This is a genomic window from Paracoccus sp. UBA889 (assembly GCA_002294185.1).
GTDB lineage: Bacteria > Pseudomonadota > Alphaproteobacteria > Rhodobacterales > Rhodobacteraceae > Paracoccus.
Window position 1 is genome coordinate 1 of record DBFD01000015.1, and the last position, 47,165, is coordinate 47,165.

46 protein-coding genes are annotated in these 47,165 nt (G+C 66.3%); 34 read left to right on the forward strand and 12 right to left on the reverse strand.

Annotated features, from left to right (window positions below; genetic code table 11):
- Positions 1-309, forward strand: a 309-nt coding sequence (locus tag B4L36_RS01595; protein ID WP_292951337.1) for an ATP-grasp domain-containing protein, incomplete at its 5' end; no start/stop codon positions are given.
- Positions 306-752, forward strand: a complete 447-nt coding sequence (locus B4L36_RS01600) for an NUDIX domain-containing protein (protein ID WP_292951340.1) — start codon at positions 306-308, stop codon at positions 750-752. The genes B4L36_RS01595 and B4L36_RS01600, both read left to right, overlap by 4 nt.
- A 56-nt stretch (positions 753-808) precedes the next feature.
- Here the strand turns inward: B4L36_RS01600 and purF are convergent, their stop codons facing one another.
- The 4 genes from purF to mdh form a co-directional block, all read right to left on the reverse strand.
- A complete protein-coding gene (gene purF, locus B4L36_RS01605) occupies positions 809-2,299 on the reverse strand; it encodes an amidophosphoribosyltransferase (RefSeq protein ID WP_292951343.1) in 1,491 nt (496 codons plus the stop codon).
- A 136-nt stretch (positions 2,300-2,435) separates the two neighbouring features.
- Positions 2,436-3,056 (reverse strand): CvpA family protein, encoded by a 621-nt coding sequence (locus tag B4L36_RS01610; protein ID WP_292951466.1) that lies wholly within the window; start codon positions 3,054-3,056, stop codon positions 2,436-2,438.
- Between the two features lie 44 nt (positions 3,057-3,100).
- On the reverse strand, positions 3,101-4,477 hold the full coding sequence (gene radA / locus B4L36_RS01615; RefSeq protein ID WP_292951346.1) for a DNA repair protein RadA: 1,377 nt from the start codon (positions 4,475-4,477) through the stop codon (positions 3,101-3,103).
- A gap of 159 nt (positions 4,478-4,636) precedes the next feature.
- The gene (gene mdh, locus B4L36_RS01620) at positions 4,637-5,599 is read right to left on the reverse strand and encodes a malate dehydrogenase (protein ID WP_292951349.1); all 963 of its coding nucleotides are present in this window, start codon (positions 5,597-5,599) and stop codon (positions 4,637-4,639) included.
- Positions 5,600-5,901: 302 nt separating this feature from the next.
- Here mdh and B4L36_RS01625 point away from each other — a divergent pair, with 302 nt between their 5' ends.
- From B4L36_RS01625 to B4L36_RS01680, 12 genes are all read left to right on the forward strand, one after another.
- A complete protein-coding gene (locus B4L36_RS01625) occupies positions 5,902-6,750 on the forward strand; it encodes an HpcH/HpaI aldolase/citrate lyase family protein (protein WP_292951352.1) in 849 nt (282 codons plus the stop codon).
- Between the two features lie 42 nt (positions 6,751-6,792).
- Entirely contained in the window at positions 6,793-7,338 is a 546-nt protein-coding gene (locus B4L36_RS01630) for an NnrU family protein (protein WP_292951355.1), read from the forward strand.
- Between the two features lies 1 nt (position 7,339).
- Positions 7,340-7,546, forward strand: coding sequence for a DUF1737 domain-containing protein (locus B4L36_RS01635; RefSeq protein WP_292951358.1), 207 nt, complete (start codon positions 7,340-7,342; stop codon positions 7,544-7,546).
- Positions 7,543-8,577 carry a MaoC family dehydratase gene (locus B4L36_RS01640; RefSeq protein WP_292951361.1) on the forward strand — a complete coding sequence of 345 codons (1,035 nt, stop codon included), beginning with the start codon at positions 7,543-7,545 and terminating at the stop codon, positions 8,575-8,577. The genes B4L36_RS01635 and B4L36_RS01640 overlap by 4 nt, the downstream gene beginning before the upstream one ends.
- 1 nt (position 8,578) lies before the next feature.
- On the forward strand, positions 8,579-9,439 hold the full coding sequence (locus B4L36_RS01645; RefSeq protein ID WP_292951364.1) for an endonuclease/exonuclease/phosphatase family protein: 861 nt from the start codon (positions 8,579-8,581) through the stop codon (positions 9,437-9,439).
- A 258-nt stretch (positions 9,440-9,697) separates the two neighbouring features.
- Positions 9,698-10,090, forward strand: coding sequence for a succinate dehydrogenase, cytochrome b556 subunit (sdhC, locus tag B4L36_RS01650; protein ID WP_292951367.1), 393 nt, complete (start codon positions 9,698-9,700; stop codon positions 10,088-10,090).
- 12 nt (positions 10,091-10,102) lie between these two features.
- Complete coding sequence (locus B4L36_RS01655) at positions 10,103-10,489, forward strand: succinate dehydrogenase, hydrophobic membrane anchor protein (RefSeq protein ID WP_292951370.1); 387 nt, start codon at positions 10,103-10,105, stop codon at positions 10,487-10,489.
- 7 nt (positions 10,490-10,496) lie between these two features.
- Positions 10,497-12,299, forward strand: a complete 1,803-nt coding sequence (gene sdhA / locus B4L36_RS01660; protein WP_292951373.1) for a succinate dehydrogenase flavoprotein subunit — start codon at positions 10,497-10,499, stop codon at positions 12,297-12,299.
- Positions 12,299-12,664, forward strand: a complete 366-nt coding sequence (locus B4L36_RS01665) for a hypothetical protein (protein WP_292951376.1) — start codon at positions 12,299-12,301, stop codon at positions 12,662-12,664. The genes sdhA and B4L36_RS01665 overlap by 1 nt, the downstream gene beginning before the upstream one ends.
- A 4-nt stretch (positions 12,665-12,668) precedes the next feature.
- On the forward strand, positions 12,669-12,986 hold the full coding sequence (locus B4L36_RS01670) for a hypothetical protein (protein WP_292951379.1): 318 nt from the start codon (positions 12,669-12,671) through the stop codon (positions 12,984-12,986).
- Between the two features lie 4 nt (positions 12,987-12,990).
- Complete coding sequence (locus tag B4L36_RS01675; protein ID WP_292951382.1) at positions 12,991-13,833, forward strand: hypothetical protein; 843 nt, start codon at positions 12,991-12,993, stop codon at positions 13,831-13,833.
- A 12-nt stretch (positions 13,834-13,845) separates the two neighbouring features.
- Positions 13,846-14,625: a succinate dehydrogenase iron-sulfur subunit gene (locus tag B4L36_RS01680; RefSeq protein ID WP_292951385.1), complete on the forward strand. Its 780-nt coding sequence runs from the start codon at positions 13,846-13,848 to the stop codon at positions 14,623-14,625.
- A 92-nt stretch (positions 14,626-14,717) separates the two neighbouring features.
- Here B4L36_RS01680 and glyS read toward each other — a convergent pair whose 3' ends face one another.
- Genes glyS through B4L36_RS01695 form a run of 3 tightly spaced genes read right to left on the reverse strand, consistent with a single transcriptional unit; the run spans position 14,718 to position 18,408 of the window.
- Positions 14,718-17,009 carry a glycine--tRNA ligase subunit beta gene (gene glyS / locus B4L36_RS01685; protein WP_292951388.1) on the reverse strand — a complete coding sequence of 764 codons (2,292 nt, stop codon included), beginning with the start codon at positions 17,007-17,009 and terminating at the stop codon, positions 14,718-14,720.
- Complete coding sequence (locus B4L36_RS01690; protein WP_292951391.1) at positions 17,009-17,488, reverse strand: DUF6446 family protein; 480 nt, start codon at positions 17,486-17,488, stop codon at positions 17,009-17,011. The genes glyS and B4L36_RS01690 overlap by 1 nt, the downstream gene beginning before the upstream one ends.
- Positions 17,485-18,408 (reverse strand): glycine--tRNA ligase subunit alpha, encoded by a 924-nt coding sequence (locus tag B4L36_RS01695; RefSeq protein ID WP_292951394.1) that lies wholly within the window; start codon positions 18,406-18,408, stop codon positions 17,485-17,487. Before B4L36_RS01695 ends, B4L36_RS01690 begins: the two co-directional genes overlap by 4 nt.
- Before the next feature lie 119 nt (positions 18,409-18,527).
- Between B4L36_RS01695 and B4L36_RS01700 the strand changes: the two genes are divergently transcribed.
- From B4L36_RS01700 to B4L36_RS01760, 13 genes are all read left to right on the forward strand, one after another.
- Complete coding sequence (locus tag B4L36_RS01700; RefSeq protein ID WP_292951397.1) at positions 18,528-19,898, forward strand: peptidoglycan-binding domain-containing protein; 1,371 nt, start codon at positions 18,528-18,530, stop codon at positions 19,896-19,898.
- Positions 19,899-20,078: 180 nt separating this feature from the next.
- Entirely contained in the window at positions 20,079-21,080 is a 1,002-nt protein-coding gene (locus tag B4L36_RS01705) for an ABC transporter ATP-binding protein (RefSeq protein WP_292951400.1), read from the forward strand.
- The gene (locus B4L36_RS01710; RefSeq protein ID WP_292951403.1) at positions 21,077-22,174 is read left to right on the forward strand and encodes an ABC transporter ATP-binding protein; all 1,098 of its coding nucleotides are present in this window, start codon (positions 21,077-21,079) and stop codon (positions 22,172-22,174) included. Before B4L36_RS01705 ends, B4L36_RS01710 begins: the two co-directional genes overlap by 4 nt.
- A complete protein-coding gene (locus B4L36_RS01715; protein ID WP_292951405.1) occupies positions 22,171-23,673 on the forward strand; it encodes an ABC transporter substrate-binding protein in 1,503 nt (500 codons plus the stop codon). The genes B4L36_RS01710 and B4L36_RS01715 overlap by 4 nt, the downstream gene beginning before the upstream one ends.
- A 54-nt stretch (positions 23,674-23,727) precedes the next feature.
- Positions 23,728-24,672 carry an ABC transporter permease gene (locus tag B4L36_RS01720; RefSeq protein WP_292951406.1) on the forward strand — a complete coding sequence of 315 codons (945 nt, stop codon included), beginning with the start codon at positions 23,728-23,730 and terminating at the stop codon, positions 24,670-24,672.
- Positions 24,672-25,544 (forward strand): ABC transporter permease, encoded by an 873-nt coding sequence (locus B4L36_RS01725; protein ID WP_292951408.1) that lies wholly within the window; start codon positions 24,672-24,674, stop codon positions 25,542-25,544. The genes B4L36_RS01720 and B4L36_RS01725 overlap by 1 nt, the downstream gene beginning before the upstream one ends.
- Positions 25,545-25,559: 15 nt before the next feature.
- Positions 25,560-27,350 carry a gamma-glutamyltransferase family protein gene (locus B4L36_RS01730; protein ID WP_292951410.1) on the forward strand — a complete coding sequence of 597 codons (1,791 nt, stop codon included), beginning with the start codon at positions 25,560-25,562 and terminating at the stop codon, positions 27,348-27,350.
- Positions 27,350-28,099 carry a DUF1028 domain-containing protein gene (locus tag B4L36_RS01735; RefSeq protein WP_292951413.1) on the forward strand — a complete coding sequence of 250 codons (750 nt, stop codon included), beginning with the start codon at positions 27,350-27,352 and terminating at the stop codon, positions 28,097-28,099. The genes B4L36_RS01730 and B4L36_RS01735 overlap by 1 nt, the downstream gene beginning before the upstream one ends.
- A gap of 4 nt (positions 28,100-28,103) precedes the next feature.
- Entirely contained in the window at positions 28,104-28,934 is an 831-nt protein-coding gene (locus B4L36_RS01740) for a sulfite exporter TauE/SafE family protein (RefSeq protein ID WP_292951416.1), read from the forward strand.
- Between the two features lie 3 nt (positions 28,935-28,937).
- On the forward strand, positions 28,938-29,612 hold the full coding sequence (locus tag B4L36_RS01745) for a FadR/GntR family transcriptional regulator (RefSeq protein ID WP_292951419.1): 675 nt from the start codon (positions 28,938-28,940) through the stop codon (positions 29,610-29,612).
- 42 nt (positions 29,613-29,654) lie between these two features.
- Positions 29,655-30,242: an ImuA family protein gene (locus B4L36_RS01750; protein ID WP_292951422.1), complete on the forward strand. Its 588-nt coding sequence runs from the start codon at positions 29,655-29,657 to the stop codon at positions 30,240-30,242.
- Positions 30,157-31,656, forward strand: a complete 1,500-nt coding sequence (locus B4L36_RS01755; protein WP_292951425.1) for a Y-family DNA polymerase — start codon at positions 30,157-30,159, stop codon at positions 31,654-31,656. The genes B4L36_RS01750 and B4L36_RS01755 overlap by 86 nt, the downstream gene beginning before the upstream one ends.
- Entirely contained in the window at positions 31,653-34,955 is a 3,303-nt protein-coding gene (locus B4L36_RS01760) for an error-prone DNA polymerase (RefSeq protein ID WP_292951428.1), read from the forward strand. The genes B4L36_RS01755 and B4L36_RS01760 overlap by 4 nt, the downstream gene beginning before the upstream one ends.
- 95 nt (positions 34,956-35,050) lie before the next feature.
- On the opposite strand, the gene B4L36_RS01765 is transcribed toward B4L36_RS01760, so the two are convergent.
- The 3 genes from B4L36_RS01765 to B4L36_RS01775 are packed head-to-tail and all read right to left on the reverse strand — an operon-like array spanning position 35,051 to position 39,236.
- Positions 35,051-36,007 carry a diguanylate cyclase gene (locus B4L36_RS01765; RefSeq protein WP_292951431.1) on the reverse strand — a complete coding sequence of 319 codons (957 nt, stop codon included), beginning with the start codon at positions 36,005-36,007 and terminating at the stop codon, positions 35,051-35,053.
- Entirely contained in the window at positions 36,004-38,865 is a 2,862-nt protein-coding gene (locus tag B4L36_RS01770; protein WP_292951434.1) for a response regulator, read from the reverse strand. Before B4L36_RS01770 ends, B4L36_RS01765 begins: the two co-directional genes overlap by 4 nt.
- A complete protein-coding gene (locus tag B4L36_RS01775) occupies positions 38,865-39,236 on the reverse strand; it encodes a hypothetical protein (RefSeq protein WP_292951437.1) in 372 nt (123 codons plus the stop codon). Before B4L36_RS01775 ends, B4L36_RS01770 begins: the two co-directional genes overlap by 1 nt.
- A gap of 326 nt (positions 39,237-39,562) precedes the next feature.
- On the opposite strand from B4L36_RS01775, the gene B4L36_RS01780 reads away from it, so the two are divergent.
- The gene (locus tag B4L36_RS01780) at positions 39,563-39,988 is read left to right on the forward strand and encodes an OmpA family protein (RefSeq protein WP_292951440.1); all 426 of its coding nucleotides are present in this window, start codon (positions 39,563-39,565) and stop codon (positions 39,986-39,988) included.
- A complete protein-coding gene (locus tag B4L36_RS01785) occupies positions 39,966-41,144 on the forward strand; it encodes a tetratricopeptide repeat protein (RefSeq protein WP_292951443.1) in 1,179 nt (392 codons plus the stop codon). Before B4L36_RS01780 ends, B4L36_RS01785 begins: the two co-directional genes overlap by 23 nt.
- An 82-nt stretch (positions 41,145-41,226) precedes the next feature.
- Here B4L36_RS01785 and B4L36_RS01790 read toward each other — a convergent pair whose 3' ends face one another.
- Together B4L36_RS01790 and B4L36_RS01795 are read right to left on the reverse strand one after the other, a co-directional pair.
- A complete protein-coding gene (locus B4L36_RS01790; RefSeq protein WP_292951446.1) occupies positions 41,227-41,973 on the reverse strand; it encodes a Bax inhibitor-1/YccA family protein in 747 nt (248 codons plus the stop codon).
- 106 nt (positions 41,974-42,079) lie between these two features.
- Positions 42,080-43,048, reverse strand: coding sequence for an NADPH:quinone oxidoreductase family protein (locus tag B4L36_RS01795; protein ID WP_292951449.1), 969 nt, complete (start codon positions 43,046-43,048; stop codon positions 42,080-42,082).
- A 180-nt stretch (positions 43,049-43,228) separates the two neighbouring features.
- On the opposite strand from B4L36_RS01795, the gene B4L36_RS01800 reads away from it, so the two are divergent.
- From B4L36_RS01800 to B4L36_RS01820, 5 genes are all read left to right on the forward strand, one after another.
- Positions 43,229-43,588, forward strand: a complete 360-nt coding sequence (locus B4L36_RS01800) for a helix-turn-helix domain-containing protein (protein ID WP_292951452.1) — start codon at positions 43,229-43,231, stop codon at positions 43,586-43,588.
- A 133-nt stretch (positions 43,589-43,721) separates the two neighbouring features.
- Entirely contained in the window at positions 43,722-44,504 is a 783-nt protein-coding gene (locus B4L36_RS01805; protein WP_292951455.1) for an inositol monophosphatase family protein, read from the forward strand.
- A gap of 49 nt (positions 44,505-44,553) precedes the next feature.
- Complete coding sequence (gene mgtE, locus B4L36_RS01810) at positions 44,554-45,969, forward strand: magnesium transporter (protein WP_292951457.1); 1,416 nt, start codon at positions 44,554-44,556, stop codon at positions 45,967-45,969.
- Positions 45,966-46,514, forward strand: coding sequence for a 5-formyltetrahydrofolate cyclo-ligase (locus B4L36_RS01815; RefSeq protein WP_292951460.1), 549 nt, complete (start codon positions 45,966-45,968; stop codon positions 46,512-46,514). The genes mgtE and B4L36_RS01815 overlap by 4 nt, the downstream gene beginning before the upstream one ends.
- A 465-nt stretch (positions 46,515-46,979) precedes the next feature.
- The coding region (locus B4L36_RS01820) for a hypothetical protein (protein WP_292951463.1) at positions 46,980-47,165 on the forward strand (186 nt) is incomplete at its 3' end.

Sequence of the window (47,165 nt, forward strand, 5' to 3'; positions counted from 1 at the left end):
GTCGAGCTGTTCGTGACGCCCGACGGGCTGATCGTGAACGAGATCGCGCCGCGCGTGCATAATTCGGGCCACTGGACGCAGGCCGGCTGCGCCGTCGATCAGTTCGAACAGCATATCCGCGCCGTGGCGGGCCTGCCCCTGGGCGATGGCAAGCGTTTCGCCGATGTGGTGATGGAGAACCTGATCGGCGATGATATCGGCCGCGTGCCGGATCTGCTGGTCGCACCGCGCACGCAGGTTCATCTCTATGGCAAGGGCGAGGCGCGGCCGGGCCGCAAGATGGGCCACCTGAACCGGATTGCGGAATGAGGGTTGCGCGCCCGAGGCTGGCGGTCCGCGCCGCGATCCTGCATCGTGACCGGCTGCTGATGGTCAACGCCTATCCGGGCGAACGCAGCGATCTGTGGTGCCTGCCCGGCGGCGGGGTCGAGCCGGGCCAGTCCCTGCCAGAAAACCTGATGCGCGAGGTGGCCGAGGAAACCGGTCTGCTGATCAGCGTCGGCGCGCCGTTTCTGGTAAACGAATTTCACGACCCGGCGCGCGGCTTTCATCAGGTCGACCTGCTGTTCCGCGCCACGCTGATCGCCACCGACGAGGTTTCGCTGGCCGATCCCGAAGGCGTGGTGAACCGTTTCCGCTGGGTCACGCAGGTCGAACTGGGCGCGTTGCGCCACAAGCCGGACAGCCTTGCCGCCGCCATCTGGGGCGATGCCGCGGCGCATTACGACCCCCTGGAAACCATCGTTCCCTGACTGGCCTCGGTCTTCGGCCAGGGACGATCAGCCCCGGCGTTTGCGGAACGCAAGCCTTACTCGGCCGCCTCGTTGATTGCGGTTTCGGAACCCGGCTTCATGCGAAAGCCGCGTTCGAGCTGGTCGAAGGGCGCGACCGGGTAATCGCCCGAGAAACAGGCATCGCAATATTGCGGGCTCTTGGTGTTGCGGCCTCCCGCCTCGCCGACCGCGCGGTAGAGCCCGTCCAGCGATACGAAGGCCAGGCTGTCGACGCCGATCCAGTCGCGCATTTCCTCGGGGCTCATCTGGGCCGCCAGCAGCTTGTCCCGCTCGGGCGTGTCCACGCCGTAGAAGCACGGCCAGGCGGTCGGAGGCGAGGCGATGCGGAAATGCACCTCGGCGGCGCCCGCGTCGATGATCATGTCCTTGATCTTGCGGCTGGTCGTGCCGCGCACCACGCTGTCGTCAACCAGAACCACCCGCTTGCCCGCGATCAGCGATCGGTTGACGTTCAGCTTCAGGCGCACGCCCATGTTGCGGATCTGTTCGGTCGGCTCGATGAAGGTCCGGCCCATATACTGGTTGCGGATGATTCCCATGCCATAGGGGATCCCGGATTCCTGCGCGAACCCGATCGCGGCCGGCGTGCCGCTGTCGGGGACCGGACAGACCAGATCCGCCTCGATCGGCGCCTCGCGGGCCAGTTCGACCCCGATCTGGCGCCGGGTCTCATAGACCGAGCGGCCGCCGATGATCGAATCGGGACGCGAGAAGTAGACATGTTCGAAGATGCAGAACCGGCCGGTCGAGGGCCCGAAGGGGCGAGAGCTTTCGACCTTGCCCTTGGTGATGACCACCATCTCGCCCGGTTCGATCTCGCGCACGAAATCGGCACCGATGATGTCCAGCGCGCAGGTTTCTGATGCCAGACAGAAGCCATCGTCGCCGACCTTGCCCAGAACCAGCGGCCGCACGCCCAGCGGATCACGCACGCCGATCAGCTTGGTCCGGGTCATCGCGATGACGCTGAACGCGCCCTCGACCCGGCGCAGCGCATCCTTCATCCGTTCGGGGATGTTGCGCTGGATCGACCGCGCCATCAGGTGGATGATGCATTCGCTGTCCGATGAGGACTGGAAGATGCTGCCGCGTTCGGTCAGCTCGCGGCGCAGGGCGGCGGCATTGGTGATGTTGCCGTTATGGGCGATGGCGCAGCCGCCCATCGAGAATTCGCCGAAGAACGGTTGCACGTCGCGGATCGCGGTATTGGCCTTGGTCCCGGCGGTGGAATAGCGCACATGCCCGATCGCCAGCGGTCCCGGCAGCGTCGCCATCACGTCGGTCTTGGTGAAATTGTCGCGCACATAGCCGAAGCGGTGGGCGCTGTTGAACCCGTGTTCGGGATCATGGGCGACGATGCCGCCGGCCTCCTGCCCGCGATGCTGCAACGCGTGCAGGCCGAGAGCGACGAAATTCGAGGCATCCGCCATCCCGATCGCGCCGAATACCCCGCATTCCTCGTGCAGGCGGTCCGAATCGAACGGATGGGCCAAGAATGGCTGCATCATGGCATCCTGACTGGCTTTGGACTGTCGAGGGCTATGTAGTGCGGGCCGGACCCAGAGTCACGCCCCGGCTATCCGCAGAAGCGGAATTTTCGTCACATCACCGACATCAGCGGCCATGGCCGGGCACGCCGCCTCAGTTCGAGGCCGGCGCCGCATCACCGGTCCGGGCCGGGGCGGTGTCCGGATCGACGGTTTCGGTCGTCGCGCCGCAGCCGCCGACCATCTGTTCGTAGCGGCTGACGATCCAGCCGGGCGCATCTTCGGGGATACGTTCGTCCATCTGGCCGCGCATCCGTTCGAACACCTGCGCCGAGCGTGAATTTTCGACCATCGCGACCTGCTGGCTGGTCATCACCCGGTCGTAGACGATGAAGACGATGGCGACCAGAAGGATGCCGCGCGCCACGCCGAACAGAAAGCCCATTCCCTGATCCACCCCGCCCAGGGCCGACCGTTGCACGACCGAGGAAAACAGCGGCGTGATGATCGAGAAGACGACCAGGGCGAGGGCGAAGACCACCGCGAAGCCCGCGATCGTGGCCAATTCGCAACTGTCGCCCAGGAAACGGTCCAGAACCGGAAGCTGGGCGATCATCGGCCGCACCGCAGCGGCGAAGAGAAAGGCCAGGATGGCCGCCGCGATCCAGCCCAGGATGGCCAGCGATTCGCGCACGAAGCCGCGCGACCATGCCAGTATCGCGGAAAGAATGATGACCGCCGCCACCACCGCGTCGATGATCGTGAAACCGTCCATGTAGTCCCGCCCCCGCGCCGGATATCGTTGCATTTTCAGGCGGTTCAGCCGGCGCCGAAGATCTCGCCCACAAATTCCGTCAGATCGGCGATGCGCCGCGTTCCCATGCCGCCGCGATCCGATCCGACCCCCTCGACCTTCTGGCCTTCGGGTAAGATCGCCTGTGAAAAACCAAGTTTCTGCGCCTCTTTCAACCTGTTTTCGGCCTGCGCGACGGGGCGCAGCGCGCCCGACAGGCTGATTTCGCCGAAAAGCACCGCCTCGGGCGGCAGCGCGCTGTCCTCGCGCGCCGACAGCAGGGCGCCGGCGATGGCCAGGTCGGCGGCCGGTTCGCTGACCCGCATCCCGCCGGCGACGTTCAGGAACACGTCGAGCCCGGCGAAGGGAATGCCGCAGCGGGCCTCCAGCACGGCAAGGATGGTGCTGACACGGCCGCTGTCAAGCCCGACCACGGTGCGGCGCGGCGAGGCAAGGGTGGAGGGCGCGACCAGGGCCTGAACCTCGGTCAGCACCGGCCGCGTGCCCTCGATCCCGGCAAAGACCGCGCTGCCGGGTGAAGGCTGGCCGCGTTCGGACAGAAACAGCGCCGAGGGGTTGGCAACCTCGGCCAGCCCCGCGCCGGTCATCTCGAACACGCCGATCTCGTCGGCGGGGCCGAAGCGGTTCTTGACGCTGCGCAGGATGCGGAACTGATGACCGCGCTCGCCCTCGAAATACAGCACGGTATCGACCATGTGTTCGACCACGCGCGGCCCGGCGATCTGGCCCTCCTTGGTGACGTGCCCGACCAGAACCACCGCCACGCCGCGCCGCTTGGCGAAGGTCACGAGCTCGTGCGCGGCGGCGCGCACCTGCGCCACGCTTCCGGGCGCGGCCTCGACATGATCGGACCACAGCGTCTGAACCGAATCGATGATGGCAAGATCCGGGCGTTCGCCGTCCAGCGTGGTCAGGATGTCGCGCAAGTTGGTTTCCGCCCCCAGCCGGACCGGCGCATCGGCCAGACCCAGCCTTTGCGCGCGCATCCTGACCTGTGCGCTGGCCTCCTCGCCGCTGATATAGACCGCATCGAGGCCGCGCCGCGCGAAGGCCGCAGCGCCCTGCAACAGCAGGGTCGATTTGCCGATGCCGGGATCGCCGCCGACCAGGATCGCGCTGCCGGGCACCAGTCCGCCACCCAGAACCCGGTCCAGTTCCGCCATCCCCGAGACGCTGCGCGGCGGCGGCGGCTCGTCGGTGGCAAGACCCGTCAGCGCAACGCGGCGCCCCTTGGCCGCGCCCAGACCGCGCCCCGGCCCGTGGCTCAGCGGAGCTTCCTCGACGATGCTGTTCCAGGCCCCGCAGGCATCGCAGCGCCCGGCCCATTTCTTGTGTGCGACGCCGCATTCGGTGCAGCTGAAGGCAGAGACGGATTTGGCCATGGGCGTCTTGTGCCATCTGGCCAGGGCGCCCGCAATACGCGTTGCAGCGGATCGCGCAGGCCCTTGGAGGGGTCGGCCTGCGCCCAGGCCCCGGTGCAGGAAAAAAGAACGGCGCGCCGGATTCGGCGCGCCGTGTGTCAGGTCCGGCATCGGAACCGATCAGGCCAGGCTATTGTCGATATCCTTGCAGGCCGCGACAAGACCCCTGACCGCCTCGACCGACTTGTCCAGCATCGCCTTTTCGTCCTTGTCCAGCTTGATGTCGATGACCTTCTCGATCCCGTTCGCGCCGATCACGGTCGGCACGCCGACATAGATCCCCTTCAGGCCATAGGCCCCGTCCACATTCGCCGCGCAGGGCAGCACACGCTTCTGATCCTTCAGATAGGCCTCGGCCATCTCGATGGCGCTGGTCGCGGGGGCATAGAAGGCGCTGCCGGTCTTCAGCAGGCTGACGATCTCGGCCCCGCCATCGCGGGTGCGCTGGACGATGGCATTCAGCTTGTCCTGCGTGGTCCAGCCCATCTTGACCAGATCGGGCAGCGGGATGCCCGCGACGGTCGAATAGCGGGTCAGAGGCACCATCGTGTCGCCGTGCCCGCCCAGCACGAAGGCGGATACGTCGCGCATCGAGACGCCGAATTCGAGGCTGAGGAAATGGCGGAAGCGGGCCGAATCCAGCACGCCGGCCATGCCGCAGACCTTGTTCGCGGGCAGGCCGCTGAATTTCTGCAGCGCCCAGACCATCGCGTCCAGCGGGTTGGTGATGCAGATGACGAAGGCGTCGGGCGCATGGGTCCTGATACCCTCACCGACCGATTTCATGACCTTGAGGTTGATCCCCAGCAGGTCGTCGCGGCTCATCCCCGGCTTGCGCGGAACGCCGGCGGTGACGATGCAGACATCGGCGCCGGCGATGTCTGCATAATCATTCGTGCCCTTCAGCGCCGCGTCGAAGCCTTCGGCCGGGCCCGATTCGGCGATGTCCAGCGCCTTGCCTTGCGGCGCGCCCTCGGCAATGTCGAACAGGACGACGTCGCCCAGTTCCTTCATCGCGGCCAGATGGGCCAGCGTGCCGCCGATCTGCCCCGCACCGATAAGTGCGATCTTGGGTCGGGCCATGGTTAACCTCCGATGTCATGGATGGAATCTCGCGGCGTTGGTTAAGCCCTCGACATCCGAATCGCAAGTCTCTGCCCGTGGCGTGCGGCATGGCAGCAGCCTTGGTCGCCGTTTCCGGATGCGGACCCAAGCGGCCGGCGAACCGGATCCGCAGGTCCGAAGGCAAAGGCGCCCCCATGGGCTGATATGGGGCTGATCCGGCCGGCGCGGGGGGGGGCGATGCCGCGCCGCGGCAATTTTTTCCTTGCCATTTCTGGCTGCCAGAGGCAGTTTCGCGCAACATTATTTCCCGGAGGTCTGTCATGGCGCGCCCCTATCGTTCCGTCCTCTACATTCCGGCAGCCAACCGGCGCGCGATGGAAAAGGCGCAGGGGCTGCCGGCCGACGCAATCATCTTCGATCTTGAAGACGCGGTGGCGCCGCCGGAAAAGGTCGCGGCGCGAGAAGCACTGGGGGCGGCGCTGACCAGGGATTACGGAGCCCGTGCCCGGATCGTGCGGATCAACGCGCTGGCGAGCGAATGGGGCGATGACGATGCCCGCTTCTGCGCGGATCTGGTCGGATGCGCCGATGCGGTGCTGATCCCCAAGGTGGATACCGCGGCCGATCTGGATGCGGTCGCGGCGCTGTGCCCGGATCTGGCCCTCTGGGCGATGATGGAAACGCCGCTGGCGATGCTGAACGCGGCCGAGATCGCCGCCCATCCGCGCCTGCAGGGCATGGTCATGGGCACGAACGACCTGGCCAAGGAACTGAACAGCCGTTTTCGCCCCGACCGATTGCCGATGCAGACCGGGCTGGGGCTGTGTCTGCTGGCCGCGAAGGCCTTTCGAAAGGTGATCGTGGATGGCGTGTTCAACGCCTTCAGGGATGACGCGGGCCTGCGGGCCGAATGCGAACAGGGCCGCGACATGGGCTTTGACGGCAAGACCCTGATCCATCCGGCGCAGCTGGCCGTCGCGAACCAGGCCTTCGCCCCGACCGAGGCCGAGATCGCGCTGGCCCGACGCCAGATCGAGGCGTTCCGGCAGGCCGGCGCCGATGGCCGGGGCGTGGCCGTGGTGGATGGCCGGATCGTCGAGAACCTGCATGTCGAAACCGCCCGCAGCACCCTGGATCGCGCCGAGGCTATTGCAGCCATGGCCGGTTAGCGTCAACGTGAGGCCGATCCAGCCGAAACGAAAGGAAGCCAGATGCTGATCCTGATCCTTGGCGTGGCCCTGTGGTGGGCTGCGCATCTGTGGAAACGCGTGGCGCCCGCCCAGAGGGCCGCGGTGGGAGACAAGGGCAAGGGGATGGTCGCCGCTGCCCTGATCGTTTCGGTGCTGCTGATGATCTGGGGATACAAGGCCGCCGACGGCCCGGTCTGGTGGGGCCCCTCGGCGGCGCTGGTCGGAATCAACAACCTGCTGGTGCTGATCGCCTTCTACCTGTTCGCGGCCAGCGGCATGAAGACGCGGGTGACGGCGATGACCCGCCATCCGCAACTGATCGGCTTTTCGCTGTGGGCGGTGGCGCATCTGCTGGTCAATGGTGATCTGCCCAGCCTCGTGCTGTTTGGCGGTCTGCTGGTCTGGGCGCTGGTCGAGATGGCGCTGATCAACCGCAGCCCCTGGACCCCGCCCGCCGGCCCGTTCCCGGCCCGCAAGGAGGCGATGGCCGCCGTCGGCGCAGTCGTCGTGCTGCTGGTGGTCGGTCTGATCCACGGCCTGATTGGCCCATGGCCCTTCGGAGGCTGAGATGACGACGCTTTACCGCTGCATTACCGATGATGACACCTCTCGCTTCTGCCACCGCGTCAGCGAGGCGCTGTCGAAGGGCTGGACCCTGCATGGCGGCCCCTCGATGGCCTTCGATCCGCAGAAGGGGGTGATGCGGATGGCGCAGGCGGTGACCAAGGACATCCACGCCGAATACCATTCCGAGATGAAGCTGGGACAGCAATGAGCAAGACCGATCCGGGCCGCTTCTTCGAGGATTACCGGGTCGGTCAGGTGATCCGCCACGCCGCGCCGCGCACCCTGGCCGAGGGCGAACGGGCCCTTTATCACGCGCTCTATCCGTCGCGGCATGCGTTGTATTCCAGCGACGATTTTGCCGCCGGTTGCGGCCTCGAAGGCAGTCCGCTGAATGATCTGATCGGCTTTCATGTCATCTTCGGCAAGACGGTCCCCGATATCAGCGTCAATGCCGTCGCCAATCTGGGCTATGCCCAGGGCCGCTGGCTCAACCCGGTCATGCCGGGCGACACGCTGCGCGCCGAATCCGAGGTGATCGGCCTCAGGCAGACCTCGAACGGGACATCGGGCGTGGTCTGGGTGCGCACGCGCGGACTGAACCAGATGGGCGAACCGGTGCTGGATTACGTCCGCTGGGTGATGGTGCGCAAACGGGCGCCCGACGCGCCGGCGCCCGACACCGTGGTGCCGGATCTGGATCCGGTCGTCGACCCGGCCGGTCTGGCGGTTCCCAAGGGTCTGGATTTTTGCGATTACGACTTCGAACTGGCCGGCGAGCCGCATCGTCTGGGCGATTACCATCCGGGCGAGCGAATCGACCACGTCGATGGCGTCACCATCGAAGAGGCCGAACATATGCTGGCCACGCGGCTGTGGCAGAACACCGCCAAGGTGCATTTCGACGCCACCTTCCGCAACGATGGCCGGCGGCTGATCTATGGCGGGCATGTCATCTCGATGGCCCGCGCCCTGTCCTTCAACGGGCTGGCCAATGCGCAGATGATCGTGGCGCTGAATGGCGGCGCCCATGCCAATCCCTGCTTTGCGGGCGACACGATCCGCGCCTGGTCCGAGGTGCTGGACAAGGCCGAGACCCGCGCGCCGGGCGTCGGCGCGATCCGGCTGCGGCTGGTCGCGACCAAGGGCGACAGCGCGGCCTTCGCGCTGAAGGGCGCGGATGGAAAATATCTGCCCGAGGTTCTGCTGGACCTCGACTACTGGGCCTTGATGCCGGTCTAGGATGCGGATTCTGGCCCGCCTGATCGCGGTATTCTGTCTGATCGGGCTGGCCGGCAGCCTTGCCGGGGCCTGGCATCCGGCCGGGGATTCGCTGGCCGTGTTCCGTCCGGCGCTGGCCGTCGCGCTGCTGCTGACGGCGCCTGTCCTGCGCGGGCGGGCCGGTTTGGCCGCAAGCGCCGTGGCACTGGTCGCGCTGGCGCCGATCCTGTGGGATCTGTGGCGGCCGGTGCAGGGGCCGGCGAACGGGATCGTGGTCTATCAGAAGAACCTGCGTTTCGATCTGGCCGATCCGGCGCCGATCATCGCCGATATCCGGGCCAGCGGCGCCGGAATCGTCTTTCTGGAAGAGGTCAGCTGGCGCAACCTTGCCGTGTCCGAACGGCTGAAAGCCGGGCTTCCCTATCAACTGATCTGTCCCGGAGACACCACCGGCGCCATCGCGATCCTGTCCCGCTGGCCGCTGGATCGTCGGGATTGCGTGCCGAAAAGCGGCCTGGCCTCGGCCCGCGCCCGCACCCCGATGGGGGCGGTGTCGGTCGCGGTGCTGCATCTGACCTGGCCCTGGCCCTACGGGCAGGCGGCGCAGCTGGACACGCTGATGCCGAAGATAAGAGGCATCGCGCAGCCGGCACTGGTCGGAGGAGATTTCAACATGGTTCCTTGGTCCCGCGCGGTCCGCGCGATCGCATCCGCGACCGGCACGGCGCCGCTCGGCCCGCTGCGCACGACGTTCATGCTGAAAGGGATCTATCCGATGGCGATCGACCATGTGCTGATCCCGCGGGGCTGGGCGGGCCGCGGCGGGACACGGCCGCGATTGGGCTCGGATCATCGCGGTGTGCTGACGCGGATCGGGCCGTGACAGGCGCCAGGCCGGGCTGTGCGGCCGGGAAGCGGGCAGGTGGCGCCAATGCGAGACATTGCGGCATTCCTGCTGTGATCACGCAGGCCGTGGCCGTGATCACAAACCGCGAATTCGACTTCTTTTCCACCGAAGCTCTGGTAACTGCGGATGACAGGTGGCACAAACGCGGTCAGTAACGGCACCAATCGCCAGCCCGTGCGGCCAGCCATCGCGCCCGCGCCGGGTCTGACAGAACCGACAAAGGAGGGCCGCATCATGGCCGATGTGAACCGGGGCAACCGGCCGCTTTCCCCCCATCTTCAGGTCTACAGGCTGCCCATCGCGGCGATCGCCTCGATCATGACGCGCATCACCGGGCACGCCCTTGTCGCGGGGATCGTGCTGCTGGTCTGGTGGCTGGTGGCCGCCGTCGCCAGCCCGGGCGCGTTTGCCGCCGCCGATTGGGTGATGCGGTCGTGGATCGGCTTCATCGTGATGACGGGATCGGCCTGGGCGCTGTGGTTTCACGCGCTGTCGGGTGTGCGCCACCTGTTCTACGATGCCGGTTACGGGCTGGAAATCGACGAGGCGAAAAGAAATTCCTGGGTGATCATCGTGGGGTCGGTCGTGATGACGCTGATCTCGCTGATCCTGTTCTTCATCGGCTGACCGAGGGCAACCATGCGCTACATCACCCCCCGCAAGGCCGCCGAAGGTCTTGGCAGCGCCCATAGCGGCACCGCACATCACTGGGCCATGACGGTCAGCGCCTGTGCGCTGGTCCTGCTGACCCCGGCCTTCATGCTGGTGGTCGGCAGCGCGATCGGCCTGCCGCGCGAGGGCGTCGCGGCCTATTTCGGGCGCCCCTATCCGGCGATCATCACCGCGCTGTTCATCGTCGTGGGCATGCTGCACTTCATCAAGGGCACGCGGATCATGATCGATGACTATCTGAACCATACCGAGCGCAAGGTCGCGATCATCGTCTCGGTCATCTTCGGCTGGGCCGTGATCGCGGCCGCCCTCTTCGCGCTGGCGAAGATGGCCCTTGTGACCATCGTGATCTGAGGAAACCATGGCTGCTTACGAAATCCAGACGCATGATTATGACGTGGTCGTGGTCGGCGCCGGCGGTGCCGGGCTGCGCGCGACGCTGGGCATGGCCGAACAGGGCCTGCGCACGGCCTGCGTGACCAAGGTCTTTCCGACCCGCTCGCATACCGTCGCGGCGCAGGGCGGGATCGCGGCCAGCCTGTCGAACATGGGGCCCGACAACTGGCAGTGGCACATGTATGACACGGTCAAGGGCAGCGACTGGCTGGGCGATACCGACGCGATGGAATACCTGGCCCGCGAGGCGCCCAAGGCCGTCTACGAACTGGAACATTACGGCGTGCCCTTCAGCCGCACCGAAGAGGGCAGGATCTACCAGCGGCCGTTCGGCGGCCACACCACCGAATTCGGCGAGGGCCCCCCGGTCCAGCGCACCTGCGCTGCCGCCGACCGGACCGGCCACGCGATCCTGCACACGCTTTATGGTCAGTCGCTGAAGGAAAACGCGGAATTCTTCATCGAATATTTCGCACTGGACCTGGTCATCACCGATGGCCGCTGCACCGGTGTCGTCTGCTGGAAGCTGGACGACGGCACGATGCATGTCTTCAATGCCAAGATGGTGGTGCTGGCGACCGGCGGCTATGGCCGCGCCTATTTCAGCGCCACCAGCGCCCATACCTGCACCGGCGATGGCGGCGGCATGGTGGCGCGTGCGGGCCTGCCGCTGCAAGACATGGAATTCGTGCAGTTCCATCCGACCGGCATCTATGGCTCGGGCTGCCTGATCACCGAAGGCGCGCGCGGCGAAGGTGGCTATCTGACCAACAGCGAGGGCGAACGCTTCATGGAGCGTTACGCCCCAACCTACAAGGATCTGGCCAGCCGCGATGTGGTCAGCCGCTGCATGACGATGGAGATCCGCGAGGGTCGCGGCGTCGGCGAGGAAAGCGACCACATCTTCCTGAACCTGATGCATCTGCCGCCCGAGACGCTGCATGAACGGCTGCCGGGCATCAGCGAAAGCGCCAGGATTTTCGCCGGCGTCGATGTCACGCGCGAACCGATCCCGGTTCTGCCGACCGTTCACTACAACATGGGCGGGATCCCCACGAATTACTGGGGTGAGGTGCTGAACCCGGCCGAGGGCGCCCCCGACGCCGTATTCCCCGGTCTGATGGCGGTGGGCGAGGCCGGCTGTGCCAGCGTCCATGGCGCGAACCGGCTTGGCTCGAACAGCCTGATCGACCTGGTGGTCTTCGGCCGCGCGGCCGCGATCCGGGCGGGGCAGGTCATCGACCGCGAGGGCCCGATCCCCGCGACCAACCAGGCGCAGGTGGACCACGCGCTGGAGCGGTTCGACAAAATCCGCAATGCCGATGGCGGCACGCCGACGGCGGAGTTGCGCAACGAGATGCAGCGCACCATGCAGGCCGACGCGGCGGTGTTCCGCACCGACAAGACGCTGGCCGATGGCGTCCGGAAGATGGAGGCAATCGCCGCAAAGCTGGATGATCTGAAGGTGACCGATCGTGGCCTGATCTGGAACACCGACCTGATGGAGACGCTGGAACTGACCAACCTGATGCCCAACGCGCTGGCCACGATCGTGGCCGCCGAGGCGCGCAAGGAAAGCCGTGGCGCCCATGCGCACGAGGATTACCCTGAGCGGGATGACGCCACCTGGCGCAAGCATTCGCTTGCAAGGGTAGAGGGGAACACGGTTAAACTCGACTACCGCCCCGTCCATCTGGAACCTCTGACGAAAGAGGCAGAAGGCGGGATCGACCTGAAGAAGATTGCTCCGAAGAAGAGGGTTTACTGATGCGTTTCAAGATCATTGCCGCCTCGGGCCTCGCCGCGCTGACGCTGGCAGGCTGCGTCGCACCGATGCCGACCGCGACCGTTTCCACGCCGACCGCACCGGTCGTGACCACCCCGACCACCCTCGACGCCGCCTCGCGTCAGGTGGCGCGCAGCGTCGTCAACAGCGAGATGCAGAAGCGTTTGCCGGGCGTGAACACGGCGCCCTATACCGATTGCGTCATGTCGAACGCCACCACGGCGGAACTGATCGACATCGCGCAGGCCACGCGCAATGGCGTGGCGGGCACGGCCGACAGCGTCGCTTCGATCGTCTCGCGTCCCGCAACCACGCAATGCATCGCCAACGCCGCGCAGACGGCCTGAGCCGATGCGCGCCTGGGCGGCCCCGTTCCGGTCCGTGCCGCTGCTGGCGGCGCTGGCAGCCTGTGCTCCGATACCGGTGGAGCAGGCGGAACGGGTCTGCCTGCGCGATGCCGAACTGGCCCAGGCTCCGCGCGGCGAAGTCGCCCTGGGGGTGGGCAGCGGTGGCGGAGGTTCGCGCCTCGGCGGTTCGGTCGATCTGGAAATTTCCAGCGATTACATCATGCAGCGCGATCCCTCGGACGTGTTCAACCGCTGCGTGGTGAATCGATCGGGACAGATGCCGACGCGGGTTCTGGCCGACCAGCCTGGCTGGCGGGGCTAGGCCGATGACGGCAGCGCCGACGAAATCCGACCAGCGCCGCCTGATCCTGCATCTGGGCGTGCAGAAGACGGGCAGCACCGCGATCCAGCGCCATCTGAACCGCAACGCCGCCGCGCTGGCCCGGCGGCTGATCGTGCGCACCCCCGAGGAGGGCTCGCCCATGCGGCCTTTGGGACGCGCGGCGATTGCCTATTCGCTGGGACCCACCGAGGACCGCGAGATCGCGCTGCGGATCGCCTTCGAGGATGTGCTGGAGACGCTGCCCGCCAATGACCTGCCGGTGCTTCTGAGCCACGAAAACCTGGCCGGCGCGATGCCCGGCAATGGCGGTGAGACGCGGCTTTATCCGCAATTGCCGCGGATCGCGGGTCTGCTGTCGCGCTGCGCGGCGGGCTTTGCGGTGGATTTCGTCATCTACACACGCAGCATGACGGCGTGGAAGGCCAGCGTCTGGGCGCAGGCCGTACGCACCGACGGCTATCAGCACGGTTTCGAGGATTTCCTGAACCGGACCGATGCGATGCCTGGCTGGGGCGATCTGATCCGCCGGATGGCCGATGTCCTGGGGCCTGATCGTTTGTGCCGCTTCAAGCTGGAAGACGAGCCCGATCCCGGTCGTCCGGGGCGGCTATTGCTGCACCATGCCGGGCTGGACGATGCCATTATCGAGGCGCTTGCCCCGCTGGATGGGCCTGCGATGCAGCGACTCAATGCCGGTTCGACCGAATTCCTGAGGCGGCTCAACGGCCTGACGCTTAATCCTCATGCGCGCGGAAAGGTGGTCGATCTGGTCGCCCGCGCGCAAAACCTGTTCATCGCCGAGGTGCCTGGAAAAGGCACGTCCTGAAAGGAGCATCCGATGGTCCAGTTCACCCTGCCCAAGAACAGCCAGATCCGGGTCGGCAAGACCTGGCCCAGGCCCGAGGGCGCGACCAATGTGAAGAAGTTCCAGATCTATCGCTGGGATCCCGAGGCGGGCGAGAACCCCCGTCTGGACACCTATTTCGTCGATCTCGACAAATGCGGACCGATGATTCTGGACGCGCTGATCAAGATCAAGAACGAGATTGACCCGACGCTGTCGTTCCGGCGGTCCTGCCGAGAAGGGATTTGCGGATCCTGCGCCATGGTCATCGGCGGCGGCAATCATCTGGCCTGCATCTACGGAATCGACGAGGTTCCGGGCGACATCGCCATCTATCCGCTGCCGCATATGCCGGTGGTCAAGGATCTGATCCCCGACCTGACGCATTTCTATGCCCAGCACGCTTCGGTCAATCCCTACCTGGTCACCAAATCGCCGACGCCGGGAAAAGAGTGGAAACAGTCGATCGAGGATCGCAAGAAGCTGGACGGGCTATATGAGTGCATCCTCTGCGCGTCCTGTTCGACCGCCTGTCCGTCCTATTGGTGGAACGGCGACCGCTATCTGGGTCCGGCCGCGCTGCTGACGGCCTATCGCTGGATCGTCGACAGCCGCGACGAGGCGACCGGTGAGCGGCTGGACGAGCTGGAGGATCCGTTCAAGCTGTATCGCTGCCACACGATCATGAACTGCACCAATACCTGTCCGAAGGGGCTGAATCCGGCCAAGGCCATCGCCTCGATCAAGCACATGATGGTTGACCGGGTGGTCTGATTGCGTCCCGCGACAGCCGGGGGGCTGTCTGCCCCCCGGACCCCCCGAAGGTATTTGGAAAGAGTGCGAGGGCCGGTCAGGTCCCGGCCTTGTCAGCCTTCGATCTTCGTGAAATCAGCGATCTCGCGGCCCGCGTTGCGGATGCGCGACAGCAGGTTCAGGCGGTTGCGGCGCAGGATCTGGTTGTCGCTGTTGACCTGGACGGCCTCGAAGAAGGCGTCGATGGGCGCGCGCAGCGCGGCGATGGCGGTCATGGCGGCGGGGAAGTCTTCGTCCGCGATGGCCCGTCTGATCGCGGGTTCGGCTTTGTCGAGGGCGGCAAAGAGGGCGCGTTCCTGATCGGTTTCCGCGAATTTCGCGTCCGCGCCGAAGCTGTATTCGACGCCGTCCTTCTCCTCGGCCTGCGCGAGGATGTTTCCGGCGCGCTTGAGGCCCTGGGTCAGGTTCCGGCCGTCTTCGGTTTGCAGCATGGCGTTCAGCGCCGTGGCGCGGTTGACGACCAGCACGAGGTCGTCATTGCCGGGTTGGGCCAGGACCGCGTCGATGATGTCGTGGCGGATGCCCTGATCGCGCAGATGGACCTTGAGGCGGTCGTGGAGGAAGGCGAGGAGGTTGTGCGACGTATGGTTAAGGGTGCCCGGGCGGTCAGGGTCAAGTTTGACCCTATCAGGGCTTTGCGCCTTTGCCTTCTCAACGGCCGCGTTCCAATCGATTTTTGAATTCCGATCATTCAACGCCTTTGCAAAGATTTTTTGAGCATGTTTTGCCAATCGTCCGTCTTCCGCGACGATGGTCTCCCATGCAAGATCGACGGCCTTGGTTCGCTCCTCTCCAATAGTGTTGAGCTGATGAGAAAAATTGGCCAAGAGACCGGTTTTTGCAGCGTCCAGTAGATGACTTCTAACAACATTGTTAACGATCAATCGAATAGTCCCCAACGCCGCCCTTCTCAGCGCAAAGGGATCCTTCGAGCCGGTCGGCTTCTCGTCGATCGCCCAGAACCCGGTCAGCGTGTCGATCTTGTCGGCGAGTGCGACGGCCACGGAGACCGGGGCGGTGGGCACCGCGTCGGATGGGCCGAGTGGCGAGTAGTGGTCGCGGGCGGCGTCGGCCACCGCGTCGGGATAACCGGCGGCCTGCGCGTAATATCGGCCCATGATGCCTTGCAGTTCGGGGAATTCGCCGACCATGGCGCTCTGCAGGTCGAGTTTCGCGACCCGGGCCGCGGTTTCCGCCTGATCGGGGTCGGCGCCGACCATGGGCGCGATCTCGCGAGCCAGTGCGGCGACGCGGGCGATGCGGTCGGCCTGGCTGCCCATCTTGTTATGGAAGGTCACGGATTTCAGGCCCTCGGCCCAAGCGTTCATGCCCGATTTTGCCTCGCGCAGGTCGTTTTCCCAGAAGAAGGCCGCGTCGGAGAGGCGGGCGGCGAGAACACGCTGATTGCCAGCCAGGATCGTTTCGCCGTCATCGGGGGTGGCGATATTGGCGACGGTCACAAAGCCCTCGATCCGGCCGGTTTTCGGGTTGCGGGCCGAGAAGAATTTCTGGTGCTCCTTCATCGAGGTTTGCAGCACCTCGGGCGGCAGGTCCAGGAAACGATCCTCGATCACGCCCATCAGCGGCACCGGCCATTCGACGAGGCCCGCGACCTCGGACAGCAGCGTATCATCGGGGACGATCTGCCAGCCGCGTGCGAAGGCCAGATTCTCGGCCTGCTGGCGGATTTCGGCCTCGCGCTCGGCCGGGTCCAGCATGACATGGGCGCGGCGCAGCCTGGCGACGTAGTCATCGAAGCCGGTGACGGTGAAGGCGTCGGGCGACAGGAAGCGGTGACCGCGTGTGCTGTTGCCGGACGCGATGCCGTCGATGTTCAGCGGCACGGTGGTCGCGCCGGATTCGTCGCTGAGGATGCAGAGGATCGAATGCAGCGGGCGGACCCAACGCAGAGAGCCCGTGCCCCAACGCATGGATTTGGGCCAGGGGAAATCGCGGATCGTGGTTTCCAGAACCTCGGCCACGATCTCGGATGCCGGGCGACCCTTGCGGGCGATGACGGCGAACCAGACCTGACCCTTCTTGTCGTCGCGGACTTGCAATTGGTCGCGCGTCAGGCCCGCCCCGCGCAGAAAGCCCTCCAGCGCCTTTTCGGGCGCGTCGGTGCGGGGGCCCTTGCGTTCCTCGCGCGTGTCGGGGCTTTGGGCGCTGAGCCCCTCGACGGTCAGGGCAAGGCGCCGGGGCGTCGAAAAGGCGCCCGCGCTGGCATAGGTCAGCCCGGCCTGGACCAGCCCGTCGGTGACCAGCCGCTTCAGATCATCGCGCGCGCGGGCCTGCATCCGGGCGGGGATTTCCTCGGAAAAGAGTTCGATCAGCAGATCGGGCATCAGTCCATCACTCCGCGTTCCGGGGTCTTGTCGTTGAATTGCTGCCAGCCATAGGCCCGGCCATCGGGATAGATCGCCAGCACGCGGTCCACATCGGGACGGATCTCGGACTGGCTGAGAAATGCCCTTGCGGCACCCGATTCCAGATCGGCGCCGATCCGGGCGGCGTCGTAGCAGTCGAACCAGAACGGGCCGTTCAGCGGCGTGGCGGCCGGGAAGGGCACGGCATCGGCGGGCAGATCGCCCTGGATCCGGAAACAGGCCCGCCAGCGGATCGGTGAACTATCGGCGTCGATGGCCTGAAAATCGGTCATGTTCAGCCGCGACGGTCCCTCGGCGGTCTGGATCGGCACCGCCGCATCCGGGCTGGCCGGATCGATCGGCTCGTAATAGCCGTATTGCTGCGCATACCAGACCCCGGCCCCCGAGGCGAGGGCCGTCAGCGCAAGCCCGATCGTCGCGATCCTGCCCCAGTTCATGCCGATGCCCCCGCTGCTTCGGTCGTCAGGAACAGATCGGCGCAGGCGCGGGCCAGTGCGCGGACGCGGCCGATATAGGCCTGCCGCTCGGTCACGGAAATGACGCCGCGCGCGTCCAGCAGGTTGAAGATATGGCTGGCCTTGATGCACTGGTCATAGGCCGGATGCGCCATCGGGATGCGGCGGCCGGCGCTGTCGGTTTCGGACGCCGCGATGATGCGGGCGCATTCGGCCTCGGCATCCTTGAAATGCTGAAACAGCGTTTCGGTATCGGCCTGATCGAAGTTCCAGCGCGAATATTCCTGTTCGGTCTGGCGGAAGATGTCGCCATAGGTCAGCGCAATCGCGGCCCCGGGATCGTTGAAGGGCATGTCCATGACATGTTCCGCGCCCAGCACATACATGGCCAGCCGTTCCAGCCCATAGGTCAGTTCGCCCGAGACGGGGCGGCAATCATGCCCGCCGACCTGCTGGAAATAGGTGAACTGGCTGACCTCCATGCCGTCGCACCAGACTTCCCAGCCAAGGCCCCAGGCGCCCAGGGTCGGGGATTCCCAGTCGTCCTCGACAAAGCGTATGTCATGGATCATCGGGTCCAGCCCGATGGCTTTCAGGCTGCCCAGATACAGGTTCTGCAGATCGGGCGGGCTGGGCTTGATGATGACCTGATACTGATAATAATGCTGAAGGCGGTTCGGGTTTTCGCCGTAGCGGCCGTCGGTGGGTCGGCGCGAGGGCTGGACATAGGCCGCCGCCCATGACCGCTGTCCCAGCGCGCGCAGGGTCGTGGCCGGATGGAAGGTGCCGGCGCCGACCTCCATGTCATAGGGTTGCAGCACGGCGCAGCCCTGACCGGCCCAGTAGGTCTGCAGGCGCAGGATGATTTCCTGAAAGCTGCGCGGAGGCTTTGGGCTGGTCATCGGGCCGTCCTTTTGCATAGATCGGGCTTGGGCTTTCGCGCCTTCTAGGCGCAGGGTAGGACAGGGTCAATAAAGGGCCCGCGGACAGGCGCCATCGGGCGCGCGACAAGGAGACCGGAATGCGGCGACTGGCTTTCATGATGGCTGCGGTTCTGGCGGCCGGGGCGGCCTCGGCGCAGGAGGCGGTGATCCGGATCGAGGCCAAGCGCGGCGCGGCGCAGGCAGCGCAGGCTGCGGCAAAATGGCGCGAGTCATTCGACGACGTGGTGACCTTTCCGTTGACGGGCGGCTGGATCGCCATCGCCCTTGGGCCGCAGGAACGATCCCAGGCCGAGGCGCGGCTGGCCGGGCTGAAGGCCGCGAACCGCGTGCCCGGCGACAGTTTCGTGGCCGAACCGGCGGCCGGCATCGCGCTGTCTCCGGTTGCGGCCGATGCGGTCGCGACACCATCTCCGGTGCCGGAAGATGGCGGACCCCTAACAGGGGCCTCGCAGGATGCGGCAAGGCCCGCCGCGACCACAAGCGAAGGCGAGGCCGCCACCCCGGATCGCACGCCGATGCCGGAAGCCGGCAGCTATCTGCGGCTGGAATCCCTGCGTGGTGATGCGGAAAGCCGCGCGGCGCTGTCGAAATGGCGCGAAACCTTTCCCGAAGCCGGGCTGATGGCTCTGCCCGGTGGCTGGCGGACGATCACGCTGGGGCCGCTGCCCGCGGAGGCGGCGGCGGAATGGCTGGCCGCGTTCAAGGCCTCGGGCGATGTGCCCAGGGATGCCTTTCTTTCGCAGGCCTCGGATCTGGGCGAGGTGATCGAGCCCGGCGCGGATCCGGACCTGCCGGCATCCGCGGGCGCGCAGGAGATGCCGCCCGTGGATGAGATCCAGCGCGCCTTGCGTTGGGCCGGCCGCTATGATGGCGCGGTCGACGGGCAATGGGGGCCGGATACGCGCAAGGCAGTCGCGCGCGAGGTCGCCGAGGGGCGTCTGTCGCCCGATCCCGGAACGGCGATGCGCAGACTGATCGAACGCCGGGACGCGTGGCGCAGGACGATGGGGCTGACGACGCTGACCGATGAACAGACCGGCCTGTCGGTCAGCGCCCCGATGGACAAGCTGGCTTTCGAACGGGCCGAACGGGCCTTGTCGATCTACGGACCCAGGCAGGATTCCGGTGTCGCGCTGATCCTGTTCAGCCAGCCCGGCGGACAGCAGGAATTGCTGGACCTGTCGGGGTTGGTGACGGCGCTTGGCTGGGTGCCGCATCCGACACGGATGATCGAGCCGGGCCATATCCTGCTGAAGGGGGCCAACATGGCCCAGAGCGCCATGGCCGAAGGCTGGGTGCGCGACGGCCGGGCCGAGGGCTTCGTCCTGATCTGGCCTGCCGGCGATCAGGAAAACCAGGCCCGTGTCGCGGCCGAGCTTTCCGACAGTTTCGCGCGGGTGGCCCCCGCTAAGAACGACGGACGCGACCCTTTCGCGGTATCGCCCTGAACGGACCGGGCCGATCGCGGTCTCCTTCGGGAGAAACCGTCTGTCCGCTGGCATGACCGCAGGGTGGCAAGGCCCGAATTTTTGGCAATGCTGGTCCGGCGCGCGGCCGGATCCCGGCGGGGCTTGCAAAAGGGTGTCCTTGCGTTAGTGTGAACCAATTCATGATTGGTTCAGGATTTCATGACACCCGACCGGATTGCCGCCGACAGCCACGCGCTTCTTCACCTTCAGCAGGCCACCTTGCGCCTGCCACGGCACCAGGCCGCGCTGCTGGACGATGTGTCGCTGTCCGTTTCGCGGGGTGAAACCCTGTGCATCGTCGGCGAATCGGGCTGCGGCAAAAGCCTGACCTCGCTGGCGATGATGGGGTTGCTTTCGCCGAACCTGCGCGACGGGCTGTCGGGACGCATGGTCTTCGAGGGGGACGAGATCGCCTTGACCGACCGCAAGGCGCTGGCCGGGCTGCGGGGTCGGCGGATCGGCATGATCTTTCAGGAACCGATGTCCAGCCTCAACCCCGCCCATCGCATCGGCGACCAGATCGCGGAAGCATGGCGGCGGCACAATCCCGGCGACGGGCGCGATCGGGCGCTGGCCATGCTGCGCCGTGTGGGCATCCCGGCCGCGGAACGCCGGATGCGCGACTATCCGCATCAGATGTCGGGCGGGATGCGGCAGCGGGTGATGATCGCGATGGCGCTGGTCAACAATCCCGACCTGCTGATCGCGGACGAACCGACCACGGCGCTGGATGTGACCATTCAGGCCCAGATCCTGGATCTGATCGCGGAATTGCAGGCGGGCGGCGAGATGGGCACGATCCTGATCACGCATGATCTGGGCGTGGTCGCCGAGGTTGCGACCAGCGTCGCTGTCATGTATGCGGGACGCATCGTCGAGACCGGTCCGGCCGAGGCGATCTTTCGCGATCCGCAACATCCCTATACGATCGGTCTGATGTCCTCGGTCCCCGCGCTGCGCGGTCCGCGCCGCAGGCTGGCCACGGTGCCCGGTATCGTGCCCTCGATCGAAACCATGCCCCGGGGCTGCCGCTTTTCGACCCGCTGTCCCTTCGCGCGGCCAATCTGCGCAACCACGCCGGATCTGACAGAGGTCGCACCCGACCATCGCACGGCCTGCCATTTCGCGCCGCTGGAAACCCGGCTGGAGGGCGCCGCATGACCCGTCCCATCGTCGAGGTCGAGGGCCTGACCAAACGGTTCGCAGTCGGTGGTGGGCTATTGCAGAAACCGCGTCCGCTGCATGCCGTGGACGGCGTCGACCTGCACGTGAACGAGGGCCAGACCTTTGCCATCGTCGGCGAATCGGGCTGTGGAAAATCGACCCTGGCGCGTCTTCTGATGCGACTGCTGGAACCCTCGGAGGGCCGGATCCGCGTGGCTGGCCGCGACATTTCCGACCTCGCCGGCGCCGATCTGCGCGCCCTGCGTCGTGATGTGCAGTTCATCTTTCAGGATCCGTTCTCATCGCTCAATCCGCGCCTTTCGGTGGGGCGTCTCGTGGGCGAGCCGCTGGAGGCGCACCGACCCGAGATGAGCAGCCGTGACCGCCGGTCCGAGGTCGCGCGCCTCCTGGCGCAGGTCGGCCTGCGCCCCGAGCATATGGATCGCTATCCGCATGAATTCAGCGGTGGCCAGCGCCAGCGCATCGGCATCGCGCGGGCGCTGGCTTCGGGACCGAAAGTCCTGATCGGGGACGAGCCCGTCAGTGCGCTGGATGTCAGCGTTCAGGCGCAGGTGGTGAACCTTCTGGGGGACCTGCGCGACCGGCTGGGGCTGACGCTGATCGTCATCGCCCATGATCTTGCGGTGATCCGGCAGATGAGCGATCGCGTCGGTGTCATGTATCTGGGCCGCATCGTCGAAACCGGCCCGACCGACACGATCTTCGAAGCCCCGCGACATCCCTATACGCGCGCGCTGCTGGCGGCGATCCCCGGACCCGATGGCGGCCATGGCGGGCCGGGCCTGTCGGGCGAGACGCCAAGCCCGCTGGACCCGCCCTCGGGCTGCCATTTCCGCACCCGCTGCCCTCATGCGCAAAGCCGCTGCGCCGAGATCCGGCCGGCGCTGGAAGAGACCGGACAGGGCAGTCAGGTGGCCTGTCTGCGCTGGCGCGAGATTGCCGGCGATGGACAGGCCGCGCCACCCCGGTCGGCCCGCAGCGACGGCGCCGAGATCCGCTTTCGTCTCTATCGCGAGGCTTTGGCGCAAAAGGAAAACACCAAGAAAACCCAACAGGAGACAAAGACATGAACATTCGCAGAACCCTGCTGCTGGCGGCCCTGCTTGGCACCAGCGCGATGGCCGCGCAGGCCCAGACCCTGCGCATCGGGCTGGAAAGCGATCCTGATGCGCTGGATCCGGACAAGAGCCGCACCTTCGTCGGGCGGATCGTGTTCACCGCCCTGTGCGACAAGCTGATCGACGTGACGCCGGATCTGAAACTGGTGCCGCAACTGGCCACGGAATGGAGCGTCAGCGAGGATGGCAAGACCGTGGACATGACCCTGCGCGAAGGCGTCGTCTTCCATGATGGCACGCCCTTCGACGGCGAGGCGGTCAAGGCGAATATCGAACGCTCGCAAACGCTGGAGGACAGCGTGCGCAAATCCGAAGTCAGTTCGATCACCGAGGTCGAGGTGGTCGATCCGACCCATGTCAGGCTGCGCTTGTCGGCCCCCGACGCGCCGCTTCTGGCGCAGCTGGCCGACCGGTCGGGGATGATGATGTCGCCGGCGGCGTTCGATGACGATTTCAGCGCCCAGCCAGTCTGTTCGGGGCCGTTCAAGTTCAAGAACCGCGTCGCGCAGGACAAGATCGAGCTTGAGAAATTCGCCGATTACTGGAACGCCGACCAGATCAAGGTCGATGCCGTAAGCTACCTGCCGATCCCGGATTCGACCGTGCGGCTGGCCAACCTGCAATCGGGCGATCTGGACCTGATCAACCGACTCGCCGCCACCGATGTCGAAGCGGTCAAGAGCGCCGGGAACCTGAAATACGAACGCGCCGACGGGCTGGGCTATCAGGGGATCACCTTCAACACCAACAACGGCGCCAAGGCCGACAACCCCTTCGGGCAGGATCCGAAGCTGCGTCAGGCCCTGTCGCTGGCCATCGACCGCAACGCCATCAACCAGGTGGTCTTTGCCGGCCTGAATGCGCCGGCCAGCCAGTTCGTGCCGGCCGTCAGCCCGTTCTTCGATCCGGCCTATCCGGTCCCCGAACGCGATGTCGAGAAGGCCAAGGCGCTGCTGGCAGAGGCCGGTATCGAGGGCGGAATCGATCTGGAACTGCAATTTCCCAACCGTCCCGAAAGCCAGCAGGTCGTGCAGATGATTCAGGCCATGGCGGCTGAGGCGGGCATCAACATCACCCTGACCGCCAAGGAATTCGCCACCATGCTGGCCGATCAGGCGGCGGGCGATTTTCAGGCGTCCCAGGTGGGCTGGTCCGGTCGGATCGACCCGGACGGAAACATCTACGGCTTCGTCACCACCGGCGGCGGCTTCAATGACGGCAAGTATTCGAACCCCGAGATCGACCGTATCCTGGGCGAGGCCCGCGCCGTCAGCGACGAGGCCGCCCGCAAGGATCTGTACAAGCAGGCCAACCAGATCCTGCAGACGGATCTGCCGTTGTTCTATCTCTATAACGAGGCGTGGCTCTATGGCGTCTCGGACAAGGTCGCGGGCTTCACGCCCAGCCCGGACGGGATGATCCGGCTGGAAGGCGTCAGCCTGTCCGAATGAGGCCCGGCCGGGGCGGCGTCGCCGCCGCCCCGGCCCTTTCCGAAAGGCGCCGCCATGCTGACCTATCTTGCCCGCCGCGTGATGATCGCGATCCCGACGCTGATCCTGATCTCGATTTTCGTCTTCGCGTTGCAGAAGATGCTGCCCGGCGATCCGGTGCTGGCGCTGGCCGGCGATGACCGCGACCCCGAGACGCTGGCGCGGCTGCGTGAATTGTATCACCTGAACGATCCGATCTGGATGCAATATCTGCAATGGGTGAAGAACGCCCTTCAGGGCGATCTGGGGCGTTCGATCCGGACCGGGCTGCCGGTCAGCGACATGATCGCCCAGAAGCTGCCGGTGACGATCCAGCTTGCGGTGATGTCGATGATCTTCGCCGCCGCGATCGGGATCCCGGCGGGGATCATCTCGGCGGTGAAGAAGGGCACGATCACCGATTACGCAGCCAATGTGATCGCGTTGTCGGGCCTGTCGATCCCCAATTTCTGGCTGGGGATCATGCTGATCCTGCTGGTTTCGGTGAAATGGCGGCTGCTGCCGGCCTCGGGCTATGTGCCGCTGAGCGAGGATCCGGTGCAGTCGATCCGCACCATGCTGATGCCTGCCTTCGTGCTGGGCACCGCGCTGGCGGCGTCGCTGATGCGGCACACGCGATCGGCGATGCTGGGGGTGTTGAGGCAGGACTACGTCCGCACCGCCCGCGCCAAGGGTCTGGCCGAACGCAGGGTGATCATGCACCACGCCTTCCGAAACGCCCTGACGCCGGTCGTCACGCTGATGGCGCTGCTGTTTGGCGAACTCATCGCGGGGGCTGTGCTGACCGAACAGATCTTCACCATCCCGGGCTTCGGCAAGATGGTGGTCGATGCCGTCTTCAACCGCGATTACGCGGTGGTGCAGGCGGTGGTTCTTGTCACCGCGCTGGGCTTTATCCTGATGAATCTTCTGGCCGACCTGGCCTATGTGGCACTGAACCCGCGGCTGAGGACCGGCTGATGAACGAGACCGCCGCGACCGATCCCGTCCTGTCGAAACGCCCGCAAAGCCGCGTCTGGCGCAAGCTGCGCGGCCATCGCAGCGCCATGTTCGGCGCGGTGCTTGTGGGAATGTTCGTCCTGCTGGCGCTGGCGGCGCCGATCCTGCCCGTGCCCGATCCCGCCGCCGTCGACTGGACCGCGATCCGGCAACCGCCCTCGGCCGCGCACTGGCTGGGCACGGACGAGTTGGGCCGCGATCAGTTGTCGCGGATGATCTGGGGCGCGCGCGCCTCGTTGATGGCGGGGGTGGTATCCGTCGGCATTGCCATCGTGATCGGCGTGCCTCTGGGGATCATTGCCGGGTATTTCGGCGGCTGGACCGATGCCGTGATCTCGCGCTGCACCGAGGCGCTGCTGGCGATCCCGTTCCTGATTCTCGCCATCGCGCTGGCGGCGTTCCTGGGGCCCTCGCTGACCAATGCGATGATCGCCATCGGGATCGCGGCCACGCCGGTCTTCATCCGACTGACGCGAGGCCAGGCAATCAACGTGGCATCCGAGGATTACGTCGAAAGCGCCCATGCCATCGGCCTGTCCACGGGCGTCATCCTGCGCCGCTATATCTTTCCCAATGTCCTGCCGCCGATCCTGGTGCAAGCCACGCTGACCGTCGCCAGCGCCATCATCGCCGAGGCATCGCTGTCCTTTCTGGGGCTGGGCCAGCAGCCGCCCGCGCCAAGCTGGGGGGCAATGCTGAACGTGGCCAAGGGCTTCATGACGCAGGCGCCCTGGATGGCGCTGTGGCCCGGCATCGCGATCTTTCTGGTGGTGCTGGGATTTAACCTTCTGGGCGACGGTCTGCGCGACGCGCTGGACCCGCGCGAGGATTGATCGACAGGAACAGGCATGAACAATTTCACCACACGACCCGATATCCGCGGCACCTTCGGCACCGTCACCTCGACCCATTGGCTGGCCTCGGCGACCGGGATGGGCATTCTGGAACGCGGCGGCAATGCCTTTGACGCGGCGGTGGCGACGGCGCTGGTCCTGCAGGTGGTCGAGCCGCATCTGAACGGACCGGCCGGCGATCTGCCCGCCATCGTCCATCTGGCCGAGACCGGCGAAACCCGCGTGCTCTGTGCGCAGGGCGTGGCGCCGAAGGCCGCCACGATGGACCATTACCGCAGCCTGTTCGGCGACGGACTGATCCCCGGATCGGGGCTGCTGGCGACGGTGGTGCCGGGCGCCTTCGATGGCTGGATGCTGATGTTGCGCGATCACGGCAGCATGGAGGTGTCGGAGGTTCTGGCACCGGCCATCGCCTATGCGCGGGACGGCCATCCGGTGCTGCCGCGCGTGGCCGATACCATTGCCGGTCTGGCCGATTTCTTCCGCGCGGAATGGCCCAGCAGCGCCGCCACCTGGTTGCCCGGCGATGCCGCGCCGCAGCCCTGGTCGCTGTTTCGCAATCCCGATCTTGCCGCCGCCTATCAGCGGATCGCGGACGAGGCCAGGGGCGACACCCGCGCGGCCCGGATCGACGCGGCCCGCAGCATCTGGTCACGGGGTTTCGTGGCCGACGCGATCGGCGATTATCTGGCCGGGGCAAGCGTGATGGATGTCTCGGGAAGCGCGCATTCCGGCGTGCTGTCGCGGCAGGATCTGGCGGAATGGAAGGCGACATGGGAAACGACGCTGTCGCTGGATTATCATGGCTGGACCATCCACAAGACCCATAGCTGGTCACAGGGGCCGGTGCTGTTGCAAGCGCTTCAGATCCTCAAGCATTTCGATCTGGCGGCGCTGGATCCGCTGGGCGCGGATTTCGTTCATGTCGTGGCCGAGGCGATGAAGCTGGCCTATGCCGACCGCGAGGCCTATTACGGCGATCCCGATTTCTTCGAAATTCCCATGGCGACGCTGCTGTCCGAGGATTATGCTGCGGAACGCGCGGCTCTGATCGGCGAGAAAGCCAGCCTGGAACAGCGCCCTGGCCGCCTGCCGGGTCTGGAGCATCTGGCCGACGACGCCATCGCCCGCGCCGCGCATGATTTCGATGCCGCGCGCGGGGTCAGCGCCGGCGAGCCGACGATGGCGCATCTGACCGAACGGCGCGGGGATACCGTTCACCTGGACGTGATCGACCGCTGGGGAAACATGGTCAGCGCCACGCCCTCGGGCGGATGGCTGCAATCCAGCCCGGTGATCCCGGGCCTGGGTTTTCCGCTGAACAGCCGCGCCCAGATGTTCTGGCTGCGCGATGGCTTGCCGAGCTCGCTGCGGCCGGGGGCGCGGCCGCGCACGACGCTGACGCCGTCGATGGCGGAAAAGGGCGGCACCCGGATCGCCTTTGGCACGCCCGGCGGCGACCAGCAGGATCAGTGGCAACTGATCTGGTTCCTGCGCTATGTCCATCACGGGCTGTCGATGCAGCAGGGAATGGACGCGCCGCTGTTTCACATCATGCATTTCCAGTCCAGCTTCTATCCGCGCGAGGCCAAGCCCGGTGAATTGATGGTCGAGCCGAATTTCGGCGAGACGGTGATCGAGTCTCTGCGCGCGCGGGGCCATATCGTTACCGTGGCCGAACCCTGGAGCATCGGCCGCCTGACGGCCGCGAGGCGCGAACCCGACGGGATGCTGACCGCCGCCGCCACGCCCCGGCTGATGCAGGCCTATGCGGTGGGCCGCTGATGACCTGGTCCCTGATCGCCCGCGATCCCGCGTCCGGCGCGCTTGGTATCGCCGTCGCCAGTCGCTTTTTCGCCTGCGGATCGCTGGTGCCGCATGTCGGTCCGGCAGCCGCCTTCGCCACGCAGGCCTTCGTCAACCCGGTCTGGGGCACCGAGGGGCTGCGCCGCCTGGGCGCGGGCGAGGCGGCCGATGCCCTCCTGGCCGATCTGGTTGCGCGCGATGCGGGGGCGGCGCAGCGGCAGGCCCATGCGCTGGATGCGCGGGGCGGCGGCGCGGCCCATACCGGCGCGGAATGCGTGCCCTGGGCGGGACATGTGACGGGTCAGGGCCTTTCGGTCGCGGGCAACATGCTGGAGGGGCCGCAGGTGATCGAGGACACGGCGCGCGTCTTCGCAGACCGCGCCGACCTGGACTTTCCCGACCGGATGCTGGCCGCGATGCAGGCGGGCGAGGATGCGGGCGGCGACCGTCGCGGGCGGCAGGCGGCCGGGCTGCGCATCCATCGCGGTCAGGCCCATCCCTGGCTGGATCTGCGGGCCGATGATCATGCCGATCCGCTGGCCGAACTGCGCCGATTGCTGGCGGTGGCGCGCGAACGCTATCTGATGGTCGCCGAGATCATGCCGACCGCGGAAAATTTCAGCGGCGCCCCGGATCGCAGCGATACCGACCGCCGCATCGCAGAGGCGGAACGGGCGCGGATCGCGACCGGCCGCGCCAGCGCCTCGTTCGCGACGACGAAAGGCTAGCGAGATGGAGGCAATCACCACAGCCGCGCTGCTGGAACTGGCCGCCGTCGCCGTGGGCGCGGGCATCGGCGGCGGCATTCTTGCCGGCTTGCTGGGGGTCGGCGGCGGGATCGTCATCGTTCCCGCGCTCTATTTCGCGCTGAACCTGACCGGCATGGATCCGGGCCTGACGATGAAGGTCGCGGTCGGCACCTCGCTGGCGACCATCGTGTTCACCTCGCTGGCCTCGGGTCTGGGTCATCACCGCAAGGGCGCCATCGACACCGCGCTGCTGAAACTATGGGCGCCGTCGATCCTGGTGGGTGTGGTCATCGGCAGTGTTCTGGGCGGCTATGTCTCGGGCAAGGTGCTGATCGCGGTCTTTGCCGTGGTGGCACTGGCGGTTTCGGCCGACATGATCCTGCGCAAGGGGCGCGCCGATCCCGAACCCAAGGGCTTTTCCAGACCCGTCTGGGCGGCCTTCGGGGTCTTCGCCGGCGGGGTCAGCGCGATGATGGGGATCGGCGGCGGCACGATCGGCGTGCCGCTGCTGAATTTCCTCGGCTACGACATCCGCCGCGCGGTCGGCACCTCGGCCGCGATCGGTTTCCTGATCGGGCTGCCCGGCGCGGTGATCTATGCGCTGACCGGGCTGGGCCAACAGGGGCTGCCGCCGTTTTCGCTGGGCTATGTAAACCTGCTGGCTGCGATCGTGATCATTCCGCTGACCACCAGTTTCTCGCAACTGGGCGTCAGGCTGGCCCACTCGATCCCCCGGCGGGCACTGCGCCTTGCCTTCGGCGCGTTCCTGCTGCTGACCGCGATCCGCATGTTCATCGACCTCTTTTCGGGCTAGGACATGGAGCCGCCGACCGACGACCCGGCAGCGGTCATCGCCGCCCTTGCGCCGATCCTGACCGAGGCCGCCAAGACCGGCGGCCGGCTGCCGCCCGAACGTCGGCTGGCCGAGATTCTGGGCATCCCCCGTCGCCGGCTGCGTCTGGCGCTGGACGAATTGCAGCGGCGCGGGGCGGTCTTTCGCCGCCACGGGCAGGGCACCTTCGTCACCCCGCCGCCCCGCCCCGATGCCGGACGCCACCGCCTGCTGGCCGGCAGGCTGAGCCTTGATCAGCTGATGGATGTCCGTCGCCAGATCGAGCCGCGGCTGGCCGAACTGGCGGCGACCCGTGCCGGGGCCGGGGATCTGGCGCAGCTGGAAATCCTGATGCGGCAATCGCGCGAAGCCGTGCAGCCGCAGGAATACGACCTGGCCGACGAGGTGTTTCACTACCGAATCGCCGAACTGGCGGGCAATGCGCTGTTTCTGGAAGTCTATGATCTGATCCGGCAGATGCGGCGCGAGGCCGGCTGGCGCGAACGCAGAGAGGAAACCAACGTGCCCGGTTTCCTGAGGCTTCTGGGCCAGCAGCATCAGCATATCTTCGACGCCATCGCCGCTGGCGACGCAGCGGGCGCGGGTCAGGCGCAGCGGGACCATCTCGATTTCGTCGCCAGCGCCATCGACAGCGATTGAGACCGGCTTGACAGATCTGTCGGCTTGCCTAGCTTCGGGGCGATGCGACCCGATTTCGATGATTGTTTTCCGCTGCGCGTCGCGCGCGTCCATGAGGTTTGCGGGGCCGGCGCGACGGCCTTTGCCGCCATCGCCGCCGCCCCGGCGCAAGGTCCGGTCCTGTGGCTGCGCGAGGCATGGCGCGGCGACATGCTCAATCCGCTGGGACTTGCGCCGTTCATCGATCCGTCGCGTCTGCTGGTGGCGCGCAGCGCGAACCAGACCGACAGCCTTGCGGCCGCCGAAGAGGCCTTGCGTGACGGCGCCATTCCCTTCGTGGTGGCCCAGATCACCCGCCCGCTGAACCTGCGCGAAGGGCGGCGACTGCAACTGGCTGCCGGGGCGGGGGGCACGACCGGCCTGTGCATCATCCCCGAAAACATGGGCAGCAATGCCGCCGAGACGCGCTGGCGGGCGGTCCCGATCCTGGATGACGGGCGGGGGGACTCGACTCTGATGCAATGGGAAATTATCAAGAACAAATCAGGAACAATCGGGGCCTGGCATGTTCGATGGGATCCGGAAGCGCGTGGTCTGCATGTGGTTTCCCCGGCTGGCGAGCGACCGGGCCCTGCGGGCACGCCCGGTTGAGGCGCCCTTCGCGCTGATCGTGAGCCGGAACAATGCCGAGCGTCTGGCCTGCGTGAACGTCGCGGCCGAAAGCCGTGGTCTGTGGCCCGGCATGAACCTTGCCGATGCCCGTGCCTTCTGTCCCGATCTGGTCACCCGGACCGGCGATCCCCAGGGCGATCGGGCATTCCTGGTCGCCCTGCGCCGCTGGGCCACGCGCTATTGCCCCTGGGTCGGGCTGGACGGGACTGACGGATTGGTTCTGGACATCACCGGCGCGGCGCATCTGTGGGGCGGCGAGGCGGCGATGCTGGCCGACATGCGCGCCCGCGCCGCCCGGGCCGGGCTGACGCTGCGCCTCGGCGCGGGCGACACGCGCGGCGCGGCATGGGCGCTGGCCCGGCATGGCGAGGGGATCGCGCCCGCGGGCCGGCCGCTTGCGGCCCTTGCCCCGCTGCCGGTCGCCGGGCTGCGGCTGGATGCGGATATGGTGATGGCGCTGCAACGTCTTGGCCTGCGCCGTATCGGCGATCTGGCGGGGACGGCGCGCGCGCCCCTGGCCCGCCGCTTTGGCCCCGGCCTGCTGATGCGGCTGGATCAGGCGATGGGCGAGGCAGCCGAGCCGATCACCCCCGAAGCCGATCCCGTTCGCTATGCCCTGCGCCTGAACCTGCCCGATCCGGTCGGCCTTCTGGACGACGTGATGGCGGCTGTCGGTCAACTTCTGGGTCCGCTCTGCGACCGGCTGAAGGCACAAGAGACCGGCGCGCGGCGGTTGATCCTGACCCTGCGCCGCGTTGATCAGGTCAGCCGTCAGGTGGAATTGCGCCTTGCCGCCCCGATGCGCGAGACGGCCCGAATCCTGCCCCTGTTCGAACGCGGCATCGCCGAGGTCGATGCCGGTTTCGGCATCGATCAGATCCGGCTGGAGGCGACCCTGGTCCAGCCGCTGCCGATCCAGCAGATCGGGTCTGCGACCGCCACCGGCAGTCATGACAGCCAAGACGGCCAAGACAGGCTGGACGACCTGATGACCCGGATCGGAACCCGGATCGGGCTGGAAAACCTGCTGCGTTTCCTGCCCGCCGACAGCCACATTCCCGAACGCGGCTTCGTAGCCGCCGCAGCCGCCCACAGCCGCGCCGAGACCGGCTGGTCCGCGCCGCGCCCGCGCCCGGTGATCCTGTTTCCGCCCGAACCCGTTGCCGCTTCGGGCGCGCGTCCCCCGGCCCGGTTTCGCTGGCGGCGGATGATCTTTGCCACGGCCCGCGCCACCGGCCCGGAACGGATCGCGCCGGAATGGTGGCTGGATGATCCCGCCTGGCGGTCGGGGCTGCGCGATTACTGGCGGCTTGAAACCCGGCAGGGCAGGCGGCTGTGGCTGTTCCACACGCCGCAGGATCCCGGCTGGTTCGTCCAGGGGGAATTCGCATGAGCTATGCCGAACTGGCCGTGACCACGAATTTCACCTTCCTGACCGGCGCCTCGCATCCCGAGGAACTGGTCGCCCGCGCCGCCGAACTGGGCCTTGCCGCCATCGCCATCACCGACCGCAATTCCGTCGCCGGCGTGGTGCGCGCCCATACCGCGCTGAAAGAAATGCGGCGCGAACTGGGCAAGGCCACGATCCGCTCGACCGTGCAGGTCGACACCTGCTCGCATCAGCCGGTGGGGGAATGGAAAACCGTCGGGGCCGCGGACCGGCTGTTGCCGAAACTGATCGTCGGCAGCCGTCTGGTGGCCGAGGATTGTCCGGTCGAATGGCTGGCCCTGCCGACCGACCGACCCGCATGGCACCGGCTGTCGCGGCTGCTGAGCCGTGGCAAGCGGCGGGCCGCCAAGGGCGAATGCCGGCTGATGCTGAACGATCTGCTGACCGGCTGCCGGGGCTTGATCCTGATCGCGCTGCCGCCAACCGAGCCGCACCGGGCGATCGCGCCGGTGCAGGCGATGGCCCGGCGCTATCCGGGGCGGGTCTTTCTGGGCGCCGCGCCGCGTTACGACGGCAGCGATCAGGCCTGGTTCGATACCTGCGCGGCGCTGGCCCACAGGGTGGCGGCCCCGATGGTCGCGGTGGGTGACGTGCTGATGCACCGCGCCGCCCGGCGCCGTCTGGCCGATGTGTTGACCTGTCTGCGCGAGGGGATCAGCATCGACCGCATCGGCAGCCGTGCCCTGCCCAATGCCGAGCGCCGCCTGAAATCCCCCGCCGAGATGGACCGTCTCTTTGCCCGTCACCCGGCCGCGATCCGTCGCACGACCCAGATCGCCTCGCTGTGCTGCTTCGATCTCGACCAGCTCGGCTACGATTATCCCGACGAGGTTGCAGCAGACGAGGCGCCTCAGGACAGGCTGGTCCGGCTGACCCGCGAGGGTCTGGCGCGGCGCTATCCGGGTGGCGCGCCGCAGCGGGTCCATGATCTGATCGACAAGGAACTGGCCCTGGTGGAGGAACTGAAATACGCCGCCTATTTCCTGACCGTCCACGACATCGTGGCCGAGGCACGCCGACGCGGCATCCTGTGCCAGGGGCGCGGCTCGGCCGCCAATTCGATCCTGTGCTACCTGCTGGGCATCACCGATGTCAGCCCCGATCTGATCGGCATGGTCTTCGAACGCTTCATCTCGCGCCATCGCGGCGAGCCGCCCGATATCGACGTGGATTTCGAACATGAGCGCCGCGAAGAGATGATCCAGTGGATCTACGGGAAATATGGCCGCCATCGCGCGGGCCTTTGCGCCACGGTGATCCATTTCCGTTCGCGCGCGGCGATCCGCGAGGTGGGCAAGGTGATGGGATTGTCCGGGGACGTGACCGCCGCGCTGTCGGGCCAGATCTGGGGGATGTCGAACGCGGGCGCGGATCCCGAACGGATGCGCGAACTGGGTCTTGATCCGCGGGATCGCCGCCTGTCGCAGACGATCCGCCTGATCCGCGAGATCATCGGTTTTCCGCGCCATCTGTCCCAGCATGTCGGCGGTTTCGTCATCACCCGGGGGCGGCTGGACGAATTGTGTCCGGTCGAGAATGCGGCGATGGAGGACCGCACCGTCATCGGCTGGGACAAGGACGATATCGACGCGCTGAACATCCTGAAGGTCGATGTCCTGTCGCTGGGGATGCTGACCTGCATCCGCAAGAGCTTTGACCTTCTGGAAAGCCACGAAGGCATCCGTCACAGCCTCGGTTCGGTGCCGCAGGGGGACGAGCCGACCTACCGGATGCTGCAACAGGCCAATGCGGTGGGCGTCTTTCAGGTCGAAAGCCGGGCGCAGATGAATTTCCTGCCGCGGATGAAGCCGCGTGAATTCTACGACCTGGTGATCGAGGTCGCCATCGTCCGCCCCGGCCCGATCCAGGGCGGCATGGTCAAACCCTATATCCGCCGCCGTCAGGGGCTGGAGAAAGCCGAACCTTTCGGCCCGGCCTTGGCCGAGGTGACGCGGCGGACCCTGGGGGTGCCCCTGTTTCAGGAACAGGCCATGCAGATCGCCATCGTCGGTGCGGGCTATAGCGCCGAAGAGGCCGACCGCCTGCGCCGCTCGCTGGCCTCGTTCCGGCGCATGGGCACGATCGGCGAGCATCGCGAACGCTTTGTGCAGGGGATGCTGTCGAACGGCTATGACCGTGGGGTGGCAGAACAATGTTTCTCGCAGATCGAGGGGTTTGCCGATTACGGCTTTCCCGAAAGCCACGCGGCGGCCTTCGCGATGCTGACCTATGTCTCGTCATGGCTGAAATGCCATCATCCGGCGATCTTTGCCTGCGCGTTGCTGAATTCGCAGCCGATGGGGTTTTACGCCCCCGCCCAGATCGTCCGGGACGCGCGCGAGAACGGGGTCGAGATCCGCCCCGTCTGCGTCAATTCCAGCCTCTGGGACAACCGGCTGGAACGGCGCGCCGATGGCGCATGGGCACTGCGGCTGGGATTTCGCCAGATCCGGGGCTTTCGCGACGGCGATGCCCGGCGGATCCAAGAATGTCGCGGCAACGGCTATACCGATGTCGAAAGCCTGTGGCTGCGCGCCGGAATTCCGCCCGCCGTGCTGGAACGGCTGGCCGAGGCCGACGCCTTCGCCGCCATCGGCCTGACCCGGCGTGACGCGCTGTGGCAGGTCCGTGCGATCCGGGCACCCGCGCCGCTGCCGCTGTTTTCCGATCCGCTGGATGGCGAGGCCACTTGCGAGCCGCAGGTTGCGCTGCCCGCCATGCATCTGGGCGAGGAGGTGGTCGAGGATTACGTCGCCCTGCGCCTGTCGCTGCGCGCCCATCCGATGGAATTGCTGCGCCCGCGCCTGCCGGGCCTGATCCCGAACCGTGATCTGCCACGGGTTCCGCCGCGCCGGGTTTCGGTCTGCGGCCTCGTCATCACCCGCCAGCGCCCCGGCACGGCATCGGGCGTGATCTTCCTGACGCTGGAGGACGAGACCGGGGTGGCCAATGTCGTCGTCTGGCGGCGCATCCATGACCGTTTCCGCCGCGCGGTGATGGGCGGGCGGCTGTTGCGAGTCACCGGGCGGCTGGAACGCGAAGGCATCGTGGTGCATCTGATCGCCGATCGGATCGAGGATCTGTCCCATCGCCTTGCCGAACTGGGCCATCCGCTTGAGGGTGCGGTCGGCACGACCTCGCCCCGCGCGGACATCGCGCCGCGCCCGAAACATCAACCCGCCCATGCCGGCCATCCCCGCGATCAGGCGAAACGACTTTTCCCCAGCCGGGATTTTCATTGAAAGCAGCATCGCGGCTTTGCCCGGGTCCTGGCCCGCTTGTGTCGGATGATGCACGCCGACGCATCGATGCCACCGCGACCGGTGATGGCCGACGATCAGCCTGCCTCGCGGCGTTCCCCATGCCCCAGGATTTCCGCCCCCGAGGCCGGGATCATGACATGGCCCTCGACGCGGTTCCGGCCGCTGCGCTTGCCCTGGTAAAGCATGGCGTCGGCGGTCGAGATCCACAATTCCATCGACAATTCGGACGAGCAGCGACCGCTGGCGACGCCGATGCTGACGGTCACGACAGGGCTGACATCAGAGCCGCCGTTGCCGATACCCAGAGCCTCGACCCTCCGGCGCATGTCCTCGGCCACCTCCAGCGCGCCATCGTGATCGGTGCGCGGCAGGATGCAGGCGAATTCCTCGCCGCCATAGCGCAGGCAGGTATCGCCGCTTCGCCGGACCGCGCCGCCTAGTGCCGAAGCCACCTTGCGCAAGCACTGGTCCCCTTCAAGATGCCCATAAAGATCGTTGAACTGTTTGAAGAAATCGATATCCAGCATGATGAAGGACAGCCAGTCGCCCTCGCGAGAGAGGCGGCGCAGTTCGGTCTGAAGCAGCTTTTCCAGAAGCCGGCGGTTGCCAAGACCCGTCAGCCCGTCCGTCATCGCCAGATTGGCCAACTGGTCTCGCATCCGCTTCAATTCGATATGGTTGTCCACACGGCTGCGCAGGGCAACCGGCTGAATCGGTTTGGTGACATAATCGATGGCCCCGGCGGCCAGACCGCGCACCTCGTCCTCGGTGTGGTAAAGGCCGGTGGTGAAGATCACCGGTATGTCGGCCGTGGCGGGGTCGTCTTTCAGCTTTCTGCACACCTCGTAGCCATCCAAGCCCGGCATCACGATATCCAGCAAGATCAGATCCGGCGTCACCCGCTGAACGACCCGCAACGCATCTTCCCCCGAACGGGAAAAGCAGATCTCGTAATCCTCGCCCAGGACAGCGCCCATGATCTCGATATTCGCGATCTCGTCGTCCACGATCATGATGACCGGTTTGCTCATGTTGCGACCTCACCATTGTCGGGACCGGTTTCGGGCTGCGTGCCGTCCAGAAGGCGCAGCGCCTCGGCATAATCCAGTCGCAGCAGAGCCTGAAGCACGGGATGGGCGTCACGCGTGCCGGCGTCCAGGCCCAGGGCATCGGCAAAGGCGTGAAAACCGGCTCGTGCCGAAAGGCTCCTGCGACACAGTTGTTGGCGCAGCGCATCCCGGGCGGCCCGAGCCTCGGCCGAGGCGTGCGAAGCCGCGTTGATCCGCGCGGCAGCCGGGGCGTCGGCACTTGCCTGCGACGGCGCGGGCTGAAGGCTGTTTGCCGCGGCGATGGCCGGCGCCATCCTGTCCGCCAGTTCCGCGATCAACCCGGCCACGGCGCCGGATTCGCCGGCGCCAAGCGCCGCCTCGATCTGCCCGGCCAGATCCGGCACCTCGGCCAGTTCCAGCGATCCGGCGACGCTTTTCAGGGTGTGGGCCAGCCGCGCCGCATCCTCGATCCGCCCAGCCCGGATCATGGCGCGCAGATCGTCGCCGACACGGCCGTAGCTTTCCCCGAAACTGACGATCAGACGCCGCAACAATGCGGCCTTTCCGTTCACGCGACGAAGCGCGCGGTCCAGGCCGAAGGGCGGCAGTTGTGCAGGCAGGACGGGCACCAAGCCGGTCGCACCGGCACGTGTCCGCTCTTTCCGGACCGCCTGCGGTCCGGTCTTCAGCCAGGTTCCAAGAACCCTGATCAACTGATCGGGATCCACGGGTTTCGAGATGTGGTCGTTCATGCCGGCTCCAAGGCAGCGCTGCCGCTCTTCTTCGTAGGCGTGGGCGGTCAGGGCGATGATCGGCAGGCAATCGGCCGAATGTGTCTGCCGGATCAGCTTCGTGGCCGCCACGCCGTCCATCTCGGGCATCTGCACATCCATCAGCACGGCCGCGTAGCCATGATCCTCATCCAGAATCCTGCGACAGGCGATGACACCGTTTTCGGCGCAATCGACGACCAGACCCGCGTCGTTCAGCAACTCCACCGCGATCTCGCGATTGATCGCGTTATCCTCGACCAGCAGAACGCAAAGGCCCTGCATCGCTTGCGGAAGGTGCAGACCGGCGGACGAAGCGCGCAGGTCGGCGCCGGAACTGACGGGCGGCGCGGCGGGCGGAATCAACTGGTTCAGCATGTCCAGCAGGCCGTGTGCATCAAGCGGTTTGCGCAGGACTGCGCTGATCGCGGCACGATCCTGGTCCCGGATGAATTCGTCGATCGGATAGGCGGTGACGATCAGCGTTGTCGGCATTACCGCCAGATGCGGGCTGGATTGCATCGCCCGGACCGTCTGCAAGCCATCCATTCCTGGCATCTTCCAGTCCAGAAGAACCAGATCATAGGGGTTGCCGGCCATTGCCTCGCGTTCCAGCATTGCCAGCGCCTCGGAGCCCGACGGGACCAGATCGCCCCGCATGTTCCAGCGGGTCAGGGTCGCGTCGATGAAATCGCGCGAGGCCGGGTTGTCGTCAGCCACCAGCACCCGCAACGCCCGCAGGCGATCATGGGGCAGTGGCGCCTGACAGCTTGCATCGGCCCCGATCCCAAGCCGCATCGTGAAGGTGAAGACACTGCCCAGGCCCGGGGTGCTTTGAACCTCGATCCGGCCGTCCATCTGTTCGACGATCTGGCGGCAGATGGCCAGGCCCAGTCCGGTCCCTCCGAAGCGCCGGGTGGTGGAACTGTCGGCCTGCATGAACGAGGCGAAGATATGCGCCTGCTGGGCGGCTGTCATCCCGATGCCGGTATCGCTGACCGCGCATTCGATACAGACCCTGTCCGCATCGCTCCTGATCTGTCGGACCGAGATGGTGATGCCACCCTTTTCGGTGAACTTGATCGCGTTGCTGAGCAGGTTCAGCACGACCTGATTCAGGCGCAACTCGTCGCCTGTGACCAGCGCAGGAATGCGATCGTCGATCCGCGCCGCCAATGAAAGGCCCCGGGCCCGCGCGCTTTCCTCGACAAGCTGGATCTGGCTGCCGATCGCGGCGCGAAGGTCGAAATCATGCGATTCCAGCGTCAGCTTGCCGGCCTCGTTCTTCGAGAAATCGAGGACGTCGTTGATCAGTCGCAGCAGCGAGACGCCGGCATCGTTCAGCTTGGCCACGTGGTCGCGCTGGCGTGGTTCCAGGCGCGAACGCTGCAACAGGTGGCAAAATCCCAGGACGGCGTTGATCGGTGTGCGAATCTCGTGACTGATATTGGCCAGGAACATGCTTTTCGCGCGGCTGGATTCCTCGACCAGGCGATTGCGATCTTCCAGCGCGACGCTTTTGGCGATCAGTTCATCGCTCATCACGCTGATCCGCTCGAAGGCCTTGCGAACCATGTCGATCACCCACAGCAGCACCAGCATCTGGAAAATGACGATGACGGCGTGCAGGACGACGCGCGCCAGATCGCCGTCGCTGGGAAACACCGCATAGGGCAGGAAATAGAGCAGCAGCAGATGGTGCAGCGCCGTGCCGGTTCCCGAAAATACGATTACCGCGCGGTCGAACCAGGCGATGTTCAATGCGATGACGGCAAAGAAATACATGTGCATGTCCATCTGCCAGGGGTGACCGGCAAACAGGATCAGCAGAAAGGCCGGCTCTCCGATCAGCACGATGCCTGACAGGTTGCGCGTGACCGCGCCCGTGCCGCAACGCAGCCAGGCGATGTGATAGATCAGCGCGAGTCCCGCCCCAATCAGCATGGCGGCCGGCACCGACATGACCTTGTTCCATGCCGCCGCCGCGCCCAGCACCGGCACATGCGCCCACAGCAGCCAGACCAGAAGCGCGCCGAAACGTTCGCGCAAGCGATGAATTTCGGCGTTCATCACAGATCTCTTCCGGGGGGACCGAAACAGCCCAGCAGCTTGGGCGAGGGCAGAACGATCCAGGCGCCTTCGGCACGGACGGCCTCCGCGAAACCCGGATCGTCTGATGCGGCAAGGGCTATTCCGGGAAGTCCGCCGAAGCCCACGATGCCGCCGCGCGCGCGATAGACCATGTCCAGGATCGCCCCGGTCGCCGTCCCGGGGCGTGCCAGGATCAGATATTGCCCGGGAACGGTGCTGGTCAGAATGGTGGCCGTCGCCAGTCCTGCCAGCCCCAGCACCAGCAGGACCAGAGCGGGCAGGGCATCGGCCCAACCGCTGCTCTGTTCGCCGGGGGCGGGTGCCCCGGTTTCCACGATTTCATCCGTCACTGCCCACCCATTCGCGCTGCCGAGACTTGCAATGTTTGCACACTAGCGCAGGGGGGCTGTCCGATCCGTTAATGGCTGGCCGGAAAACCATGAAAGTTTGTCGCGCTTCGGACGGGCGCGGCGGCGCGGTCGTCGCGCCCCGGTTGCGATCGGACGGGCGGCGGCGCGATTCGCGCGCGCGACCGGCGGGTTTCGCTCAGAAGGCGAGGCGCAAGGGATCGGTTCTCTGCAAGATAGAAATGAACAGCGAAAAGCCGCGGAAACCCGGCCGAACACCAAATCTTGTAAGGACATCGGCCATGTGGGGATTAGGCTTGCGGGGTCAGGTGAAAGGTAGCTTCATGTTCAGACGATATCCCCTCTTGATTGCTCTCAGCGTCGGCCTGGCGCTTGCAACCTCCGTCGGCGCTCAGCAGACGAATGCAGACACATTGAAGATTTATTTTCAGACCGGCAGCGCCGGCATCTCCTCCGATGGGCGCGGCACGCTTGATCAGGCGGCGCGCCTGTTCCGGGACGGCAACCCCATCGTCATGATCGTGGCCGGGGGGGCGGATACGGTCGGCAAGCCCGATTACAATCTTCGCCTGTCGATCCGGCGCGCGCAGGCCGTGGCCGACGGCCTGGTGGAAAGAGGCATTCCCGTCGATCGGTTGCAGGTCCTGGGACGCGGCACGAGCGAATTGGCCGTCGAGACCGATGACGGGATCGCCAAACGAGAAAATCGCGTTGTCGAAATTTCTTGGCGATAGAGGCTGCCAGTCGGTCTGGGCCGGTGCGCTGTCTCTATCCCTTGGCCTGGCGCTGTCCGCCGGGGCGGATCCGCTTGGAGATGGCCAGCAGGCTTTCGAGGCTCGCGACTTCGCCCGCGCCGATGCGGTGTGGCAGGCCGCGGCGGACGAGGGTTCGGCCGAGGCGATGGTGCGGCTGGGGCTGTTGCGCGATCTGGGCCTGGGCGGGCCGCGCGATGCCGCCGCCGCGCTGGCTCTGTATCTGAAGGCCGCCAGACTTGGACTGGCCGAGGCGCAATTCAACGCGGCGGTGCTGCTGGATTCCGGCGACGGCGTGGCGCGCGATCCCCGGGCGGCAGCGGGTTGGTATGGTCGGGCCGCGGCGAACGGGCATGTCAGGGCACGCTATAACCTGGGGCTTATCCTTGCTGCGGGTGACGGGGTGCCGAGGAACGCGGATCTTGCCCGCTACTGGCTGGAGGATGTGGGCGGCGGCCTGCCGGCGGCGGCGGATCGGCTGGCAAATCTGGCGCCGCCCCCGCCCGGACAGCGCCGACTGGAGCCGCCGATCCCGCTTTCGGCCGGGCTGGTCCCGCGGGATCCGGCCCGGTCCGGACCGATCAGGGCCGAGATGGCATGGGCCGGCGCGCCTGCGGCCCGGGCTCTGCCTTTCCGGGTTGAAATCGCCCGGAGAGACAGGCCGTCCGACCCGGCGCGGATGGTGTTTTCCGACGATGTCCCGGGCTCGGCGCTGCGCGTCGATCTGGCCGGCACGACAGGGCGGCTGGTCTGGCGGGTGTCGCGCGTCGGCCCTGCCGCGTCACGCTATGCCGCGATGCCGTGGCAGGTTTTCGATCAGGCCGGTGACGAAGGCGAGGCGCCGTCCGGATTGATCCGGATCCAGGTTTCGCCCGGCGACGCCGCGGCGTCGCGTTTCGCGCGCGATCTGATCCGCGTGTTCGACGCGACGGGATATTGGACCGAGATCGTGGAAACCGCAGCGCCGCCCGACGCCGGCAGCGCGGTCAGCTATGCCTACGATGCCGATGCTGCTCTGGCCCGCGACATTGCGCTGTCGCTGCCGGGCCTGGGCGCGGGCAGCCTGTCTTTCGTCACCGATCCGCAGCGGTCTCCGGGAATGGTGGTGCTGCGCCTGATCGGTGGCCCGGCAAGCTGACCGGAACCATGATGATCGGGGCGTCAACGAAAAAGGCCGGGCGATTGCCCGGCCTTTTCCCGTGTCTTTGCAAAATTGCGCCTTATTCGCGTCCGCCCATGAATTGCAGCAGGAACATGAACAGGTTCAGGAAGTCGAGATAGAGCTGCAAGGCGCCCATGATCGCGGATTTGCCGAGGAAATCCTGATCCGAACCCGCCAGCCGCAGGTAGGTATTCTTGATGTTCTGCGTGTCATAGGCGGTCAGACCGGCGAAAATCAGCACACCCAAGGCCGAGATCGCGAATTGCATCCCCGAGGATTGCAGGAAGATGTTCACGATCGAGGCGACGATCAGGCCGATCACACCCATGATCAGGAAGCTGCCCCAGCCCGAGATGTCCTTCTTCGTGGTATAGCCCCACAGCGAAAGTCCCGAGAAGGCGATCGCCGTCACCAGGAAGGTCTGCACGATCGAGAACGGCGTATAGACCAGGAAGATCGAACTGATCGACAGCCCCATCAGCGCCGCGAAACCGTAGAACATCATTGTCGCGGCCTGCACCGACAGGCGATTCAGGGCGGCGCCGAAGGCGAAGACCATCAGCAAGGGCGCGAAGACGATCACCCATTTCAGGGGCGAGGCATAGATTGCGGTGCCCAATTGCGTCAACTGGCCGGCGGAATCGACCGCGGCGCTGCTGATGCCATAGGCTGCGACGGCGGTTACACCCATGCCGACCGCCATCAGCCCATAAACCTTGTTCATGTAGGCCCGCAGCCCTTCATCGACCGCACCCGTCCGGGTGCCGACGCTCTGGGCCGAGCGGTACGTATTGTAATCTGCCATCTACGTCTCCCTTTTGCGGTTGGGCTCAACGGCCCCAAGTCATGCCGATCATATTGGCAGACCCGGCCCGCGATTCAATATGCCGCGCGTATCACATCTGCGCTGTTTACAGGGTTATCACGACTTTTCCAACGGATTTGCGTCGCCGCAGCATCTCGAAGCCCTCGTCCAGCCGCTCCAGCGGCAGGCTGCTGCCCGCGACCGGCTTCAGCCGGCCGGCCTCGAACAAGGCCAGAAGCGCCGTCATGCTGTCGCGCCGGGCTTGCGGATCCAGGCTGGCATAGCCGCCCCAGTAGAAGCCGTGAATGGCGATGTTCTTGACCAGCGCGTGATTCAGCGCAAGGACCGGGGGCTGGCCGCCGGCGAAGCCTATGGCCAGAAAGCGACCGCCGCGCTTCAGGGCGCCGAAGGCTGCGGCGCCGGGCCGGTCGCCGACCGGATCATAGACCACGTCGATCCCCCCGCAATCGCGCAGCGCGGCCTTCAGATCCGGGCAATCGTCGCTGTCGATGACCAGATCCGCACCGGCGGCGCGCACCGCCTGCAACCTTTCGCGCCCGCGGGCAACCCCGATGACGCGCGCACCCATCGCCCGGCCGATCTCGACCGCGGTCAATCCGACGCCACCCGCGGCGCCCAGCACCGCCAGCGTTTCGCCCGGTTTCAGCTTTGCCCGCATGGTCAGGGCCAGATGGCTGGTGCCGTAGGCGATCTGGAAACCGGCCGCCTGTTCGTCGCGCATCGCATCGGGCAGGGGCAGGCAGGCATCCGCAGGCACCGCAACGATCTGGGCCATCGTGCCCGGATGCAGCACCGCCACCCGGTCGCCACGCTGCAACCCGCAGCCGTCGGGCGCCGCGACGACCTGGCCCGCACCCTCCAGCCCCGGAACATAGGGCGGCGTGGCCTTTTCCTGGTATTGGCCGCTTGCCTTCAGCAGATCGGCAAAGTTCAGCGCGGCGGCGCCGATCCGCACCAGAACCTCGTCCGGGCCGGCCGCGGGCGGGCCGGCGTCGCGCAGCACGGGCACCTGTCCCAAAGCGGTGATCTCGGCGATTCGAATCGTCTCGGCCATTTCTGTCTCTCCATAATTAACGCAATGACTTCATCCCGTTGTGCCAACCTGTCCAAATGGACAGGACTACGGAAACCCCGACCTGTCTTTTTGGTCAGAAACGGGCCTGTTAACCATGTTGACACTCGATAATTGTGACACCTTGGGCTACTGCCTCTTTAGATTGAGCGAGGTAGGACGATGAAGCACGGTGTTGATGTTCATGTTGGTAAGCGTATCCGCCATCGTCGCTGGATGATCGGAATGACCCAGCAGCAGCTTGCTGACAAGGTCGGGATCAAGTTCCAGCAGATCCAGAAATACGAGACCGGGATGAACCGGGTCTCGGCGTCCCGGTTGTGGGACATCGCCCGCGCGGTGGATGTCCCCGTCAGCTTCTTCTTCGAGGGCCTTCATGAAGGCGCGCTGGCCGATGAGGTCACGGGCGACATTCTGGCCGACAAGGAGGCGCTGCAACTGGTTCGCGCCTATTATGCGATGCCGGCCGCGCAGCGTCGGCAGATCTTCGAACTGGCGCGGGTTCTGTCGGACGCTGCCTGAAAGGCAGAAGACGGCCAGGAAAACCGCCGCTGACCGGCTGGTGTCACGGTCCGTCTTGCACCGGCCGCCGCCGGGGGTGGCGGGTCCGGGCCGATGCGGCTAGACCTCGTGACGCAATGTCACGGGGGCGCCGATGGAAGACAGGCAGCAGATCATCGAGACCGCGCACCTGATGGCCGATGCCGCAAGGCGCGCGATCCTGCCGCTGTTCCGAACCGGCATTCTGGCCGAAAACAAGCGCCCGGCCGGTTTCGATCCCGTAACCGAGGCCGACCGTGCCGCAGAGACCGCCATGCGCAGGGTTCTGGCCGAACGCCGCCCGGACGATTCCGTGCTTGGCGAGGAATTCGGATCGCGGCACGGCAGCAGCGGTCTGACCTGGATCCTCGATCCGATCGACGGCACCCGCGCCTTTCTGTGCGGGGCGCCAAGCTGGGGTGTCCTGATCGGCCTGCGCGACGCGGGCGGGATCCGATACGGGCTGATCGACCAGCCCTATCTCGGCGAACGTTTCGAAGGCGGCTTCGGGATCGCCCGTCTGACCCATCGCGGCGGCACCTCGCCGCTGCGCGCCCGCACACGGGTCGCGCTGAACCACGCCCTGCTGATGACCACCTTCCCCGAAATCGGCACCGGGGCCGAGGCCGCCGCTTTCCGCCGCGTCTCGCAACAAGCGCGGCTGACGCGCTATGGTCTGGACTGCTATGCCTACGCGCTTCTGGCGATGGGGCAGATCGACCTGGTGATCGAGGCGGGCCTGCAAGCCTATGACATCGCCGGACCGCTGGCGGTGGTCCAGGCGGCGGGCGGGATCGTGACCGACTGGCAGGGCGGCTCTGCCGCCGGGGGCGGGCAGGTGGTCGCCGCCGGCAGCCCGGAATTGCACCGCGAGGCGCTTGACCTGTTGAACCGCTAGCGCGCCCGACCTAATCAGTCACGGAACCTCGAACGGCAGGAGACGAGGCATGGCCGACGACGACAAGAGCCCGGAAACGGACCACGAGATCGCCGCCGACGCCGCTGATCGCGACGACGAGGATTTCCAGCTGCGCGACGACCTGCTGGATCGCATCCACGCCGCCATCGAGGACGAGGATTCGGCACGTCTGAACGACCTGCTGGAGCCGATGCACGCCGCCGACATCGCCGACGTGATCGAGCAGCTTTCCAGCGCCGAGCGTCGCGCCTTTCTGCATCTCTATTCCGGCGAGATCGACGGCGAGATCCTGTCCGAAATCGACGAGGGCATCCGCGAAGAGGTGCTGGAACAGTTGCCCCGCGCGGTGCTGGTCGAGGCTGTCCGCGAGATGGACAGCGACGATGTCGTCGACCTGATCGAGGATCTGGACGAATCCGGCCGGGCCGAGATTCTCGCTGCGCTGGATGACAGCGACCGGGCGGCGGTCCAGCAATCGCTGGGCTATCCCGAATATTCCGCCGGCCGACTGATGCAGTCCGAGACCGTGACCGCCCCCGAGCACTGGACCGTCGGCGAGGCGATCGACTTTCTGCGAAGCGAGGAGTGGCTGCCGGAACAGTTCTACCACGTGATTCTTGTCGATCCGCGCCGCCATCCGACAGGATATGTCGCGCTTGGCCGCCTTCTGGCCTCGCCCCGTGCCACCGCCCTGAGCGACATCACCGAGGACAGTTTCCGTACCGTCAGCGCCTATGCCGAGGAAGGCGACGTGGCCTATGCCTTCAACCAGTATCACCTGATCTCGGCCCCGGTCGTGGATCGGGACGAAAGGCTGGTCGGCGTGATCACCATGGATGACGCGATGAACGTCATGGATGAGGAACACGAGGAAGACATCCTGCGCCTTGCCGGCGTGGGCGAGGATTCGGCGATCACCGATACCGTGGTCGAGACCCTGCGCCAGCGGCTGCCCTGGTTGCTGGTCAATCTTTTCACCGCCATCGTCGCCTCGCTGGTCATCGCGATCTTCGAGGCGACGATCCAGCAGATTGTCGCGCTGGCGGTGCTGATGCCGATTGTCGCCTCGATGGGCGGGAATGCCGGCACCCAGACCCTGACCGTCGCGGTCCGCGCGCTGGCCACCAAAAGCCTGACCGGCAGCAATGTCTGGCGCGTGGTCCGGCGCGAGGCGATCGTCGGGGTGATGAACGGGCTGGCCTTTGCGCTGGTGATGGGCGTGGTGGCGTGGTTCTGGTTCGACGGCGTGTCGCTGGCCGCCGTCATCGGCATCGCGATGATCGTCAATCTTGCCGTTGCCGCCCTTGCCGGCATCCTGATCCCGCTGGCTCTGGAACGGGTGGGCGCCGATCCGGCGCTGGCCTCGGGCACCTTCGTGACCACCGTGACCGACGTCGTGGGCTTCTTCGCCTTCCTCGGTCTTGCCTCGGCCGTGCTGCTGTGAGCGCCGCCGCAAAGGCCGCGCTGCGGGCGCGGGCGCTGGCCGCGCGGCTGGCGGGCCAGGGCGACGCGACGGGGATCACCCGCCATCTGACACAGGCGCTGGCGCCCCATGCGGGGGCCGGGCTGGCGGGCTACTGGCCGATGCGCGGCGAGGCCGATCCGCGCCCGGCCATGATGGCCCATTCGGGCCCGCTGGCCCTGCCCGTGGTGACGGGCAGGGGGGTCGCGCTGATCTTTCGTGCCTGGGACGGCGGCGCGCTGGAACCCGGTCCCTATGGCACCGCCCATCCGCCCGAATCGGCACCCGTCCTGACGCCCTCGGTTCTGATCGTGCCGTTGGCCGCCTTCGACAAGGCCGGCAACCGAATCGGCTATGGCGGCGGCTATTACGACCGCAGCCTGCAATTGCTGCGCGCCGCGGGCCCGGTCTGCGCGATCGGGTTGGCCTTCGCGACGCAGGAATTGCCCGAAATCCCGGCAGAGCCCTTCGATCAGCCGCTGGATCTGATCGTCACCGACCAGGCGATCCGGCATCCAGATCGCTGAATTCTGTCATTGTGGCCTTGTCGCATCATCTGTGCACAACCTCTGGATGAATCGCGGATAAGGCTGTGGAAAAGTTCCGGATAAAATTCCGTATGTGATTGACGATAAATAACTTATTTGGCCCCTCTGAGGGGCGGACAACTTGCGGCGAGCAAAGCTGTGAGCGAATCCACGGCGACGCCGAACCGGGTCTGTCAACGCCCAATCTTTCGCGCATATGGTAAAAAAATAGTTGAAACCGACCAAATCTGGCGTCAGTTTGTATTTCACGGCGAAGGTGGCACAAGATGTGGTGGCGGCTGCCACCGGCACCACGAAACACCGGGCCGGACCCTGATCGAAAGCCTTGCAGGCGCTTGCCGCGCCTGACTGCCTTCTGCCGCAAGTGGAAGGCTGGGGATGCATGTCCATGGTACCGGGGCAGGGGCGCGGGGACAGCGATACGAGCATGAACGAGGGGCAGGCATGAAAATCGAGCGGCGTTTCACCACCGAGGAATCCGGGGCCTATGGCGCGGTGGACTTCACCATGACAACCAGCGAGATCCGCAACCCGGACGGCAAGATCGTCTTTCGCAATGATCAGGTCGAGGTGCCGAAGGGCTGGAGCCAGGTCGCCAGCGACGTGATCGCGCAGAAATATTTCCGCAAG

Coding starts and splice junctions, on each gene's coding strand:
- B4L36_RS01600 (WP_292951340.1), top strand. CDS start 306: ATGAGGGTTGCGCGCCCGAGGCTGGCGGTCCGCGCCGCGATCCTGCAT.
- purF (WP_292951343.1), bottom strand. CDS start 2,299: ATGCAGCCATTCTTGGCCCATCCGTTCGATTCGGACCGCCTGCACGAG.
- B4L36_RS01610 (WP_292951466.1), bottom strand. CDS start 3,056: ATGGACGGTTTCACGATCATCGACGCGGTGGTGGCGGCGGTCATCATT.
- radA (WP_292951346.1), bottom strand. CDS start 4,477: ATGGCCAAATCCGTCTCTGCCTTCAGCTGCACCGAATGCGGCGTCGCA.
- mdh (WP_292951349.1), bottom strand. CDS start 5,599: ATGGCCCGACCCAAGATCGCACTTATCGGTGCGGGGCAGATCGGCGGC.
- B4L36_RS01625 (WP_292951352.1), top strand. CDS start 5,902: ATGGCGCGCCCCTATCGTTCCGTCCTCTACATTCCGGCAGCCAACCGG.
- B4L36_RS01630 (WP_292951355.1), top strand. CDS start 6,793: ATGCTGATCCTGATCCTTGGCGTGGCCCTGTGGTGGGCTGCGCATCTG.
- B4L36_RS01635 (WP_292951358.1), top strand. CDS start 7,340: ATGACGACGCTTTACCGCTGCATTACCGATGATGACACCTCTCGCTTC.
- B4L36_RS01640 (WP_292951361.1), top strand. CDS start 7,543: ATGAGCAAGACCGATCCGGGCCGCTTCTTCGAGGATTACCGGGTCGGT.
- B4L36_RS01645 (WP_292951364.1), top strand. CDS start 8,579: ATGCGGATTCTGGCCCGCCTGATCGCGGTATTCTGTCTGATCGGGCTG.
- sdhC (WP_292951367.1), top strand. CDS start 9,698: ATGGCCGATGTGAACCGGGGCAACCGGCCGCTTTCCCCCCATCTTCAG.
- B4L36_RS01655 (WP_292951370.1), top strand. CDS start 10,103: ATGCGCTACATCACCCCCCGCAAGGCCGCCGAAGGTCTTGGCAGCGCC.
- sdhA (WP_292951373.1), top strand. CDS start 10,497: ATGGCTGCTTACGAAATCCAGACGCATGATTATGACGTGGTCGTGGTC.
- B4L36_RS01665 (WP_292951376.1), top strand. CDS start 12,299: ATGCGTTTCAAGATCATTGCCGCCTCGGGCCTCGCCGCGCTGACGCTG.
- B4L36_RS01670 (WP_292951379.1), top strand. CDS start 12,669: ATGCGCGCCTGGGCGGCCCCGTTCCGGTCCGTGCCGCTGCTGGCGGCG.
- B4L36_RS01675 (WP_292951382.1), top strand. CDS start 12,991: ATGACGGCAGCGCCGACGAAATCCGACCAGCGCCGCCTGATCCTGCAT.
- B4L36_RS01680 (WP_292951385.1), top strand. CDS start 13,846: ATGGTCCAGTTCACCCTGCCCAAGAACAGCCAGATCCGGGTCGGCAAG.
- glyS (WP_292951388.1), bottom strand. CDS start 17,009: ATGCCCGATCTGCTGATCGAACTCTTTTCCGAGGAAATCCCCGCCCGG.
- B4L36_RS01690 (WP_292951391.1), bottom strand. CDS start 17,488: ATGAACTGGGGCAGGATCGCGACGATCGGGCTTGCGCTGACGGCCCTC.
- B4L36_RS01695 (WP_292951394.1), bottom strand. CDS start 18,408: ATGACCAGCCCAAAGCCTCCGCGCAGCTTTCAGGAAATCATCCTGCGC.
- B4L36_RS01700 (WP_292951397.1), top strand. CDS start 18,528: ATGCGGCGACTGGCTTTCATGATGGCTGCGGTTCTGGCGGCCGGGGCG.
- B4L36_RS01705 (WP_292951400.1), top strand. CDS start 20,079: ATGACACCCGACCGGATTGCCGCCGACAGCCACGCGCTTCTTCACCTT.
- B4L36_RS01710 (WP_292951403.1), top strand. CDS start 21,077: ATGACCCGTCCCATCGTCGAGGTCGAGGGCCTGACCAAACGGTTCGCA.
- B4L36_RS01715 (WP_292951405.1), top strand. CDS start 22,171: ATGAACATTCGCAGAACCCTGCTGCTGGCGGCCCTGCTTGGCACCAGC.
- B4L36_RS01720 (WP_292951406.1), top strand. CDS start 23,728: ATGCTGACCTATCTTGCCCGCCGCGTGATGATCGCGATCCCGACGCTG.
- B4L36_RS01725 (WP_292951408.1), top strand. CDS start 24,672: ATGAACGAGACCGCCGCGACCGATCCCGTCCTGTCGAAACGCCCGCAA.
- B4L36_RS01730 (WP_292951410.1), top strand. CDS start 25,560: ATGAACAATTTCACCACACGACCCGATATCCGCGGCACCTTCGGCACC.
- B4L36_RS01735 (WP_292951413.1), top strand. CDS start 27,350: ATGACCTGGTCCCTGATCGCCCGCGATCCCGCGTCCGGCGCGCTTGGT.
- B4L36_RS01740 (WP_292951416.1), top strand. CDS start 28,104: ATGGAGGCAATCACCACAGCCGCGCTGCTGGAACTGGCCGCCGTCGCC.
- B4L36_RS01745 (WP_292951419.1), top strand. CDS start 28,938: ATGGAGCCGCCGACCGACGACCCGGCAGCGGTCATCGCCGCCCTTGCG.
- B4L36_RS01750 (WP_292951422.1), top strand. CDS start 29,655: ATGCGACCCGATTTCGATGATTGTTTTCCGCTGCGCGTCGCGCGCGTC.
- B4L36_RS01755 (WP_292951425.1), top strand. CDS start 30,157: ATGTTCGATGGGATCCGGAAGCGCGTGGTCTGCATGTGGTTTCCCCGG.
- B4L36_RS01760 (WP_292951428.1), top strand. CDS start 31,653: ATGAGCTATGCCGAACTGGCCGTGACCACGAATTTCACCTTCCTGACC.
- B4L36_RS01765 (WP_292951431.1), bottom strand. CDS start 36,007: ATGAGCAAACCGGTCATCATGATCGTGGACGACGAGATCGCGAATATC.
- B4L36_RS01770 (WP_292951434.1), bottom strand. CDS start 38,865: ATGAACGCCGAAATTCATCGCTTGCGCGAACGTTTCGGCGCGCTTCTG.
- B4L36_RS01790 (WP_292951446.1), bottom strand. CDS start 41,973: ATGGCAGATTACAATACGTACCGCTCGGCCCAGAGCGTCGGCACCCGG.
- B4L36_RS01795 (WP_292951449.1), bottom strand. CDS start 43,048: ATGGCCGAGACGATTCGAATCGCCGAGATCACCGCTTTGGGACAGGTG.
- B4L36_RS01800 (WP_292951452.1), top strand. CDS start 43,229: ATGAAGCACGGTGTTGATGTTCATGTTGGTAAGCGTATCCGCCATCGT.
- B4L36_RS01805 (WP_292951455.1), top strand. CDS start 43,722: ATGGAAGACAGGCAGCAGATCATCGAGACCGCGCACCTGATGGCCGAT.
- mgtE (WP_292951457.1), top strand. CDS start 44,554: ATGGCCGACGACGACAAGAGCCCGGAAACGGACCACGAGATCGCCGCC.